This is a genomic window from Streptomyces sp. TLI_146, assembly GCF_002846415.1.
Classification (GTDB): domain Bacteria; phylum Actinomycetota; class Actinomycetes; order Streptomycetales; family Streptomycetaceae; genus Streptomyces.
On record NZ_PJMX01000001.1, the window covers coordinates 2,158,217 to 2,215,887 of the forward strand.

At 70.5% G+C, this 57,671-nt stretch carries 43 protein-coding genes, 3 rRNA genes, 1 pseudogene and 1 riboswitch (2 of these 48 running past the window's edge); of the genes and pseudogenes, 22 read left to right on the forward strand and 25 right to left on the reverse strand.

Features of this window, described 5'->3' with window-relative positions; all coding sequences use genetic code 11:
* Positions 1-176 carry the final stretch of an SRPBCC family protein gene (locus tag BX283_RS09915; protein WP_101387268.1) on the forward strand. Its footprint begins 253 nt before the window's first position, so only the last 176 of its 429 coding nucleotides appear in the window; its start codon lies beyond the left edge, outside the window; its stop codon occupies positions 174-176.
* Between the two features lie 69 nt (positions 177-245).
* Here the strand turns inward: BX283_RS09915 and BX283_RS09920 are convergent, their stop codons facing one another.
* Positions 246-836, reverse strand: a complete 591-nt coding sequence (locus BX283_RS09920; RefSeq protein WP_101387269.1) for a PadR family transcriptional regulator — start codon at positions 834-836, stop codon at positions 246-248.
* 180 nt (positions 837-1,016) lie between these two features.
* Between BX283_RS09920 and BX283_RS09925 the strand changes: the two genes are divergently transcribed.
* A complete protein-coding gene (locus tag BX283_RS09925; protein WP_101387270.1) occupies positions 1,017-1,832 on the forward strand; it encodes a PhzF family phenazine biosynthesis protein in 816 nt (271 codons plus the stop codon).
* Between the two features lie 91 nt (positions 1,833-1,923).
* Here BX283_RS09925 and BX283_RS09930 read toward each other — a convergent pair whose 3' ends face one another.
* Complete coding sequence (locus BX283_RS09930; RefSeq protein WP_101387271.1) at positions 1,924-2,727, reverse strand: CPBP family intramembrane glutamic endopeptidase; 804 nt, start codon at positions 2,725-2,727, stop codon at positions 1,924-1,926.
* A gap of 163 nt (positions 2,728-2,890) precedes the next feature.
* Between BX283_RS09930 and BX283_RS09935 the strand changes: the two genes are divergently transcribed.
* On the forward strand, positions 2,891-4,675 hold the full coding sequence (locus BX283_RS09935) for a substrate-binding domain-containing protein (protein WP_101387272.1): 1,785 nt from the start codon (positions 2,891-2,893) through the stop codon (positions 4,673-4,675).
* Between the two features lie 43 nt (positions 4,676-4,718).
* Here the strand turns inward: BX283_RS09935 and BX283_RS09940 are convergent, their stop codons facing one another.
* Complete coding sequence (locus BX283_RS09940; RefSeq protein WP_101387273.1) at positions 4,719-6,227, reverse strand: glutamate-cysteine ligase family protein; 1,509 nt, start codon at positions 6,225-6,227, stop codon at positions 4,719-4,721.
* Positions 6,228-6,717: 490 nt separating this feature from the next.
* Here BX283_RS09940 and BX283_RS09945 point away from each other — a divergent pair, with 490 nt between their 5' ends.
* Together BX283_RS09945 and BX283_RS09950 are read left to right on the forward strand one after the other, a co-directional pair.
* Positions 6,718-7,305 (forward strand): hypothetical protein, encoded by a 588-nt coding sequence (locus BX283_RS09945; RefSeq protein WP_101387274.1) that lies wholly within the window; start codon positions 6,718-6,720, stop codon positions 7,303-7,305.
* A gap of 335 nt (positions 7,306-7,640) precedes the next feature.
* On the forward strand, positions 7,641-7,847 hold the full coding sequence (locus tag BX283_RS09950; RefSeq protein WP_067155431.1) for a DUF5999 family protein: 207 nt from the start codon (positions 7,641-7,643) through the stop codon (positions 7,845-7,847).
* Positions 7,848-7,957: 110 nt separating this feature from the next.
* Here BX283_RS09950 and gcvP read toward each other — a convergent pair whose 3' ends face one another.
* Positions 7,958-10,843, reverse strand: coding sequence for an aminomethyl-transferring glycine dehydrogenase (gcvP, locus tag BX283_RS09955; protein WP_101387275.1), 2,886 nt, complete (start codon positions 10,841-10,843; stop codon positions 7,958-7,960).
* A gap of 194 nt (positions 10,844-11,037) precedes the next feature.
* Positions 11,038-11,135: riboswitch (glycine riboswitch) on the reverse strand.
* Between the two features lie 112 nt (positions 11,136-11,247).
* Between gcvP and BX283_RS09960 the strand changes: the two genes are divergently transcribed.
* The gene (locus BX283_RS09960) at positions 11,248-11,631 is read left to right on the forward strand and encodes a PRC-barrel domain-containing protein (protein WP_101387276.1); all 384 of its coding nucleotides are present in this window, start codon (positions 11,248-11,250) and stop codon (positions 11,629-11,631) included.
* On the opposite strand, the gene BX283_RS09965 is transcribed toward BX283_RS09960, so the two are convergent.
* The 13 genes from BX283_RS09965 to BX283_RS10025 all read right to left on the reverse strand — a co-directional run bounded on the left by BX283_RS09965 (position 11,541) and on the right by BX283_RS10025 (position 27,060).
* The gene (locus BX283_RS09965; protein ID WP_101387277.1) at positions 11,541-13,007 is read right to left on the reverse strand and encodes a DNA polymerase IV; all 1,467 of its coding nucleotides are present in this window, start codon (positions 13,005-13,007) and stop codon (positions 11,541-11,543) included. The genes BX283_RS09960 and BX283_RS09965 overlap by 91 nt on opposite strands.
* A 56-nt stretch (positions 13,008-13,063) precedes the next feature.
* Positions 13,064-13,687: a MerR family transcriptional regulator gene (locus BX283_RS09970; protein ID WP_101387278.1), complete on the reverse strand. Its 624-nt coding sequence runs from the start codon at positions 13,685-13,687 to the stop codon at positions 13,064-13,066.
* Positions 13,688-13,873: 186 nt separating this feature from the next.
* Positions 13,874-14,347 (reverse strand): bifunctional nuclease family protein, encoded by a 474-nt coding sequence (locus BX283_RS09975; protein WP_006123076.1) that lies wholly within the window; start codon positions 14,345-14,347, stop codon positions 13,874-13,876.
* A gap of 56 nt (positions 14,348-14,403) precedes the next feature.
* Positions 14,404-15,144 carry a MerR family transcriptional regulator gene (locus tag BX283_RS09980; RefSeq protein ID WP_101387279.1) on the reverse strand — a complete coding sequence of 247 codons (741 nt, stop codon included), beginning with the start codon at positions 15,142-15,144 and terminating at the stop codon, positions 14,404-14,406.
* 56 nt (positions 15,145-15,200) lie between these two features.
* The gene (locus BX283_RS09985) at positions 15,201-16,142 is read right to left on the reverse strand and encodes an FHA domain-containing protein (protein ID WP_101387280.1); all 942 of its coding nucleotides are present in this window, start codon (positions 16,140-16,142) and stop codon (positions 15,201-15,203) included.
* 82 nt (positions 16,143-16,224) lie between these two features.
* Positions 16,225-17,091, reverse strand: coding sequence for a DUF881 domain-containing protein (locus BX283_RS09990; protein ID WP_373979156.1), 867 nt, complete (start codon positions 17,089-17,091; stop codon positions 16,225-16,227).
* 77 nt (positions 17,092-17,168) lie between these two features.
* Entirely contained in the window at positions 17,169-17,501 is a 333-nt protein-coding gene (locus BX283_RS09995; protein ID WP_003970459.1) for a small basic family protein, read from the reverse strand.
* Complete coding sequence (locus tag BX283_RS10000; protein ID WP_180357124.1) at positions 17,498-18,430, reverse strand: DUF881 domain-containing protein; 933 nt, start codon at positions 18,428-18,430, stop codon at positions 17,498-17,500. The genes BX283_RS09995 and BX283_RS10000 overlap by 4 nt, the downstream gene beginning before the upstream one ends.
* An 88-nt stretch (positions 18,431-18,518) precedes the next feature.
* Positions 18,519-21,014 (reverse strand): mannose-1-phosphate guanyltransferase, encoded by a 2,496-nt coding sequence (locus tag BX283_RS10005; protein WP_101387283.1) that lies wholly within the window; start codon positions 21,012-21,014, stop codon positions 18,519-18,521.
* A gap of 110 nt (positions 21,015-21,124) precedes the next feature.
* On the reverse strand, positions 21,125-21,733 hold the full coding sequence (locus tag BX283_RS10010) for a CDP-alcohol phosphatidyltransferase family protein (protein WP_067155476.1): 609 nt from the start codon (positions 21,731-21,733) through the stop codon (positions 21,125-21,127).
* A 176-nt stretch (positions 21,734-21,909) separates the two neighbouring features.
* Positions 21,910-22,026, reverse strand: a 5S ribosomal RNA gene (rrf, locus tag BX283_RS10015).
* Between the two features lie 104 nt (positions 22,027-22,130).
* Positions 22,131-25,254: ribosomal RNA gene (locus BX283_RS10020) — 23S ribosomal RNA — on the reverse strand.
* A gap of 280 nt (positions 25,255-25,534) precedes the next feature.
* A 16S ribosomal RNA gene (locus tag BX283_RS10025) occupies positions 25,535-27,060 on the reverse strand.
* Together the 16S, 23S and 5S rRNA genes form the textbook arrangement of a ribosomal RNA operon.
* Positions 27,061-27,809: 749 nt before the next feature.
* On the opposite strand from BX283_RS10025, the gene BX283_RS10035 reads away from it, so the two are divergent.
* Together BX283_RS10035 and ptsP are read left to right on the forward strand one after the other, a co-directional pair.
* The gene (locus BX283_RS10035; protein ID WP_101387284.1) at positions 27,810-28,259 is read left to right on the forward strand and encodes a PTS glucose transporter subunit IIA; all 450 of its coding nucleotides are present in this window, start codon (positions 27,810-27,812) and stop codon (positions 28,257-28,259) included.
* 95 nt (positions 28,260-28,354) lie between these two features.
* On the forward strand, positions 28,355-30,025 hold the full coding sequence (gene ptsP, locus BX283_RS10040; protein WP_101387285.1) for a phosphoenolpyruvate--protein phosphotransferase: 1,671 nt from the start codon (positions 28,355-28,357) through the stop codon (positions 30,023-30,025).
* 104 nt (positions 30,026-30,129) lie between these two features.
* Here the strand turns inward: ptsP and BX283_RS10045 are convergent, their stop codons facing one another.
* Both BX283_RS10045 and BX283_RS10050 read right to left on the reverse strand, forming a co-directional pair.
* Positions 30,130-31,086: a hypothetical protein gene (locus BX283_RS10045; protein ID WP_101387286.1), complete on the reverse strand. Its 957-nt coding sequence runs from the start codon at positions 31,084-31,086 to the stop codon at positions 30,130-30,132.
* Positions 31,087-31,108: 22 nt separating this feature from the next.
* The gene (locus BX283_RS10050) at positions 31,109-32,317 is read right to left on the reverse strand and encodes an MFS transporter (protein ID WP_101387287.1); all 1,209 of its coding nucleotides are present in this window, start codon (positions 32,315-32,317) and stop codon (positions 31,109-31,111) included.
* 111 nt (positions 32,318-32,428) lie between these two features.
* Here BX283_RS10050 and BX283_RS10055 point away from each other — a divergent pair, with 111 nt between their 5' ends.
* Positions 32,429-33,751, forward strand: a complete 1,323-nt coding sequence (locus tag BX283_RS10055) for an aminotransferase class I/II-fold pyridoxal phosphate-dependent enzyme (protein WP_101387288.1) — start codon at positions 32,429-32,431, stop codon at positions 33,749-33,751.
* A 41-nt stretch (positions 33,752-33,792) separates the two neighbouring features.
* Here BX283_RS10055 and BX283_RS10060 read toward each other — a convergent pair whose 3' ends face one another.
* Positions 33,793-35,781, reverse strand: a complete 1,989-nt coding sequence (locus tag BX283_RS10060) for an acetoacetate--CoA ligase (RefSeq protein ID WP_101387289.1) — start codon at positions 35,779-35,781, stop codon at positions 33,793-33,795.
* A gap of 216 nt (positions 35,782-35,997) precedes the next feature.
* Between BX283_RS10060 and BX283_RS10065 the strand changes: the two are divergent.
* Positions 35,998-38,356, forward strand: a pseudogene (locus tag BX283_RS10065) (TIM-barrel domain-containing protein).
* A 96-nt stretch (positions 38,357-38,452) separates the two neighbouring features.
* Here the strand turns inward: BX283_RS10065 and BX283_RS10070 are convergent.
* Complete coding sequence (locus BX283_RS10070) at positions 38,453-38,980, reverse strand: NUDIX domain-containing protein (RefSeq protein ID WP_257582409.1); 528 nt, start codon at positions 38,978-38,980, stop codon at positions 38,453-38,455.
* Positions 38,981-39,072: 92 nt separating this feature from the next.
* Here BX283_RS10070 and BX283_RS10075 point away from each other — a divergent pair, with 92 nt between their 5' ends.
* The 5 genes from BX283_RS10075 (at position 39,073) to glpK (ending at position 44,182) form a co-directional block, all read left to right on the forward strand.
* On the forward strand, positions 39,073-39,879 hold the full coding sequence (locus BX283_RS10075; protein ID WP_101387290.1) for a M15 family metallopeptidase: 807 nt from the start codon (positions 39,073-39,075) through the stop codon (positions 39,877-39,879).
* 77 nt (positions 39,880-39,956) lie between these two features.
* Positions 39,957-40,406 carry a Zn-ribbon domain-containing OB-fold protein gene (locus BX283_RS10080; protein ID WP_257582412.1) on the forward strand — a complete coding sequence of 150 codons (450 nt, stop codon included), beginning with the start codon at positions 39,957-39,959 and terminating at the stop codon, positions 40,404-40,406.
* Entirely contained in the window at positions 40,403-41,599 is a 1,197-nt protein-coding gene (locus tag BX283_RS10085; RefSeq protein ID WP_101387291.1) for a lipid-transfer protein, read from the forward strand. The genes BX283_RS10080 and BX283_RS10085 overlap by 4 nt, the downstream gene beginning before the upstream one ends.
* Before the next feature lie 303 nt (positions 41,600-41,902).
* Positions 41,903-42,628 carry an MIP/aquaporin family protein gene (locus BX283_RS10090; protein ID WP_101387292.1) on the forward strand — a complete coding sequence of 242 codons (726 nt, stop codon included), beginning with the start codon at positions 41,903-41,905 and terminating at the stop codon, positions 42,626-42,628.
* A 42-nt stretch (positions 42,629-42,670) separates the two neighbouring features.
* Positions 42,671-44,182: a glycerol kinase GlpK gene (glpK, locus tag BX283_RS10095; protein WP_101387293.1), complete on the forward strand. Its 1,512-nt coding sequence runs from the start codon at positions 42,671-42,673 to the stop codon at positions 44,180-44,182.
* A gap of 76 nt (positions 44,183-44,258) precedes the next feature.
* Here glpK and BX283_RS10100 read toward each other — a convergent pair whose 3' ends face one another.
* From BX283_RS10100 to BX283_RS10115, 4 genes are read right to left on the reverse strand one after another with little or no spacing between them, the layout of a single operon-like run.
* Positions 44,259-44,864: an ATP/GTP-binding protein gene (locus BX283_RS10100; protein ID WP_101387294.1), complete on the reverse strand. Its 606-nt coding sequence runs from the start codon at positions 44,862-44,864 to the stop codon at positions 44,259-44,261.
* Positions 44,845-45,297: a DUF742 domain-containing protein gene (locus tag BX283_RS10105; RefSeq protein WP_101387295.1), complete on the reverse strand. Its 453-nt coding sequence runs from the start codon at positions 45,295-45,297 to the stop codon at positions 44,845-44,847. Before BX283_RS10105 ends, BX283_RS10100 begins: the two co-directional genes overlap by 20 nt.
* A gap of 10 nt (positions 45,298-45,307) precedes the next feature.
* Positions 45,308-45,748 carry a roadblock/LC7 domain-containing protein gene (locus BX283_RS10110; RefSeq protein WP_101387296.1) on the reverse strand — a complete coding sequence of 147 codons (441 nt, stop codon included), beginning with the start codon at positions 45,746-45,748 and terminating at the stop codon, positions 45,308-45,310.
* On the reverse strand, positions 45,745-48,489 hold the full coding sequence (locus BX283_RS10115) for a nitrate- and nitrite sensing domain-containing protein (protein WP_101387297.1): 2,745 nt from the start codon (positions 48,487-48,489) through the stop codon (positions 45,745-45,747). Before BX283_RS10115 ends, BX283_RS10110 begins: the two co-directional genes overlap by 4 nt.
* A 352-nt stretch (positions 48,490-48,841) precedes the next feature.
* Here BX283_RS10115 and BX283_RS10120 point away from each other — a divergent pair, with 352 nt between their 5' ends.
* The 7 genes from BX283_RS10120 to BX283_RS10150 all read left to right on the forward strand — a co-directional run.
* Positions 48,842-49,324: a hypothetical protein gene (locus BX283_RS10120; RefSeq protein WP_257582415.1), complete on the forward strand. Its 483-nt coding sequence runs from the start codon at positions 48,842-48,844 to the stop codon at positions 49,322-49,324.
* A gap of 18 nt (positions 49,325-49,342) precedes the next feature.
* On the forward strand, positions 49,343-50,158 hold the full coding sequence (locus BX283_RS10125; RefSeq protein WP_257582416.1) for an IclR family transcriptional regulator: 816 nt from the start codon (positions 49,343-49,345) through the stop codon (positions 50,156-50,158).
* A gap of 154 nt (positions 50,159-50,312) precedes the next feature.
* Positions 50,313-52,778, forward strand: coding sequence for an FAD-dependent oxidoreductase (locus BX283_RS10130; protein ID WP_257582417.1), 2,466 nt, complete (start codon positions 50,313-50,315; stop codon positions 52,776-52,778).
* Between the two features lie 67 nt (positions 52,779-52,845).
* A complete protein-coding gene (gene solA / locus BX283_RS10135; protein WP_101387298.1) occupies positions 52,846-54,075 on the forward strand; it encodes an N-methyl-L-tryptophan oxidase in 1,230 nt (409 codons plus the stop codon).
* Positions 54,072-55,214, forward strand: a complete 1,143-nt coding sequence (locus tag BX283_RS10140) for an aromatic ring-hydroxylating dioxygenase subunit alpha (RefSeq protein ID WP_101387299.1) — start codon at positions 54,072-54,074, stop codon at positions 55,212-55,214. The genes solA and BX283_RS10140 overlap by 4 nt, the downstream gene beginning before the upstream one ends.
* Positions 55,215-55,318: 104 nt before the next feature.
* Positions 55,319-56,788, forward strand: a complete 1,470-nt coding sequence (locus tag BX283_RS10145) for an aldehyde dehydrogenase family protein (protein ID WP_101387300.1) — start codon at positions 55,319-55,321, stop codon at positions 56,786-56,788.
* 114 nt (positions 56,789-56,902) lie between these two features.
* Positions 56,903-57,671 carry the beginning of an APC family permease gene (locus tag BX283_RS10150; protein ID WP_101387301.1) on the forward strand. Its footprint extends 827 nt past the window's final position, so the window shows 769 of its 1,596 coding nt (coding positions 1-769); the start codon lies at positions 56,903-56,905; the stop codon falls past the right edge of the window.

The window sequence follows — 57,671 nt, forward strand, 5'->3', positions numbered from 1 at the left end:
TGGGCGTGAGCGTCGGCAACCGCTACACGCTCACGCCCGAGGGGGACGCCACGGTGGTCCGCATCGACGGCGAGTTCACCGGCGCCGCCGTCTCGCTGATGGCGGGCAAGCTCAAGGACTCGGCGACGGCCGCGCTGAACGAGTCGCTGCGCAAGCTCGGCGGCCTGGTGGCCTGACCCGCCCGCGCACCCCACGCGCGAAAGCCCCGCGACCGGCGGTCGCGGGGCTTTCGGTGGCCGGCGGGGTCAGTCCTCGTCGGCCAGGATCAGATACAGCTTCTTACGGGCGTCGTTGATGACCCCGAGCGCCTTCTGCCGCTGCTCGGCGGTGCCGGTCTTCCAGACCTGGCCGAACGCCTCCATCAGACCGAACCCGGCCTGGCGGATCTCGTTCATGCTCTCCCAGTCGACCCCGCGCCCGGCCTCTTCCCACGGGGCCTCGGACCCCGATTCGGCCTCGGTGCGCCCGGTGTCGGTGAGCGTGAACAGCTTCTTGCCGCCCTCGCTCTCACTGGTGATCAGGCCCTCGTCCTCCATCATCTGGAGGGTCGGATAGACCGAGCCGGGGCTGGGCTTCCACGCCCCGCCGCTGCGCTCGACGATCTCCTGGATCATCTCGTAGCCGTGCATCGGCCGGTCCTTCAGCAGGGCCAGGATCGACGCGCGGACATCCCCGCGCCGCGCCCTGCCCCGCGGACCGCCCCGGCCGCCGCGGCCGGGCCCGAACGGCCCGCCACCGAAGCCCGGACCGAAGGGCCCGAAGGCGGCACGCCGCCCCTCAAAGTCGCCCCGACCGCGATGGCCGGGTCCGTGCTGTCCATGTCCATGTGAACGCATCGCTACGCTCCTTCCATCGTTGATCCGTCGCGATGCTTCAACGATATATCGGGACTGTTCGGTTGGCAAGGCCCTTCCGAACGCGGCACGGAACGGGAGCCCGACCCGGTCCACCAAAGAGGCCAATAAACCCGGATTGGCCTTGGCCGGTGGCCTGCTCCGGCCCGTACCGTCCCGCCCATGCAGATGCGAATAGTCGACGCCTTCACCGACCGCCCGTTCGCCGGAAACCCGGCCGGGGTCCTGCTCCTCGACGCGTTCCCGGAAGATGCCTGGCTGCAGGACGTCGCCCGGGAGGTCAACCTCTCCGAGACCGCCTTCGCGCACCCGCTGCCGCCCGGCGGCGAGGCCGACTGGGCACTGCGGTGGTTCACCCCGGCCACCGAGGTCGGCATGTGCGGGCATGCCACTCTGGCCACCGCCCATGTGCTGCACACCACGGGCGCCGCGACCGGCACGGTCAGGTTCGCGGCCCGGTGCGGCATCCTCTCCGCGACCGCGCACGAGGACGGGTCGATCACGCTCGACTTCCCCACCTCGCCGCTGACCCAGGTGGAGATCCCGGACGGCGTCCCCGAGGCGCTCGGGGCGCGGCCCCTGTCCGTCCACGACACCTCCGAGTTCATCGGCGACCTGGTCGTCGAGCTGGCGGACGAGCGGACCGTGCGGGCCCTGACGCCCGACTTCAAGGCGCTGGCCGCGTACTCCAAGCGCGGCGTCATCGCCACGGCCGCGGCCGAGGACCCCTCGCTGGGCTACGACTTCGTCTCGCGGGGCTTCTTCCCGGGCGTCGGCATCGACGAGGACCCGGTGACGGGCAGCGCGCACACCGCGCTGGCGCCGTTCTGGTCGCCGCGCCTGGGCAGCACCGAGCTGACCGGCCTCCAGGCCTCCGCCCGCACCGGCCTGGTCCGCACCTCCCTGCGGGGCGAGCGCACCCTGCTGACCGGTTCGGCGGTCACGGTCATAGAGGGCGAGCTGCTGACGGCGCCGTAGCCGGACCCGGGGGAATGTGTAAGGGGCGTACGCCATAGCCGTACGCCCCTTACACCTCATCCACGCGCGCGGTGCGCGGCGGCGGAAGCCGTCACACCGTCGGCAGCCAGCTCACCTTCCCCGCGAGCAGCGCGTACCCGACGAACGCCCCGATGTCGAGCAGGGAATGGGCCACGACCAGCGGCCCGACCCGCTGCCAGCGGCGGTAGAGCAGGACGAAGACGACCCCCATCGCCATGTTGCCGAGGAAGCCGCCGATGCCCTGGTAGAGGTGGTAGGAGCCGCGCAGCACCGAGCTCGCCGCCAGCGCCGCCAGCGGGGTCCACCCCAACTGCCCGAGCCGGCGCAGCAGATACCCGACGACGATCACTTCCTCCAGTACGGCGTTCTGCACCGCCGACAGGACGAGCACCGGGTACTTCCACCAGACGTCCGGCAGCGACTCGGGCACGACCGTCAGATTGCCCCCGGCCGCCCTTGCCACCAGATAGAACCCGAGCCCCGCGGTGCCGATCCCGGCCGCGATCAGCGCGCCCCTGCCGAGGTCCGGCCAGGGCCGTCGGCGGTCGAACCCGAGCACCCGCAGACCGCCCGTCCCCTCCCGCAGCAGCAGGTGCGCGACGAGCGCCACCGGCACAAGGGCGGTCGCGATGCCGAAGAGCTGCCAGGCAAGATCCAGCCAGGGCCGCCCGGGGGCGTACGAGGTGTTGAGTTTCGCCGCCTGGTCCTTGAGGCCACCCGGCTTGGTCAGCGATCCGACAAAGCTGATCAGCGACGACACACCGCTCGCGCCGAGCGAGAGCGCCAGCACGAGCACCGTCTCGGACCGCAAGATCCGCGGCGGCACCCCCTGTTCGGGAAGAGAATCAGCCACACGCCCCGCCTCCACCTGCACACCTGCCTCCAGTTGACCGAACCCGTCCCACGCCCACCACTGCCCCGCTAGGGTCTCGAATGAAAGTACGAAGATCGCGCGCGACAGGCCGGGGGGCGAGCGCCATTTCGATGGTGCGGTCCCTCTTTTTCCTTGTTCAGGATTCAAGGAGGGCACCACCGCCATGGGACGTCACAGCTTGCCCGACGCGTACGCGAGCGAGGGAACCCGGGGCCGTCCGGCCGCCGGCCGCCGCCGTACGGTCGTCGTCGCCACCCTGCTCGTGCTCGTCGTGGCGGGCGGCGCGGCCGTCGCGGCCGGGAGCGGACTGCTCTCCTTCGGCGACTCGTGCCGGGACTCCGCGGTGCGGCTGGATCTCGTCGCCTCCCCCGATGTCGCCCCGGCCGTCCGGTCCGTGGCCGAGCGGGCGCGCGCCGACAAGGTCACCTCCGACGGCTCCTGCATCGACGTCCGGGTCACCGCCCGCGAGTCGTACAAGGTGGCCGACGCGCTCGGCGCCGGCCGCGACCCCGACTTCGCGGTGTGGATACCGGACTCGGCGCTGTGGGTGGACCGCGCCAAGGAGGGCGGCGACGGCGTATCGGTCGCCACGGCGGGCCACGTCGCCGCGTCCCCGGTCGCGCTGGCGCTGGTGGCGCCCGCCGCCAAGTCCCTGGGCTGGCCCTCCAGGACGTACACCTGGGGCGAACTCGCCGCGGCCGCCACCCGCTCGGACGCGCTGCGCCTCGGCGCGGCCGACCCGTCCCGCTCGGCCGCCGGTCTCCTCGCCCTGAGCAGCATCGGGCGCTCCACGGCCCGCCAGGGCGCGGACGGCTCCACCAAGGCTGCGGCCCTGGCCAAGCTGCTCTCGCAGCGCACCTCCGACACCGACGCCCAGGTAGTCGACACGCTCGCCCGGGACGGCTCGGGCACCGAGAGCGGCAACCCGCGCCGCAACCAGGCAGTCGTGCTCTCCGAGCAGGCGGCGTACGCGTACAACACCGGTCGCGGCGCGGGGCGGGGGCTCGACCTCTTCTACCCGAAGGACGGGGCGCCGCTGCTCGACTACCCGTACACGATCGTCCGCGAGAGCCGACTGAGCACCGACCGCAGCCGCGCCGCGATGCGGTTCCTGACGCTGCTCGGCGAACCGGAGTCCCGGCGGACCCTTGCCCGGAGCGGCTTCCGCACGCCCGGCGACGCGGTGGACGAGGCGGCCGTGAAGAAGGCGGGCGGCACCGCGCCGCAGCCCTACGCCACGTCCAGCGCCGAGGCCCCGTCCGCCAAGGAGCTCCAGGAAGCCCTCGGGATGTGGACGATCATCGTGCAGAGCGCCCGGCTCACCACCGTCGTGGACGCCTCGGGGTCGATGGCCGCGCCCGTGCCCGGTGCGGGCGGCCGGACCCGGATGGACGTCACCAAGACCTCACTGCTGCGGGCCCTCGCGCAGTTCACGACGGAGGACGAGATCGGCCTGTGGGACTTCGCCACCCGCCTCGACGGCTCGCGCGACTACCGCGAGCTGGTGCCTACCGCCCGCCTCGGCGACCCGGTCAAAGGCGGCCGCACCCAGCGCGAGCGGCTCGCCGCCGCCTTCGGCGCGCTCCAGCCGGTGCCGGACGGGGCGACCGGTCTGTACGACACGGCCCTCGCCGCGTACCAGCAGGCCACCGCGGGCTACCGGCAGGGGAAGTTCAACGCGCTGGTGATCCTCACGGACGGCGCCAACGAGGACCCGGGCAGCATCTCGCGCGGCGAGCTCATCACCCGGCTCCAGAAGCTCGCCGACCCGGCGAAGCCCGTGCCGATGATCGCCATCGCGGTCGGCCCGGACGCGGACGGGGAGGCGGTCAGGGAGATCGCCAAGGCGACCGGTGGCGCGGGATACCAGGTCACCGACCCGGCCGAGATCCAGGCGGTGATCCTGAAAGCCATCATGACGGTGGGTCAGGGCGGCGGGGCGGGCTGAGCAACCCGACCGCACACCCCCCTCGCCCCTCGCCCCGCGCTCCTCACCCCGGCGCCGGGAAGCCCACCGGCCAGGTGTGGACGGGCTCGCCCCCGTGCATCAGATCGCGGTAGCGCCGGGTGGTGGCCGCCAGCGCCGCCTCCCGGGTCAGACCGGCGTCGAGGGCGCGGTGGTACGTGTCGACCTGCCAGGAGGCCCCGTTGACGCGGCGCCGGCAGCGCTCCTCGATCACGCCGAGGTAGTGGTCCCGGTCGGCCGGCTCCACCCCCCACGCGTCGAGCCCCGCGGCGGCCAGCGGCAGCAGTTCGTCCCGGACCAGCTTGACGGCCGGTACGCGCGCGACGCCGCCCGCCCGGCGCGGCACCGGCCACAGCAGGTCGGCGTCGATGCCCTGGCGGCAGGCCGTCTCGAAGTTGGCGGCGGCCACCGCGAACGGCAGCCGGGTCCACACCGGCCTGCTGTCCTCGGCGAGCGAGCGCACCAGCCCGTAGTAGAAGGCCGCGTTGGCGATCACGTCGGTGATGGTGGGCCCGGCCGGCAGCACCCGGTTCTCCACCCGCAGATGCGGCACGCCGTCCGCGATGCCGTACACAGGGCGGTTCCAGCGGTAGATCGTCCCGTTGTGCAGGACGAGCTCCTGGAGGGTGGGCACCCCGCCGGCCGACAGCACCCGCAGCGGCTCCTCCTCGTCGCAGATGGGCAGCAGCGGCGGGAAGTAGCGCAGGTTCTCCTCGAACAGCTCGTACGCGGAGGTCACCCAGCGCTCGCCGAACCAGGTGCGCGGGCGCACGCCCTGGGCGCGCAGCTCCGGCGGCCGGGTGTCGGTGGCCTGCTCGAACAGCGGCGGGCGCGACTCGCGCCACAGCTCCCGGCCGAACAGGAAGGGCGCGTTGGCCCCCACCGCGATCTGCACGGCGGCGATGGCCTGCGCCGCGTTCCACACCGCCGCGAACCGGGCAGGGGTGACCTGGAGGTGCAGCTGCACGGAGGTGCAGGCGGCTTCCGGGGTGATGGAGCCGGAGGTGCAGACGAGGCGTTCGACGCCCTCGATGTCGAGGGTGAAATCCTCGCCGCGGGCCGCCACGATCTGATCGTTGAGCAGTACATAGCGATCGGAATTGGAAAGGTTCGCGGAGACCAGGTCCTGCTGGCTGATCGTCGGGAGAATTCCGATCATCAGGATCCCGGCACCGACTTCGCCCGCTTTGCGTTCGGCGTACCCGAGGCCGGTCCGCAGCTCCTCGGAGAGCTGATCGAAGACCCGGCCGCCGAGCCGGTGCGGGGCGATATTCACCTCCAGGTTGAACATGCCGAGTTCGGTCTGGAAATCCTTGCTCGCTATCCGCTCCAGAACCTCCGCGTTCATCATCCGCGGCATACCGTCGGGCCCCACGAGATTCAGCTCGATCTCCACGCCCATCAGATTCCTCGGACGATCGAACCTCCGTTCGGTCAGGAGTCGCCCCAGCCCCTCCAGGCACTGCTGGAGCTTCTGCCGGTACGCGTGCCGATCGGACAGGTCGAACTCGCCCGCCACGACCTTCTCACCCATCGAAGCGTCCCTCCTCGAATGGGCAGCCGGCCCGGCCGGCCGCGTGCGTCACGGTCGATAATGCCCAGGCTGGCTGATCCATAACGCCCCATGGAAGGGTGCCGGGTAGTAAGCTGGTACGAACCGGCCCCAGGCACATGCATTCGGCATACAGCAACCTGCGGATACCACCGCTTCGGGAATCGTGAAAAACACCGACGGGTTTCGGCCTACCGCCATCGGCGGACCTTTCCAGGCCAGTCCGGTACCCCGTTCCCCGAATCGGGATGAATGCCGCATCACAAGGACCGGAATCCGCCTTGCCCGCAATACGGACGAGAGCTAGCCGAAACACGCCCTGAACACGTGTCGTATAAACTTCGCGAACGAGGCAGAGAGTTGGCGCCCCGGCCATTGTCCCCCGGCCCCCCTCTGACCCCGTATCACCGCAGACAGCGCCGTCCGCACTGCCCACGCACCAAGGTGTCTCCGAAGTGAGAGGCGACCCACCATGCCGCTGCATGTTCCCCCGGCCCCCGCGCCCGCCCTGCGCAGCGTCCTCGCGGCACTCGGTTCCCCCACCGCCGTCCGCGCGGCGCGCACCCCAGCCCTGCGAAACGCGCAGGGCCCGCTGACCCCCGAACTCCCGCTGCCCGTCCACGTGCTGGACCGGATCACCCCGAGCGCCCGCGCCCCGCGCAGCCGCCTGGCCGGCTGGCGCTTCCTCATCAGCGATCCAGAGGGCGCGGTCGCGGCCGCGGACACCATGCTCACTCCGGACGGCTGGGCCTTCTCCCACTTCTTCGAAGGTCCCTACCTCGCCTCGACCCAGCGCGCCCTGCGCCAGGCCGAGGCGCTGACCATGGACTTCGAGCCCCGGCTGCTCTCGGTGCCGGAGCTGTACATGCTCACCCTGTGGCTGCGGCGCGACCTCACGGCCGACCCCGCCTGCGGCGACCTGGACCCGGCCGACTTGCTGGTGCCGCTGGCGCCCGCCCCGCCCGGCATCTGCGCCCACCGGCCGCACCGGGTCTCCGAGCTGCTGCCGGTGATGACCCTGCGCCTCACCCCCGCGCCGTTGCTGAGCCAGCCGGTCTGACGCCCTGCCCGCCCGCCGGAACAACGAGCCCACAGCGCCCCGGAGCCCCCTTCGGCCCGGGGCGCTGTGCCGTGCGCCCGCGCACATCCTCCGTACGGGCTAGCCCGTAACGGCCACCACGAACCACCCGAAGGGACAGGGCAGTTGAGTTGAACCGGCCGCACGAGTGATGCGTCAATATGCAGTAGGAAGTGGTGCCGCGAAATCCCTGCGGATTGACGCCCGTAGGGCAACACTGGGAGCGGACCGACCGGACTTACCAACGGGGGGCGGCCATGAACACCGCATCGAGCCGCAGGACACTCACTACTACGACCCAGCGAAAGAACGCATCCATGTGCCAGCACCAGCCAGCCTGCCCGACAGCCGACTCCGCCGACCGGGAGGCCGCGCAGCTCGTGGCGCACCACCCGGAGCAGGGCTGGAGCCTGCTGTGCAACGGCGTCCTGATCTTCGAGGACACCGGTGAGCTGCTGCCGGACGGGCGGATCATCGCCCCGCACCGGGCGCTGACAGCCGGACAGGTGGCGAAGGCCGCGTAGCGCGGCCGATGGCACGAGGACAACTCCACAGCACCGCACGACAAAGGGGCCGGCCCGGGGAGAGAACCCCGCACCGGCCCCGACGTATGTCAGCCGTCGACAGCCCTACATCAGTTGTCGTACTCGTCCAGCGGCGGGCAGGAGCAGACCAGGTTGCGGTCGCCGAAGGCACCGTCGATGCGGCGCACCGGCGGCCAGTACTTGTCGGCGGCCGAGACCCCGGCCGGGAAGACCGCCTCCTCGCGGCTGTACGCGTGGTTCCACTCGCCGCCGAGCGCGGCCGCCGTGTGCGGGGCGTTGGCCAGCGGGTTGTCGTCGGCGGGCCACTCGCCCGAGGCGACCTTCTCGATCTCGGCGCGGATCGCGATCATCGTCTCGCAGAACCGGTCGATCTCGTTCAGGTCCTCGCTCTCGGTCGGCTCGATCATCAGCGTGCCGGCCACCGGGAACGACATCGTCGGCGCGTGGAAGCCGTAGTCGATCAGACGCTTGGCGATGTCGTCGACGCTGACGCCGGTCGACTTCGACAGCGGGCGCAGATCCACGATGCACTCGTGCGCCACCAGGCCGTTGGGGCCCGTGTAGAGCACCGGGTAGTGCGGCTCCAGGCGCTTGGCGATGTAGTTGGCCGCGAGCACCGCGACCTGCGTCGCCCGCTTGAGGCCCTCGCCACCCATCAGACGCACGTACGCCCACGAGATCGGCAGGATGCCCGCCGAGCCCCACGGGGCGGCCGAGATCGGGCCGACGCCCGTCTCCGGGCCGGCGCCCGGCTGGAGCGGGTGGTTCGGCAGGTACGGCGCGAGGTGCGCGCGCACACCGACCGGGCCGACGCCGGGGCCGCCGCCGCCGTGCGGGATGCAGAACGTCTTGTGCAGGTTGAGGTGCGAGACATCGCCGCCGAACTTGCCCGGCTTGGCGAGGCCCACCAGCGCGTTGAGGTTGGCGCCGTCGACGTAGACCTGGCCGCCCGCGTCGTGCACCTCGCCGCAGATGTCCGCGACGTGCTCCTCGAACACCCCGTGCGTGGACGGGTAGGTGATCATCAGCACCGAGAGCTCGTCGCGGTACTGCTCGATCTTGGCGCGCAGGTCGGCGATGTCTACCTCGCCGTCGTCGGCGGTCTTCACCACGACGACCTTCATGCCGGCCATCACGGCGCTGGCGGCGTTGGTGCCGTGCGCGGAGGACGGGATGAGGCAGACCGTGCGCTGCTCGTCGCCGTTGGCCCGGTGGTAGGCGCGCACCGCGAGCAGACCCGCGAGCTCGCCCTGCGAACCGGCGTTGGGCTGGATGGAGACCGCGTCGTACCCGGTGACCTCGGCGAGGCGCTCCTCCAGCTCGTGGATGAGCGTGAGGTAGCCCCCGGCCTGCTCGGCCGGCGCGAAGGGGTGCATCTGGCCGAACTCGGGCCAGGTGACCGGCTCCATCTCGGTGGTCGCGTTCAGCTTCATGGTGCAGGAGCCGAGCGGGATCATGCCGCGGTCCAGCGCGTAGTCGCGGTCGGCGAGCTTGCGCAGGTAGCGCAGCATCGCGGTCTCGGAGCGGTGCTGGTGGAAGACCGGGTGGGTCAGGACCTCGTCGGAGCGCAGCAGCGCGTCCGGCAGCGTGTCGGCGGCCGCGGCGTCCAGCGCCTCGATGTCGCCCTCGGCGCCGAAGGCGGCCCAGACGGCGGCGATGCGGTCGCGGTCGGTGGTCTCGTCGCAGGCGATCGAGACGGTGTCGGCGTCCACCAGGTGCAGGTTGACCCCGCCGTCACGGGCGGCGGCGACGGCCTCGGCGGCCTTGCCGGGGACCTTGACGGTCAGCGTGTCGAAGTACGAGCCGTGCACGACCTCCACACCGGCGGCGCGCAGCCCCTCGGCGAGGATCACCGCGTACCGGTGGGTGCGCCGGGCGATCTGCCGCAGTCCGTCGGGGCCGTGGTAGACCGCGTACATACCGGCCATGACGGCGAGCAGGACCTGCGCCGTACAGATGTTGCTGGTGGCCTTCTCGCGGCGGATGTGCTGCTCACGGGTCTGCAGGGCCAGGCGGTACGCCCGGTTGCCGTCCGCGTCCACGGAGACGCCGACCAGGCGGCCGGGCAGGCTGCGGGCGAACTTCTCCTGGACCGCCATGTAGCCGGCGTGCGGGCCGCCGAAGCCCATCGGGACGCCGAAGCGCTGGGTGGTGCCCACCGCGATGTCCGCGCCGAGCTCGCCGGGCGAGGTCAGCAGGGTCAGGGCGAGCAGGTCGGCGGCGACGGTGACGATCGCGCCCAGCTCGTGGGCCTCGTCGATGACGGGCTTGAGGTCGCGGACCTCGCCGGAGGCGCCGGGGTACTGGAGCAGCACACCGAAGACACCGCGCTCGGCGATCTCGGCCGGGATGCCGTGGCTCAGGTCGGCGACGACGACCTCGACACCGGTCGGCTCGGCGCGCGTCTCTATGACGGCGACGGTCTGCGGCAGCGTGTCGGCGTCGACGAGGAAGACCCCGCCCTTGACCTTGCCGACGCGGCGCGAGAGCGCGAGCGCCTCGGCGGCCGCGGTGCCCTCGTCGAGCAGCGAGGCGCCGGAGGTCGGCAGCCCGGTGAGGTCGGCGACGACGGTCTGGAAGTTGAGCAGCGCCTCCAGACGGCCCTGCGAGATCTCCGGCTGGTACGGCGTGTACGCCGTGTACCAGGCCGGGTTCTCCATGACGTTGCGCAGGATCACCGGCGGGGTGAACGTGCCGTAGTAGCCCAGGCCGATCATCGGGGCCAGGACCTTGTTGCGGTCGGCGAGGGAGCGCAGCTCGGCCAGGACCTCGGCCTCGGTGCGGGCGCCGGGCAGACCCAGCGCCTCGGCGCTCTTGATCACGTCCGGCACCGCAGCGGCGGTCAGCTCGTCGAGCGAGCCGTAGCCGACCTGCGCGAGCATCTTCGCCTGGGCCTCGGCATCGGGCCCGATGTGACGCTGCTCGAAGGGGATGCCACGCTCGAGCTCGGTGAGCGGCATGCGGTTGGCGGTCATTACGGAGGCCTCCTGGTCTGCACGACCTGCGAGGGGCACCACGGCGCGGGTGCCCGGACGGCCTCCCCCTCTGTCATCTCAACCTGAGAGCTTCACCGGGGCGCGTGGGGGCGTCCCGGCTTTCACCGTCGGTGAGGAAAGGGTGCGCGCACGGCAGCTGCCCGCACGTCCCCCGTCCTGCTTTCCAGAGTGACCTCGTCCGCGCGGTACGTGGGCCTGAGAGATTCCGGGGAGGATTTGCTCCTTCGGCGCCTCCGGACTTCTCTCCGGAGGACTCTCCCGCGCGGGGTCAGCAGCCACCGCCAGGGTACCAGCGCGTTCCGGCCCTGATCCTTCGAGTGGCCGACGCCCGCGATGTGCACTTTCGTAGTGCTTACGAGCAGTTGCGACCAGTTGGAGGGACCGTGCAGACCGATATCGATCCGCGCAGCCTGATCGGCCGCAAGGCGTTCGACCGCAACGGCAACAAGATCGGCACGGTGGACGAGGTCTACCTCGACGACGCCACCGGGGCGCCCGAGTGGGCCGCCGTACGCACCGGCCTGTTCAGCCGGGACGCCTTCGTCCCCCTGGAGCCCAGCACCCTCGTCGACGAGGCGCTGCACATCCCCTACGACCGGGCGCTGATCAAGGACGCTCCCGACTTCGGCGTCGGCCGCCACCTCTCCCCCGAGCAGGAGCTCCAGCTCTACCACCACTACGGACTCGACATCGCCGCCCCCGATCCCCTGCCCGGCTCCGACCGGGACTTCGGACGGCTCGCGGGCGAGGAGGACGACGAGGCCTGACCCTCCGCGTCACCCGTCTCCCCGGGCTCCGCCACCAGCGGCAGCGGCTCGGACGGCTCCAGGTCGGGGTCGTCCACCCGGAACGTCCGCACCCGTCCGGGCGCCTTCGACGTGGGCGTCTCGAACCGGACGGTGACCCGCCCCACCCCGCTGCCCTGCACCCAGCCGGGGCCGAACTCGCGGTGGCGCACATCGTGCCCGGCCGGCCAGTGCCGCTCGGCCGGGTCGGCGGCCGCCGTCTGCTCGGGGACGGCCGGATCCGCCTCCTCCTCGGCGGCCGCCTCCTCGACCGGCTCCCGCTCACCGGCGGCCTGCGCGAAGAGGTCCTCCTGCGTGAAGTCCGCGAGGCCGCTGACCCCGACCCCGAGGAGGCGCACGCCGCCCGTCGTGTCCACGGAGTCGAGCAGCCGGCCGGCCGCCTCGCGCACCACCGCGGGGTCGTCCGTGGGCCCTCTGAGCGTCTCCGACCGGGTCAGCGTCGAGAAGTCGTACCTGCGGACCTTGAGGACGATCGTGCGGCCCGAGTGCCCGGACGCCCGCAGGCGCTGCACACACCGGTCTGCGAGCCGCCCCACCTCGTTCATCACCCGCACCCGGTCGTGCAGGTCCACGTCGAAGGTGTCCTCGACCGACACCGACTTGGTGTCCCGCTCGGCCACCACCGGCCGGTCGTCGAGCCCGAGCGCCATCCGGTGCAGCGACGCCCCGTGCGCCTTGCCGAGCAGCCGTACGAGCTCGTCCTCGCCCGCTTCGGCGAGATCCGCGACCGTGGTCATCCCGGCCCTGCGCAGATGCTCCCCGGTCGCCGGGCCCACCCCCGGCAGCGTCCTCACCGGCATCGGGGCGAGCATGTCCCGTTCGGTGCCGGGTTCTATGAGCCTGAGACCGTCGGGCTTGGCCTCCTCGGAGGCGATCTTCGCCAGCATCTTGGACCCGGCGAGCCCCACCGACCCCGTCAGACCCGTCACCGCCCGGATGTCGGCACGCAGCCGCTGACCGGCCTCACGGGCCGACTGGGCGTCCCACGCGACTCCCCCGGCCTCCAGGTCCACGAAGGCCTCGTCGAGGCTCAGGGGCTCCACCAGGGGCGACAGCCGCCCCAGCAACTCCATCACCTGCTCGCTGATCGAGCGGTAGAAGCCGAAGCGCGGCACCAGATAGGCGCCATTGGGACACAGCCGTCTCGCCTGAGCCATCGGCATCGCGGATCGCGCACCGAAGCGCCGTGCCTCGTACGACGCGGTGGCCACCACACCGCGTGGTCCGAGGCCGCCCACGATCACGGGTTTTCCGCGCAGGCTGGGCTTCGACGCCTGCTCTGCGGCGGCGAAGAAGGCATCCATGTCCAGATGCAGAATGGTCGGCGCGGCTCTCACACCACCGATGCTGCCTCACGCCACTGACAATGGGCCCCCGGCGGGCCCGCGGCCTCTCAGACGGCCCGGTTGCGGCGCCTGGCGAGCTCGTCGGCGGGGTTGTGCCCGACCAGCGTCTCGCCGGTGTCGACCCGCTCCCCGTGCAGCTGGGACAGGGCCGTCTCGACGTCGCGCCACACCACGCCGACGGCGATGCCGAAGACGCCCTGGCCGCCCTGGAGCAGGTCGACGACCTCGTCGGGCGAGGAGCACTCGTAGACGGTGGCCCCGTCGCTCATCAGCGTCATCCGCTCCAGATCGCGGAAGCCGCGCTCGCGCAGGTGCTGGACGGCGGTGCGGATGTTCTGGAGGGCGACCCCGGTGTCCAGGAAACGCTTGACGATCTTGAGGACGACGACGTCCTTGAAGCTGTAGAGCCGCTGGGTGCCCGATCCGTACGCCGGACGCACACTGGGCTCGACCAGGCCGGTGCGCGCCCAGTAGTCGAGCTGCCGGTAGGTGATCCCGGCCGCCGCGCACGCCGTCGGCCCCCGGTACCCGACGGTGTCGGTGCCGGTGTCGTCCGCACTGTCGTGAAGGGGGTGCTCACTGCTCGGCCGAGAGCCTGGGGGCGGGTACGGCCCGCTCTCCCCCGGACGTCCGGGGGCCTCCCCTGCCGTACTGTCGCCGCTGCTTCTCACGCCGACCCTCCGTCCTAGAACTGCCTTCACGACGGTAGGCAGTCACTCGGGGTGCGTCAACGATCGCCACACTCGGCACGCCGAGTGATAATCACCCTGAGAGTGGTTTCGCGTACCCCTCTTCGGGGAAAGGCTACTCGAATGCGCCGGAGCCGCCCGGCCTGCGGGGACTCCCGGCGCGGCGGCTCACTGGCTGTTGGTGCCGAAGTCCTCGGGCGAGATCTGGTCGAGGAACTCGCGGAACTTCTCCACCTCGTCCTCCTGCTCGTCCGGGATCGCGATCCCCGCGTCGTCGAGCACCCCGTCACTGCCGTAGATCGGCGTTCCGGTGCGCAGGGCGAGCGCTATGGCGTCGGATGGACGCGCGCTCACCTCGACACCACTGGCGAAGACCAGCTCCGCGTAGAAGACACCTTCGCGCAGGTCCGTGATGCGGACCTCGGTCAGCTCCTGGCCCACGGCCTCCAGCACGTCCTTGAAAAGGTCGTGCGTCAGCGGCCGCGCCGGAGCCATCCCCTGCTGGGCGAAGGCGATCGCGGTCGCCTCCCCTGGACCGATCCAGATGGGGAGGTACCGATCGCCTCCCACTTCACGCAGGAGCACGATCGGTTGGTTGGAGGGCATTTCCACCCGGACACCCACGACGTCGAGCTCGTTCACACAGCAACCCTAGGACGTGCCCGGCAGGTTTGGGTAGTCGGGGACCCCCTGGCTCACTACAGCCGGACCCCGAGAGCGGTCTGGACCAGGGCCGCGTGGAGCCGCACGGTCAGCGCCGCCAGCTCCTTCACGGTCGCCTCCGCATGCGCCCTGGTCTGCGGGTTGCGGTGCAGCCGCAAGGGTGCGACCACCTGTTCGACCAGCCCGGCCTCGCGGTCGGCAGCCGCCTTCATGGCGCGAAGATGCCTCGGTTCCAGACCGAATCGGCCCAGGTCCGCCACGAGACGCGCCACATTCACCGACTCCGAGTCGTAGCCGCCCTCGGGACCGGCCGAGATCAGCCCGTAGGACTCCCACTCGGTCAGCTCCGCCTCGGTGACCTCTGCGGCCACCAGCAGCTCTGTGCGGCCCACACGGGACGCCGTGCGGCGCTCCGGATCGCCCTCGGCCCCGCCGTCCGCGAGATCGCCAGCTCCGCCCGGAGCGGGCAGCGCGGGCTGCTCCCCCCGGCTCAGCGCGTCGAGGTGCTCGCGGATGACCTTCAGCGGCAGATAGTGGTCCCGCTGCATCCGCAGCACCTGGGCGAGCCGCTCCACGTCCTCGGGGCTGAACTTGCGGTACCCCGACGGCGTGCGCCGGGGCTCCACAAGACCCTCGGACTCCAGGAAGCGGATCTTGGAGATGGTGACTTCGGGGAACTCCTCGCGCAGCTGATTCAGCACGGTGCCGATGCTCATCAGCCGGTCGCCAGCGGTGGCGGTGCCGTTTCCGGCACCGCCCGTCGGTGTGTGCAGCATGGGCCTTCCCTGGATGGATCTTTCCCCTGAGGGGCCCCCGAACGGACTGGGAGGGGTCAGGCGCCGCGCTGGCTCGCGTAGAACACCAGCCGGTACTTCCCGATCTGCACCTCGTCGCCGTTGGACAGGTCGATCGAGTCGATCCGCTCCCGGTTCACATACGTACCGTTGAGGCTGCCGACGTCCGAGACGGTGAATCGGCCGTCCGCGCCCCGACGGAACTCCACATGACGGCGCGACACGGTCACGTCGTCGAGGAAGATGTCGCTCTGCGGATGCCGGCCCGCCGTGGTCAGCTCGCCGTCCAGCAGGAAGCGGCTGCCCGAGTTGGGCCCGCGGCGCACCACCAGGAGGGCGGAGCCCAGCGGCAGCGCGTCGACCGCGGCCTGCGCCTCCGGCGACAGCGACGGCAGCGCCGTCTGGCCCGTCACCTCGGAGTCGTACGCCTCGAGCCCGGAGATCGAGATCGTCGACGTGGTCTCCGCGGCACGCTCGGGAACCGCGCCCGGGCGCAGCGGGGCGCCACAGTTGGAGCAGAAGCGGCTCGCCGCCGCATTGCTGTGCCCGCACCTCGTACACACCGGCATGGACGGATCCTCCTGCCCCGGCTGGACCGCGTGGGCGCTGGTCGCATACGGGTCGGGCGCAAACCCTCCACCCGTACTTGATGGATCCCCGAAACCTATGCGGCCGGGACCGGCAGGGTCAACAGAAGACGCGCCCGGACCGCCCGGAATGTCACCCCCGGGGCGGCTCACCTCATCGCGGAACAGCGGGCGCTCGCCGCCCTGCTCCTCCGCCTGTCCACGGCCTCGGGCACGGTGCCGGGCGGAGCCGCTGGCACCGTCCTCACGTGCGCTCTTGCCGAACAACTTCGCAAACAACTTCACGGGCGATTCCCCTTGACCGAAACAGACCCGCCCGTGGGGCAGGACGAACCCAGAATCAACACACCGGCCGACCCGGACATCCTCACAACGTCCGTATCCGCCAAACAGTTTCCACCACGCACCACGAGTTGGGTGCGCCGACCCCCCGCAAGCTCATGCCCTTGTGCGGTCGCTCGCATGCGGCCCCGCGTCACCGCGAGGACGACCGAGCGTAGTCAGGCCGCTTCGCCGGTCGCAAGGCATCCACGACGATCTTCTCGGAACGGACCACAGTGGCCGTGGCCTGCTCCTTCTCCAGAGTCTGCACCACGCCGCCGGGGATGTTGAGCGCGGGTTCGAGATCCTGTGGCTTCCCGATCACCTTGAAGACATAGGGAGCGGTGACCTTCCGCCCGTCGACCTCGATGCCCCCGTCGGCGTCCGAGAAGTACGTGTTGGCGACCACCCGGACGTCGTTGACCTGGATCGCCTCCGCACCGGCGGCGCGCAGCTCCTGGATGGTGTCGAGCAGTTTGTCCGCCTCGACCGCCTTCTTGGAGTCGGTGATGGTCAGCGTGATGCCCGGGCCCTGCGCGGCGACCGTACCGGCCAGGATGCCCAGCTGACGCTCCTTCTCCAGGGTCTGCTTGCGCGCTTCGGCCGCCTGGTTGGAGCTGGTCTCCAGCTCGGTGCGCTGCCCTTCGAGCCGCTGCTTCTCGTCCTCAAGACGCTTGGTACGGGAGTCGAGCTCGTCCAGGATGCGCACCAGGTCCTCCTGGCGGGCCCCGCGCAGCGCGCTGTTGTCGCTGGTGGAACGGACCTGGATGGCCAGGCCCAGGCCGAGCACGAACAGCAGCAGGGCGACGATCAGTTGGGCCCGGGTCACCCGCGGCGGCCACAGCCCCGCGGCCAGCCGCTGGCGGCCCGTCACCTGCGGCCCCGAAGGCTCCTGGGGCGCGGGGGCGGACGTCGCGGGTGCTTCGGGCGTTTCGGGCACCGGCGGCATCTGCGGCGGCGTTCCCGGCGCCTTCGGCGTGTCGGGTCCCTTCGGCGTGTCGGCCCGAGGGGGCTCCGGCACGGAAGGAGTGCTGCCGGCGCCGGGCCCCGGGGTGCGGTCCGGCCCCTGCTCAGGGGTGTCCTCGCTGCTCATCGGCCTCACGCCCGGAAGACGTGCCGGCGGATGGCCGCGGCGTTGGAGAAGATCCGGATGCCGAGCACGACGACCACACCGGTCGACAGCTGCGCGCCCACGCCCAGCTTGTCACCGAGGAACACGATCAGCGCCGCCACCACGACGTTCGACAGGAAGGACACCACGAAGACCTTGTCGACGAAGATGCCGTCGAGCATGGCCCGCAGACCGCCGAAGACCGCGTCCAGCGCGGCGACGACGGCGATGGGCAGATACGGCTCGACCACCGCAGGCACCTCGGGCCGGACCAAAAGTCCGACCACGACTCCCACGACGAGGCCAAGTACGGCGATCACGATGTGCCTTTCCTTGTGGCGGCCGCGCCCCTGCCGGCGCCGGTGGCCTGCGGCTGTGCTGTACGTACGATCAGGCTCGGCGCGGCCGGCAGGCGCACCTCGCCCTGGTCCGAAATGCTGGAGCGGATGCCGTAGTTCTCCTGGAGAACATGGAGGTACTGGCCGTCGGCGCTGTCCTGGAAGGCGGTGCTGAGCTTCTTCCCGTCCCCCACTGCGAGGACCGTGTACGGCGGCACCAGCGGCCTGTTGTCGACCAGTATGGCGTCGCCGGCCGCCCTGATCGCCGAAAGGGCTGTCAGCCGCTGTCCGTTGATGGCCACGGCCTCGGCGCCGGACTGCCACAGGCCGTTGACGATGCGCTGCATGTCCCGGTCGCGGACCCGGCCGGTGTCCGAGAAGCTGCTGTTCTCGCGCGGCCCGCCGCCTCCGCCCGACTCCGTGTTCTTGGCGTCGTCGACGACCAGCTTCACTCCGGGGCCGCGCACTTCGGTGGCTCCCGACAGCAGCGCGACCAGTTCGCCCTGGTCACCGCCGTGCTTCTCCAGCGCCTTGCGCTGGCGGTCACCGACCTCGTCGCGCAGCGAGTCGACCTCCTTCTGGAGGTCGTCCGCCGCCTTGGTCTCCGCCTCCACGCGCCCGATGAGCTCCTGGCGCTCCTTGGCGACCACCGGCGCCGTTATCCGCGCCTGCGCGGCGCCGATCGTCACCACCACGGCGGCGAGCACCAGACCGGCGGCCAGCCCGAGCTTCGCGCGCAGGGTGCGGGGCATGCCCTCCTGGCCCTCGGCCTTGCGCCGGGCCGTCGCCTCCGCGTACCCGTCGTCGAGCGCGTGGTCCATCACATTGGTCAGCAGCGACATGGACGCGTCGGGGCGCGACGGTGGAGAAGGAGTGCTCCGAACGGGGGGCTGCTGCGGCATGCCGCACATCGTCGCACGTCGGCGCCGCTGCCGCCGAATGGCCCCACCGGTGCGCCGGGCGGCGTCCCACGACCCCGCCCGGCGCCCCCCGAAGACCTCAGTGACCTGCGCTGTCCACGATCGCGGACCACTCGTCGAGCAGCGCCTGCGCGGAGGCGTCGTCGGGCCCCTCGGCCCACAGATGGGTGACCGCCTCGGCCGGGTCGGGCAGCACCATCACCCAGCGGCCGTCGGCTTCCACGACCCGCACTCCGTCGGTCGTGTCCACCGACCGGTCCCCGGCCGCCTCGACGACCCGCCGCATGACCATGCCCTTGACCGCCCACGGGGTCGCCAGGTCCCGGCGCAGCACATGGGCGCGCGGTATCCGCGAATCGATCTGGCTGAGCGTCAGCTGTGTCCGCGCCACCAGCCCGATGAGCCGTACGAAGGCGGCGGCGCCGTCGAAGACGCTGCTGAACTCGGGAATGATGAACCCGCCGCGCCCGTCGCCGCCGAAGATGGTCGACTCCTCGCGGCCCACGCGCGTGAGGTCGTCGGGCGACGTGGTCGTCCACTCCACCTGCGTACCGTGGTACGCGGCGACCTGCTCGGCGATACGGGTCGTGGTCACCGGCAGCGCCACCCGCCCGCTGCGCCGCTCGGCCGCCACCAGGTCCAGCATCACCAGCAGCGCCCGGTCGTCCTCGACGATCCTCCCGCGCTCGTCGACCAGCGACAGCTTCTCCCCGACCGGGTCGAACCGCACCCCGAACGCAGCCCGCGCCGAGGCCACGATCTCCCCGAGCCGCACCAGACCGGCCCGCCGCCCGTCGGCCGTCTCGGTCGGCCGCGACTCGTCGAGCCCCGGGTTGATGGTCAGCGAGTCCACCTGGAGCCGCCCGAGCAGACTGGGCAGGACGAGCCCCGCGCTGCCGTTGGACGCGTCGACCACGACCTTGAGCCCGGCCTCCGCGACACCCGTCGTATCGACCTTGCGCAGCAGGGATCCGGTGTACGAGTCGAAGACGCTGCTCGGGAACTGCAGGTCCCCGATCTCGCCGGGGAACGCCCGCCGGTACTCCTGACGTGCGTACACCCGGTCCAGCTTGCGCTGCCCGGCCTGCGAGAGGTCCGCGCCCCGCTCGTCGAAGAACATGATGTCGACGGAGTCCGGCACACCCAGCGAGGTCCTGATCATGATCCCGCCGGCGCTGCCTCGCGCGGTCTGCTGTCTCGCCACCGGCAGCGGCACGTTCTCCAGGTCCCGTACGTCGATGGCGCTGGCCTGGAGGGCCGAGATCACCGCCCGCTTCAGGGCGCGCGCACCACGGGAGTGGTCACGGGCCGTCGTAACGGTCGCGCCCTTCTTCAGGGTCGTGGCGTACGCACCCGCCAGCCGCACCGCGAGCTCCGGGGTGATCTCCACATTGAGGATGCCGGAGACACCGCGCGCCCCGAAGAGATGGGCCTGGCCGCGCGACTCCCAGATCACCGAGGTGTTGACGAACGCGCCCGCCTCGATGGTCTTGAACGGATAGACCCGGACATTGCCCTGAATGATCGATTCCTCACCGACCAGGCACTCGTCCCCGATGACGGCGCCGTCCTCGATCCGGGCCGACCGCATGATGTCGGTGTTCCTGCCGATCACACAGCCGCGGAGATTGCTGTGCTGGCCGATGTAGACGTTGTCGTGGACGACGGCCTTGTGGAGGAAGGCCCCGGTCTTGACGACGACGTTGGACCCGATGACCGTGTGCTCGCGGATCTCCACATCGGCTTCCACCTTGGCGTAGTCCCCGATGTAGAGCGGGCCGCGCAGCACCGCGTCCGGATGGACCTCGGCGCCCTCCGCGACCCAGACGCCGGGCGAGATCTCGAAGCCGTCGATGTCGACGTCGACCTTGCCCTCCAGCACGTCGGCCTGCGCCTTCACATAGCTCTCGTGCGTGCCGACGTCCTCCCAGTAGCCCTCCGCGACATAGCCGTAGATGGGCTTGCCCTCCTTCATCAGCTGAGGGAAGACGTCACCGGACCAGTCGACGGACACATCGGCGTCGACGTAGTCGAAGACCTCGGGCTCCATCACATAGATTCCGGTGTTCACCGTGTCCGAGAAGACCTGGCCCCAGGTCGGCTTCTCCAGGAAGCGCTCGACCTTTCCCTCTTCGTCGACGATGGTGATGCCGAATTCCAACGGGTTGGGAACCCGGGTCAGGCACACCGTGACCAGTGCGCCCTTCTCCTTGTGGAAGTTGATGAGATCTGTCAGGTCGAAGTCGGTGAGGGCGTCACCCGAGATGACGAGAAAGGCATCGTCCTTGAGGGCCTCCTCGGCGTTCTTGACGCTGCCCGCGGTACCGAGGGGCTTCTCCTCATTGGCATAGGTGAGCTCCATCCCGAGCTCCTCGCCGTCACCGAAATAGTTCCTGACCAGCGAGGCCAGGAACTGCACGGTTACGACGGTCTCATTGAGCCCATGCCGCTTGAGCAGCCGTAGCACATGCTCCATGATCGGCCGGTTCACCACCGGCAGGAGCGGCTTGGGCATGCTCGAGGTCATGGGGCGAAGTCGTGTTCCTTCGCCACCGGCCATCACGACGGCCTTCATGTCGGAAGCGTCCTCCTTGACGAGACGACGGTCTAGCCGACTGCACCCGTCCGGGTGGGCCCCCTGGCATCATGCGCGGACCCCTCTGCTCCGAAGGACCGCCGACGAGCTCAATCGGCCGCTGAGTCCGCCTTGACCAGCCGGCGGACCTGAACCACATACAGGATCCCTGCCCACCAATACAGAGTTGTACCCCATCCGGCGAACGCCCATCCGAAAATCGCCGCCAGATCGGCGAGCCATCCGCTTCCGTCGCTCAGCAGAAGCAACGGGAAGGCGTACATGAGGTTGAACGTGGCCGCCTTACCCAGGAAGTTCACCTGCGGCGGCGGATAGCCGTGCCTGCGGAGGATTCCCACCATCACCAGAAGCATCAGCTCCCGGGCCAAAAGGGCAGCGGTCAGCCAAACCGGCAGAATCTCCCGCCAGGTGAGACCGACGAGCGTGGAAAGGATGTACAGCCGGTCGGCCGCCGGGTCGAGGAGCCGGCCCAGACTGCTGATCTGGTTCCAGCGCCGGGCGAGCTTCCCGTCCAGGTAGTCACTGACACCGCTCAGCGCCAGTACGAGCAATGCCCAGCCATCGCTCTTGGGCCCACCGAACTCGGGTCGAAGGATCAGCCACAGGAACACGGGTACGCCGACGAGACGCGCCATGCTGAGGATGTTGGGGATGGTGAGCACCCGGTCCGTCTGAACGCGAGTCTCCTGGACCTCCACCCGGGGGCCTCCTGTGAACGTGCCAACGATGCCCCCTGACCTTACCGGCAGCGGACGTGCACGAGTGCACAGGGGTACGGGTCGAATAAAGCCCTGAACGGGACTTGAACGGGTCCTGAACGCAAAAATGCCTCAACCCCCGGCCCAAAAGGGCACGGGGGTTGAGGCTAAAGATTGTTCGGCGGTGTCCTACTCTCCCACAGGGTCCCCCCTGCAGTACCATCGGCGCTGAAAGGCTTAGCTTCCGGGTTCGGAATGTAACCGGGCGTTTCCCTAACGCTATGACCACCGAAACCCTATCGGTTTCGAGCGAACAAGCACACTTTTTAATTAGTGGGTTCTGCTCAACCAGCAACTGTTCGTTGCTTCAGAACTAACACAGTGGACGCGAGCAACTGAGGACAAGCCCTCGGCCTATTAGTACCAGTCAGCTCCACCCCTTACGAGGCTTCCACATCTGGCCTATCAACCCAGTCGTCTACTGGGAGCCTTACCCTCTCAAGGAGGTGGGAATACTCATCTCGAAGCAGGCTTCCCGCTTAGATGCTTTCAGCGGTTATCCTTTCCGAACGTAGCCAACCAGCCATGCCCTTGGCAGGACAACTGGCACACCAGAGGTTCGTCCGTCCCGGTCCTCTCGTACTAGGGACAGCCCTTCTCAATATTCCTACGCGCACAGCGGATAGGGACCGAACTGTCTCACGACGTTCTAAACCCAGCTCGCGTACCGCTTTAATGGGCGAACAGCCCAACCCTTGGGACCGACTCCAGCCCCAGGATGCGACGAGCCGACATCGAGGTGCCAAACCATCCCGTCGATATGGACTCTTGGGGAAGATCAGCCTGTTATCCCCGGGGTACCTTTTATCCGTTGAGCGACGGCGCTTCCACAAGCCACCGCCGGATCACTAGTCCCGACTTTCGTCCCTGCTCGACCCGTCGGTCTCACAGTCAAGCTCCCTTGTGCACTTACACTCAACACCTGATTGCCAACCAGGCTGAGGGAACCTTTGGGCGCCTCCGTTACTCTTTAGGAGGCAACCGCCCCAGTTAAACTACCCATCAGACACTGTCCCTGATCCGGATCACGGACCCAGGTTAGACATCCAGCACGACCAGAGTGGTATTTCAACGGCGACTCCACAACCACTGGCGTGGCTGCTTCAAAGTCTCCCACCTATCCTACACAAGCCGAACCGAACACCAATATCAAACTGTAGTAAAGGTCCCGGGGTCTTTCCGTCCTGCTGCGCGAAACGAGCATCTTTACTCGTAGTGCAATTTCACCGGGCCTATGGTTGAGACAGTCGAGAAGTCGTTACGCCATTCGTGCAGGTCGGAACTTACCCGACAAGGAATTTCGCTACCTTAGGATGGTTATAGTTACCACCGCCGTTTACTGGCGCTTAAGTTCTCAGCTTCGCCCCACCGAAATGGAGCTAACCGGTCCCCTTAACGTTCCAGCACCGGGCAGGCGTCAGTCCGTATACATCGCCTTACGGCTTCGCACGGACCTGTGTTTTTAGTAAACAGTCGCTTCTCGCTGGTCTCTGCGGCCACCCCCAGCTCAGAGTGCAAGACTCATCACCAGTGATGGCCCCCCTTCTCCCGAAGTTACGGGGGCATTTTGCCGAGTTCCTTAACCATAGTTCACCCGAACGCCTCGGTATTCTCTACCTGACCACCTGAGTCGGTTTAGGGTACGGGCCGCCATGAAACTCGCTAGAGGCTTTTCTCGACAGCATAGGATCATCCACTTCACCACAATCGGCTCGGCATCAGGTCTCAGCCTTAACGTGTGACGGATTTGCCTACCACACGGCCTACACCCTTACCCCGGGACAACCACCGCCCGGGCTGGACTACCTTCCTGCGTCACCCCATCGCTTACCTACTACAAGTCTGGTTCGTCGGCTCCACCACTTTCCTTTCCCCGAAGGGTCCGGAACGGCTTCACGGACTTAGCATCGCCTGATTCGATATTGGGCGTTTCAAAGCGGGTACCGGAATATCAACCGGTTGTCCATCGACTACGCCTGTCGGCCTCGCCTTAGGTCCCGACTTACCCTGGGCAGATCAGCTTGACCCAGGAACCCTTAGTCAATCGGCGCACACGTTTCTCACGTGTGTATCGCTACTCATGCCTGCATTCTCACTCGTGAACCGTCCACCACTAGCTTCCGCTGCGGCTTCACCCGGCACACGACGCTCCCCTACCCATCAACACACCCGTTAGGGCTATATATGTCAATGACACGACTTCGGCGGTACGCTTGAGCCCCGCTACATTGTCGGCGCGGAATCACTTGACCAGTGAGCTATTACGCACTCTTTCAAGGGTGGCTGCTTCTAAGCCAACCTCCTGGTTGTCTCTGCGACTCCACATCCTTTCCCACTTAGCGTACGCTTAGGGGCCTTAGTCGATGCTCTGGGCTGTTTCCCTCTCGACCATGGAGCTTATCCCCCACAGTCTCACTGCCGCGCTCTCACTTACCGGCATTCGGAGTTTGGCTAAGGTCAGTAACCCGGTAGGGCCCATCGCCTATCCAGTGCTCTACCTCCGGCAAGAAACACACGACGCTGCACCTAAATGCATTTCGGGGAGAACCAGCTATCACGGAGTTTGATTGGCCTTTCACCCCTAACCACAGGTCATCCCCCAGGTTTTCAACCCTGGTGGGTTCGGTCCTCCACGAAGTCTTACCTCCGCTTCAACCTGCCCATGGCTAGATCACTCCGCTTCGGGTCTAGAGCGTGCAACTATATCGCCCTGTTCGGACTCGCTTTCGCTACGGCTTCCCCACACGGGTTAACCTCGCTACACACCGCTAACTCGCAGGCTCATTCTTCAAAAGGCACGCAGTCACGACGTTACATGCAAGCATGCAACGCGACGCTCCCACGGCTTGTAGGCACACGGTTTCAGGTACTATTTCACTCCGCTCCCGCGGTACTTTTCACCATTCCCTCACGGTACTATCCGCTATCGGTCACCAGGGAATATTTAGGCTTAACGGGTGGTCCCGCCAGATTCACACGGGATTTCTCGGGCCCCGTGCTACTTGGGTGTCTCTTAAACGAGCCGTTGACGTTTCAGCTACGGGGGTCTTACCCTCTACGCCGGACCTTTCGCATGTCCTTCGCCTACATCAACGGTTTCTGACTCGTCTCACAGCCGGCAGACCGTGAAAAAGAGATCCCACAACCCCGTATGCGCAACCCCTGCCGGGTATCACACGCATACGGTTTGGCCTCATCCGGTTTCGCTCGCCACTACTCCCGGAATCACGGTTGTTTTCTCTTCCTGAGGGTACTGAGATGTTTCACTTCCCCTCGTTCCCTCCACATGCCCTATGTGTTCAGGCATGGGTGACAGCCCATGACGACTGCCGGGTTTCCCCATTCGGAAACCCCCGGATCAAAGCCTGGTTGACGGCTCCCCGGGGACTATCGTGGCCTCCCACGTCCTTCATCGGTTCCTGGTGCCAAGGCATCCACCGTGCGCCCTTAAAAACTTGGCCACAGATGCTCGCGTCCACTGTGCAGTTCTCAAACAACGACCAGCCACCCATCACCCCACCAACAACATGGTGAGTTCACTGGGGCCGGCGACTGAAGTACAAGCGGGCAAAGCCCGTGCCTTCAGACACCCAACAGCGTGCCCGGCCCGGCTCCCTCAGGTTCACGTTCCACGCCGAAGCAGTACTAGTGATCCCTCGAAAACCGTGCCGAATAGTCAACGTTCCACCCATGAGCTGACCGTGCAGAACATTTGCCTGCAATCGGTACTGTGCTCCTTAGAAAGGAGGTGATCCAGCCGCACCTTCCGGTACGGCTACCTTGTTACGACTTCGTCCCAATCGCCAGTCCCACCTTCGACAGCTCCCTCCCACAAGGGGTTGGGCCACCGGCTTCGGGTGTTACCGACTTTCGTGACGTGACGGGCGGTGTGTACAAGGCCCGGGAACGTATTCACCGCAGCAATGCTGATCTGCGATTACTAGCAACTCCGACTTCATGGGGTCGAGTTGCAGACCCCAATCCGAACTGAGACCGGCTTTTTGAGATTCGCTCCGCCTCACGGCATCGCAGCTCATTGTACCGGCCATTGTAGCACGTGTGCAGCCCAAGACATAAGGGGCATGATGACTTGACGTCGTCCCCACCTTCCTCCGAGTTGACCCCGGCAGTCTCCTGTGAGTCCCCATCACCCCGAAGGGCATGCTGGCAACACAGAACAAGGGTTGCGCTCGTTGCGGGACTTAACCCAACATCTCACGACACGAGCTGACGACAGCCATGCACCACCTGTATACCGACCACAAGGGGGCGACCATCTCTGGCCGTTTCCGGTATATGTCAAGCCTTGGTAAGGTTCTTCGCGTTGCGTCGAATTAAGCCACATGCTCCGCTGCTTGTGCGGGCCCCCGTCAATTCCTTTGAGTTTTAGCCTTGCGGCCGTACTCCCCAGGCGGGGAACTTAATGCGTTAGCTGCGGCACCGACGACGTGGAATGTCGCCAACACCTAGTTCCCAACGTTTACGGCGTGGACTACCAGGGTATCTAATCCTGTTCGCTCCCCACGCTTTCGCTCCTCAGCGTCAGTAATGGCCCAGAGATCCGCCTTCGCCACCGGTGTTCCTCCTGATATCTGCGCATTTCACCGCTACACCAGGAATTCCGATCTCCCCTACCACACTCTAGCTAGCCCGTATCGAATGCAGACCCGGGGTTAAGCCCCGGGCTTTCACATCCGACGTGACAAGCCGCCTACGAGCTCTTTACGCCCAATAATTCCGGACAACGCTTGCGCCCTACGTATTACCGCGGCTGCTGGCACGTAGTTAGCCGGCGCTTCTTCTGCAGGTACCGTCACTTTCGCTTCTTCCCTGCTGAAAGAGGTTTACAACCCGAAGGCCGTCATCCCTCACGCGGCGTCGCTGCATCAGGCTTTCGCCCATTGTGCAATATTCCCCACTGCTGCCTCCCGTAGGAGTCTGGGCCGTGTCTCAGTCCCAGTGTGGCCGGTCGCCCTCTCAGGCCGGCTACCCGTCGTCGCCTTGGTAGGCCATTACCCCACCAACAAGCTGATAGGCCGCGGGCTCATCCTTCACCGCCGGAGCTTTCCACCCAGAAGCATGCGCTTCCGGGTCGTATCCGGTATTAGACCCCGTTTCCAGGGCTTGTCCCAGAGTGAAGGGCAGATTGCCCACGTGTTACTCACCCGTTCGCCACTAATCCACCCCGAAGGGCTTCATCGTTCGACTTGCATGTGTTAAGCACGCCGCCAGCGTTCGTCCTGAGCCAGGATCAAACTCTCCATGAATGTGTACCGGTAATCCGGTGCGCACACACGAAAGAGCGGGACAGTCATGTCGGAATAAGACCGACCGTCCTCAGCGTCCTCGCTGTGTAATTGCCTGCCGACCACGAGGGCCTGCAGGACTTTTCAAAGGAACCTCCAACCCAACCGACAAGCGGTGGGCCGGGGTTGTCAATCTGGCGTTGACTTTTGGCACGCTGTTGAGTTCTCAAGGTACGGACGCTTCCTTTGTTCCCGTTTCCGGGCCCTCCGGGCGCTTCCTTCGTTTCCGACTCTATCAGACCGTTTCCCGGTCCGACTTCCTCGGTGCTTTCCAGGTTTCCGCTTTCGCGTTTCCCTTTCCGGCGGCTCCGACTCTATCAGTACTTTTCCTTCTCCCCGACCACTTCGTTTTGCAGCGCACGGAAATACCGACGCAGCAGAGCGAGGCGCAGGATCAAGATCAGCAAGTTGAGGAGGAGCCTGCCCGACCCGACACATTCACGTGAAGTTCACACGTTGTCGTCAGGCGGGACTTAGGACAGTACAGCCCCCGGAGCGGTCGGGGCAAATCGGCCCTGGAGCCCCCGGGGGTCTATGGTCTAGTCCACTACCGCACCGGTCTAGTCCAGTAGTCTCCGTCGGGGAAGCCCGGCCTGGAGTCATACCAGGCGAACCCGGACTTCTTATGACTTACCCTTCTGAAAAGTACGCCGTCACACAGCACGTAGTGGCAGCGACACGAAGAAGCCCCACCCCCTGGGAGGCCATCCATGACCACCGTGACGTCCCCGCTCGCCGGGCAGGCCATCGGACTCGCGGCAGTGCCCGATCCGGTGTTCTCCGGCGCAATGGTGGGCCCCGGTACCGCCATCGACCCCGTACGGGAGCCCTCGGAGGCGGTTTCCCCCGTCGACGGTGTCATCGTCTCCCTGCACCCGCACGCTTTCGTCGTCGTGGACGACGAGGGCCACGGTGTGCTGACGCACCTCGGTATCGACACCGTCCAGCTCAACGGCGAGGGCTTCGAGCTGCTCGTCAACAAGGGCGACACCGTCACGCGCGGCCAGGCCGTCGTGCGCTGGAACCCGGCTGCTGTCGAAGAGGCCGGGAAGTCCCCCGTGTGCCCCATCGTGGCCCTCGAAGCCACTGCTGACTCCCTCGGCGACCTCCGTGAGGACGGCGATGTGAAGGCCGGCGACGCCCTCTTCACCTGGAAGTAGTTCAGCCAGAAGTCGTGACGCCGCCGTCGCCGAGACGGTGAGTCGGACATCCACCGCGGTGGCGCAGACCGCCGCACCAATCGGAGACGGGTGAAATGGAGACAACGCTGCGAGGCGTCGGCGTGAGCCACGGTGTGGCGATCGGCCAGGTCCGGCACATGGGCACTGCGGTCCTGGAGCCGCCGGCCAAGCAGATTCCGGCGGAGGAGGCGGAGCGCGAGCAGGGGCGTGCCCGCAAGGCCGTCGAGGCCGTGGCGGCCGACCTGAACGCGCGCGGCAACCTGGCGGGGGGCGAGGCGCAGGCCGTACTGGAGGCGCAGGCCCTGATCGCCCAGGACCCCGAGCTGATCGCCGACGTCGACCGGCGCATCGCCGTCGGCAGCACCGCCGAGCGGGCCGTGTACGACGCGTTCTCGCACTACCGCGAGCTGCTCGCGGGCGCCGGTGAGTACATGGCCGGGCGCGTCGCGGACCTCGACGACGTGCGCAACCGCATCGTGGCGCGCCTTCTCGGCGTCCCGATGCCGGGCGTTCCGGACAGCGACGAGCCGTACGTACTGATCGCGCGCGACCTCGCTCCCGCCGACACCGCGCTGCTCGACCCGGCGCTCGTGCTCGGCTTCGTGACCGAGGAGGGCGGGCCGACCAGCCACAGCGCGATCCTGGCGCGGGCGCTGGGCGTCCCCGCGATCGTGGCGCTGCCGGGCGCCGGTGAGCTCGCCGAGGGCACGATGGTCGCCGTCGACGGCAGCACCGGCGAGATCTTCGTCGACCCGAGCGAGGACAAGCGCGCCGAGCTTGAGCGTGCCGCGGCCGAGCGCAAGGCGGCGCTGAACGCGTCCTCCGGTCCGGGTGCGACCTCGGACGGGCACAAGGTGCCGCTGCTCGCCAACGTCGGCGGTCCCGCCGACGTGCCGGCGGCGGTGGAGGCGGGCGCCGAGGGCGTCGGTCTGTTCCGTACCGAGTTCCTCTTCCTCGACGACTCCGCGAAGGCGCCGTCGGAGGAGAAGCAGGTCGAGGCGTACCGCAAGGTGCTGGAGGCGTTCCCCGAGGGCCGTGTGGTCGTGCGGGTGCTGGACGCGGGCGCCGACAAGCCGCTGGACTTCCTGACGCCCGCCGACGAGCCGAACCCGGCGCTCGGCGTGCGCGGTCTGCGGTCGCTGCTTGACCACCCCGAGGTGCTCCGGACGCAGCTGACGGCGCTGGCCAAGGCCGTCGAGGGGCTTCCGGTCTACCTGGAGGTCATGGCGCCGATGGTCGCGGACCGTACGGACGCCAAGGCGTTCGCGGACGCGTGCCGGGCGGCCGGGCTGCAGGCGAAGTTCGGCGCGATGGTGGAGATCCCCTCGGCCGCGCTCCGCGCGCGCTCGATCCTCCAGGAGGTCGAGTTCCTGTCGCTCGGCACCAACGACCTGGCCCAGTACACGTTCGCGGCCGACCGGCAGGTCGGTGCGGTGTCCCGGCTCCAGGACCCGTGGCAGCCCGCGCTGCTCGACCTGGTCGCGCTGTCCGCCGAGGCGGCCAAGGCCGAGGGCAAGAGCTGTGGTGTCTGTGGTGAGGCTGCCTCCGATCCGCTGCTCGCGTGTGTGCTCACCGGTCTGGGTGTGACCAGCCTGTCGATGGGTGCCGCGTCCATTCCTTACGTGCGCGCGACGCTGGCGAAGTACACGCTCGCCCAGTGCGAGCGCGCTGCCGCCGCGGCACGGGCCGCGGACTCGGCCGAGGAGGCCCGCGTGGCCGCGCAGGCGGTGCTGTCCGGGGAGTGACCCGGTCGGCCGTCGACTGCGTCGGCGCAGTATCTGAGTGAGAGGGGCTTCCCGTCGCCTGTGCGGCGGGGAGCCCCTTTCGCTTGTCCGTCAGTGGTCGGCGGTCAGTGGTCGGTGGTGGGCTGGTCGAACGGGAAGCCCGCCCGGTAGTCCACTCCTGGTTCGGGTGCCACCGGGTCCCCGGTGTCGGCGTCGGTGCAGTACGCGCTGAAGACTTCGCCCGCGGTGAGCGGGAGCAGCCTGCCCTCGTGCAGCCGCCAGCCGTGGACGCGGTCGGGCGCGTCGGTCTCCGTCGTGCGCAGCACCAGGCCTCCCGGGCTGTGCTGGGCGATGCCCGCGGCGAGGACGGTGACGAACTCGGCGACGTCCGTCTCGTCGAGCAGGGCCGGGGCGCCGCTGCGGCCTTCGGCGTGGAGCACGGCGATGAGATGCTCCTGCTGTGCCTGGACGCTGCACACCACGTGGTGCAGGCCCGGGCCCGCCGCCTCGATCAGGTGCGTGAGGATCGTCGAGGCGCGTTCGAAGGCGGAGCGGCCGATGTCCTGGCCGCATTGGGCGCACTCCCCCAGGTCGGCCAGGAGCAGCGTCGCGTAGTCCCAGGTCGCCTGGCGGACCGCTTTGTTGATGAGCTCGGGCACCAGGCGGTCGATGGGCTGGCCCGCGTAGGCGACGCGGGCGCCGCCCGCCGCGATCTCGGCGGTGAAGCGGGTGCGGCTGTCGGCGGTGTCGGGGTCGAGGCCGCCTGCCGTGCAGAACTCGGTGAACTCCTCCGGGTCAAACAGGGCGACCGTGGTGTGCAGTCCTTGGGCGGCGAAGGATCTGAGCAGGCCGTCGACCTGGCGGAGGTAGGCGGTGTGGTCGTCGAAGGCGAAGGACCGGTACCGCGTCATCGCCTCGAAGTCGTACGCGTCGGCCAGCAGCCCCACCGTGTTCGGCGTCTCCCTGCGCAGGGTCCGCCGCAGGGCTCTGGCCGCGTGGCCGGGCCGGGAGCCGCGAGGTGTCCGGGACCGGGTGGAGACCGTCGGGCCGGTGGATTTCCTGGAGTTGCGGATGTGCGCCATGTTTCCCCCTGCATGCTGTCGATCAGTGCTCACTCACCGTAACCGAGGGCACTGACAACGCCGGTCGCGGCAGCCGGTCCCGTACCAGCCGGTGCTGAACACAGCAGGTCAGAGCGATGACGGCGCCGAAGGCCGTCCAGCCGACGGGGCCGGTCGCGATGGCCGCGGTCACGGCGAGCGGCCCCGCGCTGCGCTGTGCGGACTGGGCGAGGCCGTGCACGCCGAGGTAGCTGCCCTGGGCGTGTTCCGGGGCCAGGGCGATCGAGAGTTCCCACGAGACGGTGGCGTGGATCATCTCGGCCAGGGTGAAGGCGGCGGCCGAGACGGTCAGGCAGATGCTCGCGGGTACGGCGCCGTGGACCGCCGAGGCCGCCATGGCCACTCCGGCGGCGGCGAAGACGACGGAGAGCGGGAGGAGCAGCCGGTGTGCCGCCTTGGTGGTCGCGCCGAAGCGGGCGAGGGGGACCTGGAGGCCCACCACCATCACGTTGTTGAGCACCATCAGGAGCGGTACGAGGCCGTGCGGCGCGTCCGTGGCGGAGACGGCCCAGAGGGGGATGCCGACCTTGAAGACGGCGTCGTCCATGAAGAGCACCGCCTCGGTGGCGACGTAGGCCAGGTAGGCGCGGTCCTTCCAGGGGCTGCCCGGTCGCGCGGCGGGGGCGGGGTCCTTGGAGGTGGCGACCGTGCGCGCGGGCGAGGGCGGTTCGGCGCAGCGGGCGGTGACCAGGGCGGCGCCGACGAAGGAGAGGGCGTCTCCGGCGAGCAGCCACTGGTAGGCGGCCGTGGTGGCGAGCGCGAGGGCGAGCGCCGCGGCGAGGCCTCCGACGGCCCAGCCCGCGTTGGCCAGGGTGCGGCTGACGGCCTGGTAGCGGACGCGGTCGGGTCCGGCGACGCGGGCCGCGTACAGCTTGGTGAGCACGTTGGCGGAGCGGTCGCCGAAGCTGCCGACGGCCGAGTACACCAGCAGGAGCGCGTAGTTGTCGGTGGTGAGCAGGGCGGCGGAGGCCAGTGCGCGCAGGACCTGGAAGACGATGAGCACGCGCGTGAGGGGCAGCCGGTCCGCGATGCGGCCTCCTACGGGGGCGCCCGCGATGCCGACCGCGCCGGCGAGGGCGACCAGCGTGCCGACCTGGGCGACGGAGAGTCCGGCCACGTAGGTGAAGTACAGGACCGAGACCGCGGCCCACAGGCCGCTGCCGGTCCGGTCGACGAAGGCGACCCAGAGCATCAGTCGGCCGTCGCGGCCTCCCGGGACTCGTTCCCACAGTGCGGCACGTCGGCTGCGCAAAGTCACTGCTCCCCCTTGACTGGAATTATGTATTGATACATAGTTCAGTACGTGGCAGAACAATATGCGATCAGCGGCACCTCGGCCAAGGGAATTGCCGCATCCGTCGAACGGGGAGTCGCCGACGGCGGGTTGGCGCCCGGGGACACGCTTCCTCCGGTCCGCCGGCTCGCCGACGACCTGGGCGTGAGTCCCGGCACGGTGGCGACGGCGTACAAGGAGCTGCGCGGACGCGGCGTCGTGGTCACGCACGGGCGGGGAGGGACCGTGGTCGCCGCGGCGCCCTCGGTGGCCTCGCGGCGCCCGCCGAAGGTGCCGGAGGGGCTGCGGGATCTCGCGGGCGGCCACCCCGACCCGGCCTTCCTGCCCGAACTGCCCGCGCCGGTGCGGATGACGGCCGGTGCGCGGTCGCACCGCTCGACGCCCCGGCTGCCCCTCCTTGAGGAGCGCGTCCAGGAGTGGCTGGGCGCGGACGGCGTGCCGGCCGATGCGGTGACCTTCGCCCACGGCGCGCTCGACTGCGTGGCCCGGCTGCTCACCACCGAGCTGCGGCCCGGTGACGCGGTGGCCATGGAGGACCCCGGCTACCACCATCTGCTCGACCTGGTGCAGGTCATGGGGTTGCGTACGGTTCCGGTCGCCGTCGACGACGAGGGGATGCGGCCCGAGGCCCTGCGTGAGGCGCTGCGGGCCGGGGCGCGGGCCGTCGTGTGCAGCCCGCGGGCGCAGAACCCGTACGGCGGCTGCTTCTCGCGGCGGCGCCGGGACGACCTGGTGGAGGTGCTGCGCGCCGCGCCCGAGGTGCTGGTGATCGAGAACGACCACGCCGCGGAGATCGCGGGGGCGCCGCTTCACTCTCTTACGGAGGGCGGGCAGCTGGCGCGCTGGGCCCATGTGCGGACAGTGACCAAGTACCTGGGCACGGACCTGCGCTGGGCCGCCGCCGCCTGTGACCCGGCGACGCTGGCGAGGCACGACGGGCGGCTGCTGCTGACCTCCGGCTGGGTGAGCCATCTGCTCCAGGGCACGGTGCTCGGGCTGCTCACCGACCGGATGGCGCGGGAACTCGTGCAGCGCGCGCGTGATGCCTACGCGGAGCGGCGCGGTGCTCTGGCGGGCGAGCTGGAGCGGCGCGGGATCGCCTCGCACGGGGCGAGCGGGATGAACCTGTGGGTGCCGGTGCGGGACGAGTCCGCGGCGGTGAACGGGCTGCGCTCGCGCGGCTGGTGGGTCGCCGCCGGGGCGCGGTTCCGGATCTCCTCCGGTGCCGGTGTACGGATCACCTCGGCGGGGCTGAAGCCCGCCGAGGCGGCCCGGCTCGCCGCGGACTTCGCCGAGGTGCTGGGCGAGTCCGAGGCCACGTACGGAGGGTGACGGGCGGCGCCCCGGCCTTCGGCGGCCGGGGCGCGCGCGTGTCAGCCGTGCTTGCGGCCCGCCGCTTCGTAGAAGCGGAGGAGGTCGAGGTTGTCGACCGAGCCCGGGTTGACCGCCTTCTCCAGCGGCGTGCCCTGGAGAAGCCGCTTGACCGGCACCTCGATGCGCTTGCCCGTCAGCGTGTGCGGGACGCCCGGGACTTCGATGATCTCGTCCGGGACGTGGCGCGGCGAGAGCTGCTCCCGGATCGCCTGCTTGACCTTCGTACGGAGGGCGTCGTCCAGGACGGCGCCCTCGGCGAGGTGGACGAAGAGCGGCATCCAGTAGCCGCCGTCCGGCTCTTCGATGCCGATGACCAGCGACTCGCGGATCTCCGGGAGGCGTTCGACGACTTCGTAGATGTCGGCCGAACCCATACGGACGCCCTGGCGGTTGAGGGTGGAGTCGGAGCGGCCGTGGATGACCACCGAGCCGTGGTCGGTGATCGTGATCCAGTCGCCGTGGCGCCACACGCCGGGGAACATCTCGAAGTAGCTGTCGCGGTAGCGGCTGCCGTCCGGGTCGTTCCAGAAGCGGATCGGCATGGAGGGCATCGGGTTGACCACGACCAGCTCGCCCACCTCGCCCACGACCGGCTTGCCCTGCGGGTCCCACGACTGGAGGTCCGTGCCCAGACAGGCGGCCTGGAGCTCGCCGATGTGCACGGGGAGCGTCGGGACGGCGCCCGCGAAGCAGGAGCACACGTCGGTGCCGCCGCTGACCGAGGCGATCCACAGGTCCTCGCGGACCTCGTCGTGGAGCCAGCGGAAGCCGTCGGGCGGAAGCGGCGAGCCCGTGGTGGCGACGCACTTCACGCGCGAGAGGTCGTGGTCGCGCGACGGGTGCACACCGGCCTTGCGGCACGCCATCACATAGGCGGCGGAGGTACCGAAGAGGGTGGCGCCGGTCCGCTCGGCGACGCCCCACTGGGCGCCGGTCTCCGGGTAGCCCGGGCTGCCGTCGTACAGGACCACCGTGGTGCCCGTGAGCAGGCCGGAGACGAGGAAGTTCCACATCATCCAGCCGGTGGAGGTGTACCAGAAGAACCGGTCCTCGGGGCCCAGGTCGCAGTGGAGGCCGAGCTGTTTGAAGTGTTCGAGGAGGATGCCGCCCTGCGACTGGACGATGGCCTTGGGCAGGCCGGTCGTGCCGGAGGAGTAGAGCACCCAGAGGGGGTGGTCGAAGGGAACTTGCTCGAAGACCGGCTCGTTGTCACTCTCAGTGAGCGATGACCATGCGAGAGTTCCTTGGGGGGCAGGGGTGCCGAGCAGCGGGATGTGGACGACGGCACGCAGGGTGGGCAGTTCGCGGCGGAGCTCGGAGACGACGTCGGTGCGGTCGTGTTCCTTGCCGCCGTAGCGGTAGCCGTCGACGGCGAACAGGACGACGGGTTCCACCTGCTGGAACCGGTCGAGGACGCTGCGCGCGCCGAAGTCGGGGGCGCAGGAGGTCCACACGGCGCCGACGGCCGCGGTGGCCAGGAGCGCGGTGACCGCCTGCGGGACGTTGGGCAGATAGCCGCTGACGCGGTCCCCGGGCCGGACGCCCAGGGCGCGCAGCTCTGCGGCGAGCGAGCCGACCTGGCGGCGCAGCTCGGCCCAGCTGGTGGCGACGGGCTCGTGCGTCTCGTCGACGTGCAGCAGCGCGGCGTCGTCGGCGCGGGCCGGGTCCTCGGCGGTGCGCAGTGCGTGCTCGGCGTAGTTGAGGGTGGCGCCGGGGAACCACTGGGCGCCCGGCATCGACCGGTCGGCGAGCACCGTCTCGTACGGGGTGGAGAAGCTCACGTCGAACCAGTCGGCGACGGCCTTCCAGAAGGTGTCGAGTTCGGTGACGGACCAGCGGTGCAGCGCCTCGTAGCCGCCCTCGGCAGGGGCGCCGTACCGCTCGGCGGCCCAGGTCTGGAACGCGGTGATCCGCGCCCCGGCGATGCGCTCGGGGCTCGGCTGCCACAGGGGCGCGGGCTGCGGCGCGGCGTTCGCTGGTGAGGTCATGGGTCGGCTCCCGGGCTGGTACGCGTGGTGTGCGTGCCGCGCGCACACGCGTAGGGGTGTGCGCATGCGGCGGCTCACAGGGACGATGCCATGTGATCGTCTTCCGCACCAGGGTGTGCCGCCCATAGTCCGGCACCTGACGATGTGGTGCCACCACGGGTGAACGGAAGTTGAACGGAGCACACAGCTCATGATCCGGATGGCAGGGTGAGCCGCATGGACGGCAATGACCTGGTGCGCTCGGTGAAGGCGGTCGGCTCGGTGCAGGGGCTGCGGGCGGTCCGCTCGGCCCTGCGGCGGCGCCGGGCGGACGCGTGGGGGCTGCCCGCGCGCGGGCCGGAGCGCGCCCGGGTGCCCGGTCAGGTCCAGGGCGCGGAGCCCCGGCCGGGCGGCGGCGTGGTGCGGTTCGCGCGCTCTGTCCTGGAGGTGCGGGTGGCGGCGGGCGGCGCCGTGTTCTGGGGCTGGGACGGAGCCGGCCCCGACCCGTCGTACGCGCTGGCGGGACCCGCGCCCGAGCCCGACGCGCGCGCGGTCCTGGAGCCCGACACGGACGGCGGCTGGCGGGTGGTCTCCGAACGCGTGATGGTGGCGGTGTCCCGGCACGGGGCCCTGGAGGTGCGCACCCCGGGTGGTGTCGTGCTCCGCCGCGAGCTGCCGCCGCGCTGGTGGGAGCCGGTCGGCGGCGGCCCCGCGCGCTGGGTGCAGCGCTCCGAAGTCCCCGCCGACGCGCGCGTGTTCGGGCTCGGCGGGCGCGCGGACGGCCCCCGGCTGCGCGACGGGGCGTACCGGCTGTGGAACACGGACCCGCGCGGCGGCTTCGCCCCCGGCGACGATCCGCTGTACATCACCATGCCGGTGCAGCTGGTGGTGGCGGACGCCGGGACGCATCTGGCGTTCTACGACAACACCTGCGACGGCCGGGTCCTGCTGCGCGAGGGCGAGGAGGGCGCCGGTTCCGGGCACGACCGGGCCGGGAGCAGCGAGCTGCGGATGGAGGGCGGCCCGCTGCGCTGCTGGGTGGTGGCGGGCACCCCCGCGCGCGTGCTGCAGGGCTGGACGGCGCTGACCGGCGCGCCCGCGCTGCCGCCGTCCTGGGCGCTGGGCCCGCAGCACGCCCGCTGGGGCTTCGGCAGCGAGGCCGAGGTGCGGCGGGTCGTCGCCGGGTACCGGGAGCACGGCCTTCCGCTGTCCGCGCTCCATCTGGACATCGACCATTACGACGCCCACCAGGTGTTCACGGTCGACCGCGAGCACTTCCCGGATCTGCCCCCGCCTCGCCAAGGACCTGGCCGAGGACGGGGTGCGGCTGGTGTCGATCGTCGACCCGGCGGTGAAGGCGCAGCGCGGCAACGCGGTGTACGACAGCGGGCTCGCGGCGGACGCGTTCGTGCGGGACGCACGCGGCGACGAGGTGCGGGGCGTGGTCTGGCCGGGCGAGTGCGCGTATCCCGACTTCACGGATCCGCGCGCGCGTGAGTGGTGGGGCGGGCTCTACCAGGAGCGGCTCGACCAGGGCTTCGCCGGGGTGTGGCACGACATGAACGAGCCGACGTCGTTCGCGCCCTTCGGCGATCCGACCCTGCCCCGCTCGGCGCGGCACGCGCTGGAGGGCCGGGGCGGCGACCACCGCGAGGCCCACAACGTGTACGGCCTGGCGATGGCGCGCGCGGGCTACGAGGGGCTGCGCAGGCTGCGCCCCGACGACCGCCCCTTCCTGTTCAGCCGCTCCGGCTGGGCCGGGATGCAGCGCTACGGAGGCACCTGGTCGGGTGATGTGAGCACCGGCTGGCCGGGGTTGCGGGCCTCGCTCGCCCTGGTGCTCGGGCTGGGGCTGTGCGGGGTGCCGTACTCGGGTCCGGACGTGGGCGGCTTCAGCGGCACTCCGTCGCCGGAGCTGTATCTGCGCTGGTTGCAGCTGGCGGCCCGGCTGCCGTTCTTCCGTACGCACTCGGCGATCTGGGCCGGGCGCCGCGAGCCGTGGGAGTTCGGGCCGGAGGTCCTCGGCCACGCGCGCGTGGCGATGGCCGAGCGGGAGCGGCTGCGCCCGTACTTCATGACGCTGGCGCAGCTCGCCCGGCTGACCGGGGCGCCCTACGCACGGCCGGTGTGGTGGGGCACGCCGGGCGACCGGGCGCTGCGGGACTGCGAGGACGCGTTCCTGCTCGGCGACGCGCTGCTGGTGGCGCCCGTCTTCGAGCGGGGCACGGACCGGCGGGCGGTGCGGCTGCCGCGCGGCCGCTGGTACGACACGGCGACCGAGGAGCCCCACGAAGGGCCCTGCCAGGTCCTGGTGGACGCGCCCCTGGCCCGTATCCCGGTGCTGGCCAGGGCCGGTTCCGTCATCCCGGTGCGCGGCGCGCACGGCGAGGTGGAGCTGGAGGTGTGGGCCCCGGCGGCCGGGCGCACCGGCGGCGGCCTGGTCGTCCGGGACGCGGGCGACGGGTGGGCGCCGGCGGCGGTGGAGCGTTTCACCACCCGGACGGCGGGCGGCCGGGTGGTGGTGGAGCGGATCACGGACGAGGGGGCGACGCGGGAGCTGGGGTACGAGGTGCGGGTGCGGGGTGGAGGGCGGTGAGGTGGGGCGCTCTCCGATCCCGGGGCGGGTGCCCCCGGCCCTCGCCTCCTCGGCGCCCAGGCACCCTCGACGCCCGAACCGCCCCCGCCCCCCCCCTCAACCCCCCGCGAACCACGCCCGTACCACCTGCGTATGCAGGGGAAACGCCAGTTCCTCGGGGCGGTGGAGCACGCGCCAGCCCGCGGTCTCGTCCGTCGGTGCCGGCCGTGGGAGCTCGGCCGCGGTGCGGGTGGGCAGCAGGCCGAAGAGGAGGACGTGGTGCGGGGAGCTGAGCGCGTCCGCGAGGCGCACCTCGTCGGCGGACGCTTCGATCCCGGTCTCCTCGTACAGCTCGCGGACGACCGCCTCCTGCCACAGCTCGCCGTCGTCGACGAAGCCGCCGGGCAGGGCGGACCGGCCTATATGGGGCTCCACGGCGCGGGTGATGACGACGAGTCCCGTACCGCGCGCGTCCGCCACGGGAAGGAGGGCTAGGGCGACGGGCAGCGGGTTGCGATAGGCGACGGTCCCGCAGGCCGCGCAGGGGCGGGGCCAGCCGGCCGAGGCCGAGGGATAGGGCGACCCGCACGCGGTGCAGTGCGAGTCCTTCACAGGCTGCTTCGAGGTCTTCGAGGTCCCGGTCACGCGCGGACTTTAACCGAATACATTCGGCCATCGGATCACATTGCCCCAACTTCCCCTTTTCTACGTCCCGTTGAGCCATGAAGGGTGTGCCCATGACACTCAGATCAACCGTGCGCGGCCTGATCGCCGCTGCCGCGGCCCTGCTCGCCGTGACCGCCACCTCGTCCACCGCCCGGGCCACGCCCGAGCCCAAGGCGCCCGCCGAGTTCGTGGCGCTGGCCACCGTGGACCCGACGATCATCCAGGAGATGCGCTACATCACGCCGCACAACTTCGTGGGCAAGCCGATCGACGGATACAAGCAGCCGGTGTGCATCCTGACCCGCCAGGCGGCCCAAGCGCTGCACCAGGCGCAGCTGAGGCTGCTGCGTGAGGGCTACTCGCTGAAGGTGTACGACTGCTTCCGGCCGCAGCGGGCCGTGGACCACTTCGTGGAGTGGGCGAAGGACCTCGACGACCAGAGGATGAAGACCGAGTTCTATCCGCTTGTCGACAAGTCGAGGCTGTTCGAGGACGTGTACATCGCGGCCAAGTCCGGTCACAGCAGGGGCAGTTCGATCGACGTCACCCTCGTCAGGCTGCCCGCGTGGCCGACGCCGCCCTACCGTCCCGGTCAGCCGCTGGTGCCGTGCTTCGCGCCGAAGGACCAGCGCTTCCCCGACAACTCCGTCGACATGGGCACCGGGTTCGACTGCTTCGACACCCTCTCGCACACCGACGACCCCCGCATCCAGGGCGTCCAGCGCGCCAACCGCCAGCTCCTGAAGGGCACGCTCCAGGCCGCCGGGTTCGTCGGGATCCCCCAGGAGTGGTGGCACTTCACCTACCAGCCGGAGCCGTTCCCGGACACCTACTTCGACTTCCCGGTGGCGTGGCGCTCGGTGGCCGGTCACCGCTGAGCGACGCCCTCTGCCGGAGCACGGCCTCCCGTGGCACACTTCTGACGTTCCGTCAGATACGAGTGCCGGGAGGGGCTTTGACGCGCACGCGCACGCCCGTGGTGGCGGACTGGTTCACGGAGGCGGAGGACGAGGAGTTCCGGCTGCTCGGCACCCGGTGCTCGGCCTGCGCCTCCGTGTTCTTCCCCCGTGAGGACGCGTTCTGCCGCAACCCCGGCTGCGCCGGGCGGGAGCTGACCGAGGTGCCGCTCTCCCGGCGCGGGCGCGTCTGGTCGTACACCGACGGGCGCTACCGGCCGCCCGCGCCCTACGTGTCCGACCCCGAGGCCGTCTGGCAGCCGTACACCCTGGTCGCCGTGGAGCTGGAGGCCGAGCGGATGGTCGTCCTCGGGCAGGCCGTGCCGGGGGTGACCACCGCCGACCTCGCCGTCGGTATGGAGGTCGAGGTGGTGCCCGGTGTGCTCAATGAGGAGGCCGGGACGGTCTGGACGACCTGGCACTGGCGGCCCGTGGAGGCGGGCGCATGAGCGGCACGGACGACATCGCGGTCCTCGGCGCCGGAATGCACCCCTGGGGCAAATGGGGCAGGAGTTTCATCGAGTACGGGACGGTCGCGGCCCGCGCCGCGCTCGCCGACGCCGGGCTCGACTGGCCGGACGTGCGGTCCGTGGTCGGCGCCCAGACCGTGCGCGGCGGCTACCCCGGGTACGTGGCCGGGGCGACCTTCGCACGGGCGCTCGGCTGGCAGGGCGCGCGCGTGACGAGCGTGTACGCGGCCTGCGCCTCCGGGGCGCAGGCGATCAACACCGCGCGGGCGCAGATCCTCTCCGGGATGGCCGAGGTGGTGCTCGTGGTGGGCGCCGACGCGGCGCCCAAGGGGTTCTTCGCCCCGGCGGGCGGCGAGCGGCCCGACGATCCCGACTGGCTGCGCTTCCGGGTCCTGGGCGCCACCAACCCGGCCTACTTCGGCCTCTACGCCCGCCGCCGCATGGCCCTGCACGGGGACACGCCCGACGACTTCGCGCGCGTCAAGGTGAAGAACGCGGCGGCGGGCGCGCTCAACCCGTACGCCCGCTACCGCAAGGCGGTGACCGCCGAGGAGGTGGCCGCCTCCGCCGTGGTCGCCGATCCGCTGCGGCTGCTCGACATCTGCGCGACCTCCGACGGGGCGGCCGCGCTGGTGCTGTGCGGCATGGACTACGCGCGCCGCCGCGGAGCGGTGGACCCGGTTCGGATACGGGCCGTGTCCACGGTCACGCCCACCTACCCGAACACCGTCCTGGACCTGCCGGACATCGCCACCGACTCGGCGGTCGCGGCCGAGCCCTCGCCGTACTCCTTCCGCGCCTCCATCGCACGGGCCGCCTACGAGGAGGCCGGGATCGGGCCCGAGGACCTGTCGCTGGCCGAGGTGTACGACCTGTCGACCGCTCTGGAGCTGGAGTGGTACGAGGATCTGGGGCTGTGCGGCGCCGGGGAAGGCGCGAAGCTCGTACGGGAGGGCGTGACGGCGCTCGGCGGTCGCGTTCCGGTCAATGCGAGCGGGGGGCTCGCATCGTTCGGCGAGGCGGTGCCCGCCCAGGCCATCGCGCAGGTCTGCGAGCTGACCTGGCAGCTGCGCGGCACGGCGGGCGAGCGGCAGATCGCCGGGGCGAGGACCGGGATCACCGCCAATCAGGGCCTGTTCGGGCACGGCTCCTCGGTGATCGCGGTGCGCTGAACTCCCGGCCGCCCCCGTGCCCGTACCCCAACGGCCGTTGCTGTCGGCGACCTTGACGCTCCATCACGGCCGGTGAACACTTCCCGTTGTCTCTCGGCGTCGCCGTTCCTCGGCTCCCGGCCGCGTGCCCTCCACGCGGTCGCCGGGCTGCTCCCCCACCGGTGGCTCCGCCAGACGAGCACGCTCGTCACGGATGCCGGGCGGGGGCGAGCAGGCCCTCACCACCGGCTCCGCAGCCATGGGAAGCGCGCACCCTGCACGGAGGACCGGGGCCACGCCCCGGGCGAGGGCATAGGAGCAGCCATGAGCAACGGAGACATCTTCCTCGGTGAGGTCATCGGCACGTCCATCCTGATCCTCTTCGGGGCCGGGGTGTGTGCGGCGGTCACGCTCAACCACTCCAAGGCGAGAGGCGCCGGCTGGGTGGTCATCGCCTTCGGCTGGGGCTTCGGCGTGCTGGCCGGGGCGTACACCGCGGCGCCCCTGTCGGGCGGCCACCTCAATCCGGCGGTGACCGTCGGCATCGCGGTCGACACCGGCGAGTGGGACAAGGTCTGGCTCTACGTGCTGGGGCAACTGTCCGGCGCGATGCTCGGCGCGGTCCTCGCCTACCTCGTGTACTTCGCCCAGTTCCGGGCCAACGCCGACCGGGACGGCGGCGTCCCGACGCTCGGCGTCTTCTCGACGATCCCCGAGATCAGGAATCCGGCCGCCAATCTGGTCACCGAGATCATCGCCACCGTCGGCCTGGTGCTGCCCGTGCTCGCCTTCGGCGACAACCAGGGCCTCGGCGACTCCGGCAGCACCGTGCTGGTCGTGTCGCTGCTCGTCGTCGGCATCGGCCTCTCGCTCGGCGGGCCCACCGGCTACGCCATCAACCCGGCCCGCGATCTGGGCCCGCGCCTGGTGCACAGCGTGCTGCCGATCCCCCGCAAGGGCACCTCGGACTGGGGTTACGCCTGGATACCGGTGGCGGGACCGCTGGCCGGCGGGGCCCTCGGCGGTCTGATCCACCACGCGGCCTTCTGAACACGCGCCGCGCACCCGCGGCCTTCCGACCTAGGGGTAGCCATGACGCAGAAGTTCGTCGCAGCCATCGACCAGGGCACCACTTCAAGCCGCTGCATCATCTTCGACCAGGGCGGCGCCATCGTCGCCGTGGACCAGCGCGAGCACCGCCAGATCTTCCCGAAACCGGGCTGGGTCGAGCACGACGCCACCGAGATCTGGTCCAAGGTGCAGGCCGTGGTCGCGGGCGCGCTCGCCAAGGCCGGGATGCGCGCGGAACAGCTCAGCGCGCTCGGCATCACCAACCAGCGCGAGACGACGGTCCTGTGGGACCGGGCGACCGGCAAGCCCGTGCACAACGCGATCGTCTGGCAGGACACCAGGACCTCGGCGCTCTGTGCCCAACTCGGCGCCGAGGACGGCCAGGACCGCTTCCGTGAAGCCACCGGGCTGCCGCTGGCCAGCTACTTCTCCGGTCCGAAGGCGGCCTGGCTGCTCGACAACGTACCCGGGCTGCGGACCCGTGCCGAGCGCGGCGAGATCGCGTTCGGGACCATCGACTCCTGGCTGATCTGGAACCTGACGGGCGGTACGGACGGCGGGGTGCACGTCACCGACGTCACCAATGCCTCGCGGACCATGCTGATGAACCTGTCGACCCTGGAGTGGGACTCCTCGATCCTGGCCGCGATGAACGTGCCGGAGGCGATCCTTCCGGAGATCCGGTCCTCGGCCGAGGTGTACGGGACGGCGGTGGGCCAGCTGGCGGGCGTGCCGGTGGCGTCCGCGCTCGGCGACCAGCAGGCGGCGATCTTCGGGCAGGCCTGCTACGACACCGGCACGGCCAAGAACACGTACGGGACCGGAAGTTTCCTGCTGCTCAACACCGGCGGGCGACCGGTGGCATCCAAGAGCGGCCTGATCACCACCGTCGGCTACAAGATCGGCGACCAGGCGCCGGTCTACTGCCTGGAGGGCTCGATCGCGATCACCGGGGCCCTGGTCCAGTGGTTCCGGGACCAGCTCGGGCTCATCCGCAGCGCCGCCGAGATCGAGACGCTCGCCGCGAGCGTCGAGGACAACGGCGGGGCCTACATCGTGCCCGCCTTCTCCGGCCTGTTCGCGCCCTACTGGCGCTCGGACGCGCGCGGTGTCATCACCGGCCTGACCCGGTACGTCACCAAGGCGCATCTGGCCCGCGCGGTCCTGGAGGCCACCAGCTGGCAGACCCGCGAGGTGGTGGACGCGATGTACCAGGACTCCGGGGTGCGGATCACCACGCTCAAGGTCGACGGCGGAATGACCGTCAACAAGCTCCTGATGCAGCATCAGGCGGATGTGCTCGGCGTGCCGGTGATCCGGCCGAAGGTCTCCGAGACGACCTGCCTGGGCGCCGCCTACGCGGCGGGGCTCGCCACCGGGGTGTGGGCGGGCCTGGACGAGCTCAAGGCGCACTGGCAGAAGGACGTGGAGTGGGTGCCCGCCATGGAGGCGCAGGTGCGTGAGCGCGAGTACGAGAACTGGCGCAAGGCGGTGGAGCGCAGCCTCGGCTGGCACGAGGAGGACGCCAAGTAGGCCGCATCCGCCCCCCAAGACGCACGGCCCGTACCCCAGTCGGTGGGGGTACGGGCCGTGTCCTCGCGTACGGGCCTCAGATCGAGACCGTGCGGCGTCTGCGCTCGGAGAGGACCATCGCGTGTTCCACGACCGCGACCAGGACGTCCTTGACGGCCTCGCGGTCGCGCGCGTCCGTCATCATCAGCGGTACGTCCGGGTCGAGGTCGAGCGCGGAGCGCACGGCTTCGGCCGGGTAGCGGGCCGCGTCGTCGAAGCAGTTGACGGCCACCGTGAAGGGCAGCCCCCGGCGCTCGAAGTAGTCGATCGCCGCGAAGGAGTCCTCCAGGCGGCGGGTGTCCGCGAGGACCACCGCGCCCAGGGACCCCTGCGCCAGCTCGTCCCAGAGGAACCAGAAGCGGTCCTGGCCGGGCGTGCCGAAGAGGTAGAGGACCAGGTCCTCGCGGAGCGTGATGCGCCCGAAGTCCATGGCGACGGTGGTGGTGCTCTTCGCCTCCACTCCCTCGACGTCGTCGACCGGCCGCCCGGCCTCGCTGAGCCGCTCCTCGGTGCGCAGCGGCCGGATCTCGCTGACCGCGCCCACCAGCGTGGTCTTGCCGACTCCGAAGCCGCCCGCCACCAGGATCTTGAGGGTCACCGGTTCGACGGGCCGCTTCCTGCGGCTAGAGCGCCCGAAGGCCATTGATCACCTCGCGGAGAAGGGACTCGTCCGGCAGCTCGGCCGGCGGAACGGGTCGGGAGACGTGCACCAGCTGGTCCTGGACGAGGTCGCCCACCAGGACGCGGACCACCCCGACGGGGAGGTCGAGTCCGGCGGCGAGCTCGGCGATGGACTGCGGGGTGCCGACGCAGCGCTCGACGATCTCGACGTGCTCGGGCGAGAGCGAGTGGTCGTGCCCCGGGTCGTCGGCGGCCGGTTCGGGCACCACCACCGCGATCAGGTCGAGCCGGTGCTGACCGACGCTGCTGGTGCGGCCGCGGGTCATCGCGTACGGCCGCACCACCGGTCCCGCGTCGTCGTCGAACCAGTGGTGCTGCCGGGGCGGTGACTGCTGCGGCACCCGGTCCGGCTGCTGCGGGCCGTTCGCCGGCGCCCGCTGGTCTGCGTCACTCATACCGTCGCGCTCACCCTGCGGTGGGCAGGCCGGTCCGTGGTGCCGTGGTGAGGTGGGCCCCGACCCGCTTGACCATCAGGGTCATCTCGTACGCCACCTGGCCGACGTCCGACTCGGCGTCGGACAGGACGGCCAGACAGCTGCCGTCGCCCGCGGCGGTCACGAACAGGAAGGCGTCGTCGAGCTCCACGACGGTCTGGCGGACCCCGCCCACGTCGAAGTGGCGGCCGACGCCCTTGGCGAGGCTGTGGAAGCCGGAGGCCACGGCGGCCAGGTGCTCGCCGTCCTCCCGGGTCAGGTCCCTGGACGTGCCGGTGGGCAGGCCGTCGCTGGACAGGACGAGCGCCTTGCGGATGGAACCGACCCGGTCGACCAACTCGTCCAGCAACCAGTTGAGTTCCCCGGCGCCCTTCCCGATGACGTCGTGTGCTGCGGACTTCGGTGCGGTCATCGACCGTCCCCCTCCGATGTATTGCGTCGTACGCCGCCCAGGGCCTGGTCGGGCCCGTCGGCTGTGGTCTCTGCGCTGGTCATCGCGTTGTGCCGACGCCCGCGCTGCCAACCACGCTGCATCGACGCCATACGGTTGCGCACTTCCTCTGCGTCGCGCTCGGGCTGCGGCTGAGCGCCCGGGCCGCCCGGCCCGGTGCGGTCCGCGGGCTCGGCGGAGGTCTCTTTCAGCTGGGGGGCGAGGCTGGCCTGACGGACCCGGCGGGGCAGGGCGCCCTGCGGTCCGGTTCCGTCGGCGCTCTCGCGGGCGTGCGCGGGCCGCCGCAGCGGCTCGGGCGCCGGGGCCGGGACGAGCCCGCTGGCGCGCAGCGCGTCGGCCCGCCGCAGCTCCGGGGTGGGCCCGGCCGGACGGACCGGCTCCGCCCCGTAGGGCGGGTGGTCGCGGCCGGGCTGGTCGTCGACCCGGCGCCCGTGGTCGCTGACCAGGGTCGGGGCGGGCGGGCGGCGGCGCGGCAGCGGTACGGGGCCGGACGGCCGGGCCGGGGCTCCGGCGCCCTCGTCGGCCGACTGCGGGTGCTGGCGGCGCTCGGCCGGGACGCCTCGGGGCGCGCCGAGGAAGCCGGTGCGGTCGTCGTCCCGCTCGTCGGCGCCCAGGGCGTGCGGGGCGTCCAGCTCCAACGGGTCCACGGGTGCCTCCAGTTCGACCGGCCCGTCGAGCAGGGCGCGGTCGGGGATGCCCACCGGGAGCGGGTTGAGCGCACGGGGTCCCGCGTCCCGCTCGCGGCGTCCGGCCGCGTCGCCGTGGGCCGCCTTGCGGTCGAGGCGGAATCCGGTGCCGTTGGTGTCCGGCGCGTCGGTGAGCAGGGCCGCCGGGATGAACACGATCGCCGTGGTGCCGCCGTACGGGGAGGGCTGGAGCGAGACGCGGACGTTCTGCCGCTGGGCGAGCCGGCTGACCACGAACAGGCCGAGCCGGTCGGTGTCGGAGAGCTCGAACTCGGGGGTCTCGGCGAGGCGCAGGTTGGCGTCGAGGAGCGCTTCGGGCGTCATGCCCAGGCCCCGGTCGTGGATCTCCAGCGTGAAGCCGTTGGCCACCCGCTCGCCGTGCACCTGGACGGCGGTGTGCGGGGGCGAGAACACCGTGGCGTTCTCCAGGAGTTCGGCCACCAGGTGGGTGAGGTCGGCGACGGCCGGGCCGCCCACGCCGAGCCGGGGCAGCCTGCGGACCTCGATGCGCTCGTAGTCCTCGACCTCGGCCACCGCGGCGCGGACGACGTCCATCAGCTGGACGGGCTTGCGCCACTGGCGGGAGGGGGCGGCGCCGGAGAGGATCACCAGGCCCTCGGCGTGGCGGCGCATACGGGTGGTGAGGTGGTCGAGCCGGAAGAGGTCGGCGAGCTCGTCGGTGTCCTCGGTGCGGCGCTCCATGGTGTCGAGGAGCGTGAGCTGGCGGTGCAGGAGGACCTGGTTGCGGCGGGCCAGGTTGACGAAGACCTCGGCCACCCCGCGCCGCATGTCGGCCTGTTTGACGGCGGCCTCGACGGCGGCGCGCTGAAGGGTGTTGAGGGCCTGGCCGACCTGGCCGACCTCGTCCTTCTCGTAGTCCAGGCGCGGCGCCTCGGTCTCGACGTCGACCTGCTCGCCGGCGGCGAGGCGGCGCATCACGCTGGGCAGGCGCACGCCGGACACCTCGTGCGCCTCCTTGCGGAGCCGGGTGAGGTCGCGGATCAGCTCGCGGCCGATGCGCACGGAGAGGAAGAGCGAGAAGACGAGCGCGAGGAAGCCGAGGACGCCGGCGACACCGGCCTTGATGAGGACGTTGAAGGCGACCGGGTGGACGCGGTCGCGGTAGCGGTCGTCGGCGTCCGAGACGGACTCCGAGAGGCGTGCGAGCAGCGGGGTCGCGGTCTGCTGCCAGCGGGCCAGGTCCACCTTCGGGTTCTTGGTGGGGCCCGCGGTGATGATGTTCTGCTCGGCGGCGCGCAGCGACTCGGAGCCCGAGGCGGCCCAGAACCGCTCGAAGATCTCGCGTTCGCCGGCGGGCAGGTTCTCCAGGCTGATCTCGTACAGGAGCGTGCGGTTGGCCACCAGGTTGACCACCTCGCGCAGTTCGTTCCAGGTGAACTGCGGCGGGGCGACCAGCGAGGAGGCGACCAGCGCGTCCTCGCGCGCCAGCATCTCGCGGGCCCGGGCGAGGCCCACGACCGCGCGGCCCTGCTTGTCCATGTCCACGTTCTCCAGCGCGTGGAGATTGGTCAGGAACGTGTAGCAGGGCTCGATGACGTCGCTGTACGCCTCCAGCGCCCGGGTGCGGTTGAGGCTGCGGCGGTCGACCTGCCGGCGCAGGTCGCCGATGCCGTCGAACTCCTCCAGGACGGTCTTCAGCCGCGCCCGGGCCGCCGGGCGCAGATCGTCGCGCACCTGGGAGTCATTGGCGGCGGAACGAATCTTCGCCACCGCGCGGTCGGTGTCCCGGCGGCGGTTCTGCAGCGCGGCGAGCGCGTCGGCGGCCCGCTGGTCGGCCAGATAGACGAGCGTCTGGCGGCGTTCCTCCTGGATGACCTGGACCGTGTCCTCCATCGGGGAGCCGACCTTGTCCACGATGTACGTGACGTTCAGCAGCTCGTTGGCCTCGCGGCCGGTGATGTAGGTCGTGAATCCCCACAGGGCGGTGAGGGAGACGAGCGGCACCAGCAGCAACGCCACGATCTTCCTGCGGATGGACTTCCCGCGAAAGCGCATGGCCTCCCCCAGATCAACCGTCAACAAACGGCGTGAGCCTACTACTGCCACACAGACAACTCGAAGGCACGTCCGGACGATTTTCGGCCGCCCTCACGGGAGTTGATCATGGGTTGTCCTGGTATTACGTGAGATCACCTCCAGGGTGTGGCCGAGGACACCCGTAGGGCCGGTGGTTCCCGTCCTGGCCCGGTTGGCTGGAATTCTGCCTTCCACGCAAATCCGGGGAATCTTGGGGGAGTTCCGTTCGTCCTTCTGTACGGGGGTTGTGACGGGGATGTACGGACCCGTGCGCATCGGCAGGCATCGATGCGCCGGTGGTGGGGAGTGAATATCCATGGGCACTGAAGGCATGAGTGCGAACCGAGTGGCGGCCGAGGGCACGCACGCGGACGGCAGGCATGACGACAGCGGGCACGGCGCAGGCGGACGCGGCGGGGGTGAACTGCCGCCGCTGTGGGTGGAGGAGCCCGCCATTCGGCCGCGGCTGCCCGACCCGATCAGGGACGCGGCAGTGCGCTCGGTGCTGATCGTGGCGTTCACGCTGATCCAGGCGGTGATCGCGTTCCTGTGCACGGTGGCGGGCTCCTGGCTGGCCTTCCCGATGGTGCTCAGCAGCGTGGCGAGCACGGTGGTGGCGACCTGGGCGGTCCTGGACGTGTGGGTCACACGCCAGGTGTGGAACCAGCGCAACGGCGTGGTGTCGGTGCCGAGCAGCACGGCGCGCCAACTGCGCCGGGAGCGGCGCCGGGTGCGGCGCGCGGCCCGGTCGCCCGAGCGGTCGGGGACCGGCCGAATAGGCACGGGCGAGACGGGCAGCCTCTCCCGGGCATAGCGGCCCGAGGGAGTGCCGGTGGGTGAGGTGCAGGAGCCGGACGCGGCCGTGGGCAGACGACGGGGCGGCGCCGGGGCACTGCGGTCGGTCGACCGCGCGGTCAGCGTCCTTGAGGCGCTGGCCCGGCTCGGCGAGGCCGGAGTCACCGAGATCGCCGATGAGTTGGGGGTGCACAAGTCGACCGCGTTCCGGCTGCTCGGGGCGCTGGAGAACCGGGGCCTGGTCGGCCAGGAGAAGGAGCGGGGGAAGTACTTCCTGGGCGCCGGGATGCTGCGGCTGGCCGGTGCCGCGGCAGTGCGGCTCGACGTCTCGCAGGAGGGCGTGCCGGTCTGCCGCGCGCTCGCGGACCGCACGGGCGAGACCGCCAACGTCGCCGTGCTCGACGGCGACGCTGCCGTCAACATCATGCAGGCGCGCGGGGCGGCGGCCGTCACGGCGTTCAACTGGCTGGGCCGGCGTACCCCGCTGCACGCGACCGCGAGCGGCAAGGCGCTGCTCGCCCACCTCCCCGAGGAGCGCCGCGAGGCACTGCTGGGCCAGGGGCTGGCGCGCTTCACCGCGCACACCCTCACGGATCCGGCCGTGCTCCGCGCCGAGTTGGCGGGAGTGGTCGAGCGGGGGTACGCGCAGACGGCAGAGGAGCTGGAGGACGGGCTGAACGCCCTGGGGGCGGTGGTGCGCGGCCACGACGGCGCGGTGATCGGCGCGATCGGCGTCTCGGGCCCTGCGTACCGGATGCCGAGGGAGTCACTCCCGGAGGTCGCCGAGCACGTCCTGGAGGCTGCCCAGGACCTCTCGCGCCGCATGGGGCATCCCGGGCAACACGAGCGCTGATGTCACGTCACATCCCTTTCCGGCCAGGTGAATTCATGGCCGGGACGCTCTCGGCCGACGTCCGGTCCGACCCTCTTGACGCTCTCCTGGGCCGTCCCCACCATGTCTCACATCGCGCAACCGGGAGTGCTCTGCGCAACAGGAGGGTGAGGCCGTGTCTCACGAGATCCGCACCGCCCCCGCACCCGACCCCGCCCACGCGCGCGTCGTCGTCATCGGCGCCGGAATCGTGGGCTGTGCGCTCGCCGACGAGCTCACCGCGCGCGGCTGGTCGCACGTCACCGTGGTGGAGCAGGGGCCGCTGCCCGCGCCGGGCGGATCCAGCTCGCACGCGCCCGGTCTGGTCTTCCAGACCAATGCCTCCAGGACGATGACGGCGTTCGCGGCGTACACGGTGGACACGCTGCGAGGGCTGAGCGTGGACGGTGAGCCCTGTTTCCGGGCCGTCGGCGGCCTTGAGGTGGCCACCACCCCGGAGCGCTGGGCCGATCTGCACCGCAAGGTGGGCCTCGCGGCCGCCTGGGGCGTACGGGGCGAGTTGCTCAGCGCACACCGGTGCAGGGCGCTGTGGCCGCCGCTCGACGGGGAGAAGGTCCTCGGCGGCTTCCACACCCCCGACGACGGGCTCGCCGACGCGGTGCTCGCCTCCCGGGCACTGCAGGCCCGCGCCCAGGGCCGGGGCGCCCGCTTCCTGGCGCGGCACACGGTCACGGACATCGAGCGGCAGGACGGCCGCGTCACCGCCGTCGTCACCGACCGGGGCCGCTTCCCGGCCGACGCGGTGGTCTCGGCGGCCGGGTTCTGGGGCCCGGTGATCGGACGGATGGCCGGGGTGAGCGTGCCGCTGCTGCCGCTCGCCCACCAGTACGCGACGACCGCCCCGCTGGCCGGGCTCACCGCACGGGCGGCGGCCGCCCTGCCGATCCTGCGCCACCAGGACCGCGACCTGTACGTCCGGGCGCACACCGACGCGGACGGGGCACGCCTCGGCATCGGCTCGTACGCGCACCGGCCGCTGCCGGTGGACCCGTTCGCGGTCCCGGCGTACGACGACGCGCCCGTGATGCCCTCCTCGCTCGCCTTCACCCCGGAGGACTTCGCGCCGAGCTGGGCGGACGCCACGGAGCTGCTGCCCGAGCTCGCGCACAGCTCGGTCGCGCACGGCTTCAACGGCGTCTTCTCCTTCACGCCCGACGGTATGCCGCTGCTCGGCGAGTCCCGGGAGCTGCGCGGGTTCTGGCTGGCGGAGGCGGTGTGGGTGACGCACTCGGCGGGGGCGGCCAGGGCGGTCGCCGAGTGGATGACGGACGGCCGCCCCTCGCTCGACGTGCACGCCTGCGACGTCCGGCGCTTCGAGAACGTGCAGCTCACGCCCCTGTACATAGAGGAGCGGTCGGCCCAGAGCTTCGTCGAGGTGTACGACGTCGTGCACCCGCTCCAGCCGATGGAGCGCCCGCGCCCGCTGCGGACCAGCCCCTTCCACGTACGCCAGCGCGAGCTCGGGGCGTACTTCCTGGAGGGTGGCGGCTGGGAGCGCCCGCAGTGGTACGAGGCGAACGCGCCCTTGGTGGACGGGCTGCACATCCCCGTGCGGGACGCCTGGTCGGCGCGGTACTGGTCGCCGATCGCGGCGGCGGAGGCGAAGGCGACGCGCGAGCGGGTCGCGCTGTACGACATGACCCCGCTGCGGCGCCTGGAGGTGACCGGGCGCGGCGCCCTCGCGTTCCTCCAGCGGATGACCACCAACCAGCTGGAGAAGAAGCCGGGTTCGGTGACGTACACCCTGCTGCTCGACGGGGCGGGCGGGATCCGGTCCGATCTGACCGTGGCGCGCCTGGCCCCGGACCGCTTCCAGGTGGGCGCCAACTCCCCCGCCGACCTGGACTGGCTGCTCGCGCACGCGCCGGACTCCGTGACCGTCCGGGACATCACCTCCGGCACCTGCTGCGTCGGCGTCTGGGGCCCGCTCGCCCGCGCGCTCGTCCAGCCGCTGACCCGCGACGACTTCTCGCACACCGCGTTCGGCTACTTCCGGGCGAAGGAGACAGTCGTCGGGAACGTCCCGGTCACCGCGCTGCGGCTGAGCTACGTCGGCGAGCTGGGCTGGGAGCTGTACACGAGCGCGGATCTCGGGCTGCGGCTGTGGGACACCCTCTGGGAGGCCGGGCAGCGGCTCGACGTGGTCGCGGCGGGCCGCAGCGCCTTCGAGTCGCTGCGCCTGGAGAAGGGCTACCGCGCCTGGGGCCGTGACATGACGGCCGAGCACACCCCGTACGAGGCGGGGCTCGGCTTCGCGGTCCGGCCCGGCAAGGGCGAGTTCATGGGCCGCGATGCCCTCGGCGATCCCGCGGCCGTGACCCGCAGGCTCACCTGTCTGACCCTGGACTCCCGCTCGGCGGTGGTCCTCGGCAGTGAGCCGGTCCTTGTCGACGGTGTGCCCGCCGGTCACGTCACCAGTGCCGCGTACGGCTACACGATCGGCCGGTGCGTCGCGTACGCCTGGCTGCCCGTGCTGGCGCCGGGCACCGCGGTCCATGTCGAGTACTTCGGCGAGAAGGTCCCCGCGACCGTCGCCGAAGAGCCGCTGTTCGACCCGCGGATGGCCCACCTGCTGCGTTGACCGGCGCCTGCGCCGCACGGCGTCACGAGGCGGGCCCGGCCGGGCACCGACCCCTCCGGGAGGAAGCATGGCTCCGACGTACGACGTGATCGTCCTCGGTCTCGGCGGCATGGGCTCGGCCGCCGCCTGGCATCTGGCCGCGCGCGGCGCGCGCGTCCTCGGCCTGGAGCGGTTCGGCCCGGTGCACGCGCACGGCTCCAGCCACGGCGGCTCGCGGATCACCCGCCAGTCCTACTTCGAGGACCCGGCGTACGTGCCGCTGCTGCTGCGGGCGTACGAGCTCTACGACCGGATCGAGCGGGACTCGGGGCGCGAGATCGCGCTGCTGTGCGGCGGGATGATGGTCGGCCGCCCCGACTGCCGTACGGTCGCGGGCGCGGTGCGCTCGGCCCGGCAGTGGGACCTGCCGCACGAGATGCTGGACGCCCGCGAGATCCGCCGCCGCTTCCCGACGATGAACCCGCACGACGACGAGGTGGCGCTCCACGAGGCGCGGGCCGGGCTGCTGCGCCCGGAGGCCACGGTCGCGGCCCACCTCCAGCTCGCCACCAAGGCGGGCGCCGACCTCCACTTCGAGGAGCCGGCGACCCGCTGGGAGGAGCTGCCGGGCGGGCGCGGGGTCCGCGTCCACACGCCCGAGAACAGCTATACGGCGGGCCGGCTGGTGATCTGTCCTGGTGCCTGGGCCCCGGAGCTGCTCGCGGACCTCGGTGTGCCGATACGTATCGAGCGGCAGGTCATGTACTGGTTCGCGCCCGAGGGCGGCACCGAACCGTTCCTGCCGGAGCGCCAGCCCGTCTTCGTGTGGGAGAAGGCGGACGGGGTCCAGGTGTACGGGTTCCCGGCCATCGACGGGCCCTCGGGCGGCGTCAAGGTCGCGTTCTTCCGCAAGAACGGCGCCCCCTGCACGCCCGCCACCGTCGACCGTACGGTGGCCCCGGCCGAGGCCGAGGAGATGGCGGCGGCCATGCGCCGGGTGACCCCCACCCTGCCCGGAACCTTCCTGCGGGCCGTGACCTGCATGTACTCGACCACTCCGGACGAGCACTTCGTGATCGCGCGGCACCCGGCGCACCCCGGGACCACCACTGTGGCCTGCGGTTTCTCGGGGCACGGCTTCAAGTTCGTGCCGGTGGTCGGCGAGATCCTCGCCGACCTGGCCCTCGACGGCACGACAGCCCATCCCATCGAGCTGTTCGACCCGCTCAGATTCGCCACGAAAGCGGAGGCGGAGGCGAAAGCAGAGGCGGACGCGGACACCACGGCCCCCGCGAGCGCCCGTGGCGGCGCGCGATGACCGCCGGGGCCGCCGAGCGCACCCCGAGCCTGCTGGAGACCCTGCCCGGCCGGTTCTACTGCGACCCGGCGGTCTTCGCCCACGAGCAGGAGCGGATCTTCGAAACACTGTGGTTCTGCGCGGTGCGCGCCGCCGACCTCGACCGGCCCGGCGCCTTCCGCACGGTCCAGGTGGGCCGCGAGAACGTGCTGGTGGTGCGGACCCGCGAGGGCGCGCCGCGGGCGTTCCTCAACGTCTGCCGGCACCGGGGCGCCCGGGTGTGCGCCGAGGAGAGCGGCACGGTCCGGCGCACCCTCCAGTGCCCGTACCACGCCTGGACGTACGACCTGGAGGGCAGACTCGTCGCCGCGCCGAACCTGGCGCGGATGCCGGACGTGGACCGCGAGGAGCGCGGGCTGCTGCGGGTCGCGCTGCGCGAATGGCTCGGCTATGTGTGGGTGTGCCTGGCGGAGGAGCCGCCGTCGTTCGAGGACACGGTGGTCGGCGCGGCCACCGAGCGGCTCGGCGACCCGGCGGCGGTGGAGCGCTACCGGGCCGCGGAACTGGCCCTGGGCCGCCGGATCTCGTACGACGTGCGCGCCAACTGGAAGCTGATCGTCGAGAACTTCATGGAGTGCTACCACTGCGCGACCATCCACCCCGAACTCACCCATGTGCTGCCGGAGTTCGCCAAGGGGTTCGCCGCGCAGTACTACGTGGGGCACGGCGCCGAGTTCGCGCGGGGCGCGCAGGGGTTCACCGTGGACGGCAGCGCGGGGTTCGGGCGCCTCGCGGGGCTGGCGGACGGACAGGACCGCCGCTACTACGCGATCACCGTGAAACCGCAGGTGTTCGTGAACCTGGTGCCCGACCACGTGATCGTCCACCGGATGTTCCCGCTGGCCGTGGACCGCACGGTCGTCGAGTGCGACTGGCTGTACGCACCGGAGGTCGTGGCGTCCGGCGCCGATGTGTCGCGTTCGGTGGAGCTGTTCCACCGCGTCAACGTGCAGGACTTCGCGGCGTGCGAGCGCACCCAGCCCGCCATGGATTCGCGCGCGTACCGGCGCGGCGGCGTGCTGGTTCCCAGCGAACACCACATCCGCGCCTTCCATGAGTGGGTTCTCACATGTCTGAAGCCTCACATGTCTGAAGTGTGAATACCTGGGTAGCGGCGCCCCGGGGCGCCGATGTGATCACGGCTGCCCCGACTCAACTCTGGTGACCGAGGAGCTGAGGGAACTGACGGAAGTCAAGGAGCGTCATGCCTGAACTGTTCATCGGCGGCCGATGGAGCGCCGCCGTCGACGGGGAGACCCGCGAGATCCGCTGCCCTGCGGACGGCTCGCTGGTCGCCGTGGTCGACGAGGCGGGACCCAAGGACGCGGCGGCAGCGGTGGCTGCCGCCCGCGAGGCCTTCGACCGGGGCCCCTGGCCCGGGACCCCCGTCGCCCAGCGGGCCGCGCTGCTGCTGCGCGTCGCCGACCTCATCGAGCGTGACGCGGCCGCGCTGGCCCGCGCCGAGTCCCTGGACACCGGCAAGCGGCTGGTCGAGTCCGAGTACGACATGGCGGACATCGCCAACTGCTTCCGCCACTTCGGCCACCTCGTCGCGGCCCAGGAGCCCGGCCGGGTCGTGGACACCGGGAACCCGGTGACGGACAGCCGTACCGTCACCGAGCCGGTCGGCGTCTGCGCGCTGATCACGCCGTGGAACTATCCGCTGCTCCAGACCGCGTGGAAGGTCGCGCCCGCCATCGGCGCGGGCAACACCTTCGTCCTCAAGCCCAGTGAGCTGACCCCGCACACCGCGATCATGCTGATGCGGCTGCTCACCGAGGCCGGGCTGCCGGACGGCGTCGCCAACCTGGTCCTCGGCACCGGCCCCGCCGTGGGGGCGCCGCTGACCGAGGACGAGCGCGTGGACCTGGTGTCGTTCACCGGCGGTCTGGCCACCGGGCGGCGTGTGATGGCGTCGGCGGCGGCCACCGTCAAGCGCACCGCGCTCGAACTCGGCGGCAAGAACCCCAACATCGTCTTCGCCGACGCCGACTTCGAGACGGCCGTCGACTACGCCCTGACCGCCGTGTTCCTGCACTCCGGCCAGGTCTGCTCGGCGGGCGCGCGCCTGCTGGTGGAGGACTCGCTGCACGACCGCTTCGTCGACGAAGTGGTGCGCCGCGCCCAGCTGATCAGGCTCGGCGGGCCCTTCGACGAGCAGGCCCGCACCGGCCCGCTGATCTCGGCGGCCCACCTCGCCAAGGTCGAGGCGTATGTCGCGGCCGGGCTCGCCGAGGGCGCGGTGCTGCGCTGCGGCGGCGCCCGCCCGGACGACCCGGCGCTCGCGTTCGGCAACTACTACCTGCCGACGGTTCTGGACGAGTGCACGGCCGCGATGTCCGTGGTCCGGGACGAGTCGTTCGGGCCGGTGCTGACCGTCGAGCGGTTCCGCGACGAGGACGAGGCCCTCGCGCTCGCCAACGACACCATCTACGGCCTGGCCGGAGCGGTCTGGACCCGCGACGAGGCACGCGCGCGCCGGGTCGCCGCCGGGCTGCGCGCGGGCACGGTGTGGATCAACGACTTCCACCCGTACGTCCCGCAGGCCGAGTGGGGCGGCATGAAGCAGTCGGGAACGGGCCGCGAGCTCGGGCTCGCCGGGCTCGCCGAGTACCAGGAGACCAAGCACATCTGGCGCAACACCGAGCCGCGCCCGCAGCGCTGGTTCGACTGAACGACCGCTGCCCGCGGCGCCGTTCCGAGCAACGGCCGCCGCTTCGGCGCGGCCCCGCCGCACGCCCGTCCCTGCCCTCCCCTCTGCGCGATCCTGTACGAGGAGTGATCCCCGATGACCGCCACCACACCCCCGCCCCCCTCTCCCTCCCCAGCCCGGGCGGGCGCCGACGCCGATGACGCCGCGCTCGCCGAACTCGGGTACAAGCCGGGGCTCAAGCGCACCCTCGGCAACTTCCACACCTTCGCCGCCGGGATCAGCTACATCTCGATCCTGACCGGCACGTTCCAGATGTTCTACTTCGGCGTCAGCCTCGGCGGCCCGGCCTACTGGTGGTCGTGGCCCCTGGTCTTCGTCGGCCAGCTGATGGTCGCGCTCTGCTTCTGCGAGCTGGCCGCCCGCTACCCGGTCGCCGGATCGGTCTACAACTGGGCCAAGAACCTGGGCGGTCCGCACGTCGGCTGGCTGGCCGGCTGGATGATGACGCTGGCGAGCATGGTCTCGCTGGCCGCCGTCGCCCTGGCGCTCCAGCTGACGCTCCCCCAGATCTCCTCGTGGTTCCAGTTCGTGGGCGACGGCAGCGGGAAGTACGACGCGGCCGCCAACGCCGTCGTGCTCGCCTGCGGCCTGATCCTCTTCACCACCCTGGTCAACGCGTTCGGCGTCAAGCTGATGGCCCGGATCAACACGGCCGGCGTCTTCATCGAGCTGGTCGCCGCCGTGATCCTGGTGATCCTGCTGGCCGCGCACATCACCCGCGGCCCCAGCGCCATCGTGGAGACCCACGGCATCGGCGCCGGCCAGAACCTGGGCTACTTCGGCGCGTTCCTCACCGCCTCGCTCGCCTCCGCGTACGTCATGTACGGCTTCGACACCGCGTCCT

Excerpts from the sequence above, each read along its gene's own strand:
- glpK (WP_101387293.1), top strand. The coding sequence starts at position 42,671 with ATGACGCAGAAGTTCGTCGCAGCCATCGACCAGGGCACCACTTCAAGC.
- ptsP (WP_101387285.1), top strand. The coding sequence starts at position 28,355 with ATGGAGACAACGCTGCGAGGCGTCGGCGTGAGCCACGGTGTGGCGATC.
- BX283_RS10140 (WP_101387299.1), top strand. The coding sequence starts at position 54,072 with ATGACCGCCGGGGCCGCCGAGCGCACCCCGAGCCTGCTGGAGACCCTG.
- BX283_RS10035 (WP_101387284.1), top strand. The coding sequence starts at position 27,810 with ATGACCACCGTGACGTCCCCGCTCGCCGGGCAGGCCATCGGACTCGCG.
- BX283_RS10050 (WP_101387287.1), bottom strand. The coding sequence starts at position 32,317 with ATGCTCTGGGTCGCCTTCGTCGACCGGACCGGCAGCGGCCTGTGGGCC.
- BX283_RS09935 (WP_101387272.1), top strand. The coding sequence starts at position 2,891 with ATGGGACGTCACAGCTTGCCCGACGCGTACGCGAGCGAGGGAACCCGG.
- BX283_RS10090 (WP_101387292.1), top strand. The coding sequence starts at position 41,903 with ATGAGCAACGGAGACATCTTCCTCGGTGAGGTCATCGGCACGTCCATC.
- BX283_RS10145 (WP_101387300.1), top strand. The coding sequence starts at position 55,319 with ATGCCTGAACTGTTCATCGGCGGCCGATGGAGCGCCGCCGTCGACGGG.
- BX283_RS10085 (WP_101387291.1), top strand. The coding sequence starts at position 40,403 with ATGAGCGGCACGGACGACATCGCGGTCCTCGGCGCCGGAATGCACCCC.
- BX283_RS10120 (WP_257582415.1), top strand. The coding sequence starts at position 48,842 with ATGAGTGCGAACCGAGTGGCGGCCGAGGGCACGCACGCGGACGGCAGG.
- BX283_RS09950 (WP_067155431.1), top strand. The coding sequence starts at position 7,641 with ATGTGCCAGCACCAGCCAGCCTGCCCGACAGCCGACTCCGCCGACCGG.
- BX283_RS10060 (WP_101387289.1), bottom strand. The coding sequence starts at position 35,781 with ATGACCTCACCAGCGAACGCCGCGCCGCAGCCCGCGCCCCTGTGGCAG.
- BX283_RS10100 (WP_101387294.1), bottom strand. The coding sequence starts at position 44,864 with ATGGCCTTCGGGCGCTCTAGCCGCAGGAAGCGGCCCGTCGAACCGGTG.
- BX283_RS10110 (WP_101387296.1), bottom strand. The coding sequence starts at position 45,748 with ATGACCGCACCGAAGTCCGCAGCACACGACGTCATCGGGAAGGGCGCC.
- BX283_RS09940 (WP_101387273.1), bottom strand. The coding sequence starts at position 6,227 with ATGGGTGAGAAGGTCGTGGCGGGCGAGTTCGACCTGTCCGATCGGCAC.
- BX283_RS10115 (WP_101387297.1), bottom strand. The coding sequence starts at position 48,489 with ATGCGCTTTCGCGGGAAGTCCATCCGCAGGAAGATCGTGGCGTTGCTG.
- solA (WP_101387298.1), top strand. The coding sequence starts at position 52,846 with ATGGCTCCGACGTACGACGTGATCGTCCTCGGTCTCGGCGGCATGGGC.
- BX283_RS10005 (WP_101387283.1), bottom strand. The coding sequence starts at position 21,014 with ATGAAGGCCGTCGTGATGGCCGGTGGCGAAGGAACACGACTTCGCCCC.
- BX283_RS09925 (WP_101387270.1), top strand. The coding sequence starts at position 1,017 with ATGCAGATGCGAATAGTCGACGCCTTCACCGACCGCCCGTTCGCCGGA.
- BX283_RS10045 (WP_101387286.1), bottom strand. The coding sequence starts at position 31,086 with ATGGCGCACATCCGCAACTCCAGGAAATCCACCGGCCCGACGGTCTCC.
- BX283_RS09945 (WP_101387274.1), top strand. The coding sequence starts at position 6,718 with ATGCCGCTGCATGTTCCCCCGGCCCCCGCGCCCGCCCTGCGCAGCGTC.
- BX283_RS09920 (WP_101387269.1), bottom strand. The coding sequence starts at position 836 with ATGCGTTCACATGGACATGGACAGCACGGACCCGGCCATCGCGGTCGG.
- BX283_RS10105 (WP_101387295.1), bottom strand. The coding sequence starts at position 45,297 with ATGAGTGACGCAGACCAGCGGGCGCCGGCGAACGGCCCGCAGCAGCCG.
- BX283_RS10000 (WP_180357124.1), bottom strand. The coding sequence starts at position 18,430 with ATGTGCGGCATGCCGCAGCAGCCCCCCGTTCGGAGCACTCCTTCTCCA.
- BX283_RS09980 (WP_101387279.1), bottom strand. The coding sequence starts at position 15,144 with ATGCTGCACACACCGACGGGCGGTGCCGGAAACGGCACCGCCACCGCT.
- BX283_RS10075 (WP_101387290.1), top strand. The coding sequence starts at position 39,073 with ATGACACTCAGATCAACCGTGCGCGGCCTGATCGCCGCTGCCGCGGCC.
- gcvP (WP_101387275.1), bottom strand. The coding sequence starts at position 10,843 with ATGACCGCCAACCGCATGCCGCTCACCGAGCTCGAGCGTGGCATCCCC.